We start from the raw sequence: 53,029 nt of genomic DNA, 5'->3' as shown, positions 1-53,029 counted from the left end.
TTATACTTCATATTGAGCGTCCTCCTTCAATTAGGGCAGTGAATGTCGAACCATTCCGAGACCCAGCATACAGGAGGCGCTTTTTCTTTTCAAAGAGCAAATTACTTCATTACAGGAATGGCTCCTTGAATCCAAGAAGATTGATCGATCAAGCCGCGGTTATACACAATAAGTGCAGGTGTTCGCTTAAACCATTTGTGAGTCACATACGTAAGACATAAACCGAAAAACAATGTGCAAATGATACCCATCACAACGAATAGCACGGATGAATCTTCTTGGCTCATCCCCGTAGCAATTAGAACGATGCCAATCACGACAAAAATAAAAGAGATCAGCAGCAGCTTTCCCAGCTTAGGATAAATGATGATATCCTGATTCCTTTCCGTCACTCCTGATCCACCTCTCTCCTCATCGTTTCACACACAACTCAAGGGCGTCTTTTTCCGTCATTCCTTAACCTACGATCCTTCCAATATAAAAAATATCGGCTTAATTCGGGTATACTTCTCTATCTTTCCTGCCGGTGCCCAAATTGCCCCATATGGACCACTCTATCCATAGAAACCATTTCTTTAGGGGCGGGTTCGACTGAAGGATACCCCAAACCGATGATCGCCACAACTCGGTATGTGTCAGGTATACCCAGTTGTTCTCTAGCGTAGTTTTCGCGGCGCTCTGATTCTTCTGCATCCTCAGCATGATACACGGCTCCCCATGCTGCCCCCAAACCTAAAGACACCGCGGTCAGCCAAGCAAATCCACCTGCAATCGAGGCATCCTGCAGCCAATATTTGCTCACCTGCGGCTCGCTAATGATCACAATAGCTGCTGCTGCCTCCTCCAGCCATTTCATATATGGACTCGTTGGTGCAAGCGCTTGAAGCTTCGTTCGATCCGTAACCAAGATATACTCCCGAGAAGGTAAATTGTTGCCGCTCGGTGCAAGATACAGCGACCGTATCAACGTCTCCAGCAGTTGCTGAGGAATTGATTCCGATTTAAAATGAGTAATTTCACGACGTTTTTCAATGGCTGTGATGACATCCATAGCCCATTCCTCCTCCATTCTTATCACTGAATATATTGTTATGATGTATCAACCTATAGTAATTTGGAGATTCTTCCATTTCACTTTACTTTGCCAATGCAGTATCTGTCAAACGAGCGTTGCCTCTACTCTCGCTCTATTAGAAATGCAACCTGAATGGATAATGGAACAATCCATTTCATAAATGATCTAAATACCGAATTTGTAACTACATATGGATCGATTGAACCGTTCGATACAACAAGTAGTCTTGATTAAAGCTGCTGAAGGTATTATGAAATTGATTTGATATTAAAGAAAAAAGGAATGGGTTTCCCCATTCCTCAGTTCTAGTTTTAGCTTTATTCAGGCTGTTCAATTTCTTTTTCGATTTCATAGCCTCTATCCTTCAAAATCGAAATAATGCTGTCGTCTCCGATATAATGTGCGGCCCCGACCACGACGAAGTAGCTTGCGGGTTCATCGCTCGTCAGAAACTGTTCAATTTTATCGGCCATGCCCACATTCCTTTCGTCCAGCAGTATATTCATATATTGTTCCATTTCTGGACTATCATCGGTCGACTCCAGCAGGATTTCTGCCATTCCCTGCTCGTCGCCAACCTTCCAATATTCAACGAGCTGCTCCATGCTGTCGTCCTGTTCTTGATCTTCCGCCTGAAGCGTGGACTCAATCAGCATGAATTGAATCTCTGGTGAAAGCTGGTCGAACATTTCTAATTGAAACTGTGTTCCCTCCAGCTCTACAATGTCCATTCCTTGTTCTCCGGCTTGCTCTAGAAAATGATAGTCAATCCCGAGTGTAGCATCGTAGCCCTGCTGCATGATTTGCAGATTTTCAAGCAGCATTTGAACATACCATGGTTCATAGCCGCTAAACATATCGAGAGAAATGCCAAACTGCTTGAATTCGTTCTGCAACGCTTCATAAAGCTCGGCAGGAAGATGATCTGCCAAAGTCGTTCCATCTTGATACGCTGCCAATTCATCCATCATTTTTTGCAATTCGAACGCGTTAACATGAACGATATCAGCTTCCACAGCCAAAACATCGGACTCGGCGAAAGCCGCTTCTATTTTTTCATGAAGAGGATAAAAGTCCTCCGTTGCTACGTGAATGGATCCGAGCATGTAAACCGTATTCCCTTGATGGCTCGCTTTCCACAAAAATCCGCCCGTTCCGCTTCCCTCTTCTTGTTCAGCGCCGGTTGGCGGCCCAGTTTCCGAACTCCCTGATTGTTCGTCTTCAGGAGCTGCTTCATGAACATCGCCTGCTTGATTATTTTGCTGTGCACTGCTGCTATCATTTACCGCGTTCTCATTCTCAGTCGTGCCGCATGCCGCAGCCGTGAACAGCAATAAAAGAGTAAGACCGAGTAAATAAATGAGCTTCTTCATCGATTCCTCTCCTAATCTATGATTTATAAACATCCTTAATTATAACGGAAACAACAACAAAAGGTTCCGATATTTTTTATAACGCTGACCGATATATGCAGGATGAACTGGTACGTATATCCAACCTTCATATTGAGATCTTTGTCCAGAAGTGTGATAATAAGCACTGTAAAGATGAGACAAGAGAGGAGAATGGTCATGTATGATATCGCCATCATCGGGGCAGGCCCAGCAGGTGCCAGCGCAGCTATTTTCACCGCCAAAGCAGGCAAAAAAACCGTCGTTTTTGATCACGACAAAGGAATGACAAAACGCGCATGGTTTGAAAACTTCTACGGCATTCAGGAAACGAACGGACCGGATTTAATCGAAACGGGCATTCGTCAACTCAAGCGTCTCGGTGCGGAATTTATCTCTGAGGAAGCCGCCGATGTAAAGAAACAAGCGGACGGGTTCATGGTTACTACCGCTTCCGGCCAAACCTATGAAGCCAAACACATCATCTTCGCGACAGGCTTGTCCGTGGAACTCGCAGAAAAGCTTGGCGTAGAAACGACCGAGGGTACGGAGCCTCGTATTAAGACGGTCATTAAAGCAGACAGCCAAGGCAGGACCAACGTGGACAATGCATGGGCTGCGGGTACCGTTGCAGGCGTTAGCGTTCATGGCATCATTACGGCCGGAGACGGAGGCAAAGTCGCGATTAATGTCATCAGTGAGCTCAACGGCGAACGTTACGTAGATCACGATCTATACCAACCGAAATAAGATATTTGCACCATTGACTCTCATCGACTAATAGGGGCATGATTACCTTCTCTGAGGTAATCATGCCCCTTATGCTTGCGATAGGTATGAGGTTTCTCGTCTCTTCATCCAAGCTTTGAAGCTTTGAATTCTGTATTTCAGTGATATCTTTACATATGCTTTATAAGTTCGCGTTTTTTGCGGTATTCCGTTGGATTCATTCCTGTTCTTTTCTTAAATTGATTGCTGAAATAAGCCTGATCCCGATACCCGAGACGCTCCGCAATCTCACATACCCGCAGAGAAGTGGTGTCTAACAAGCGCTCTGCTTCCTTCATGCGCAGCCCCGCAACATATTCTTTGTAATTCATCCCGGTTGTTTGTTTAAAAAGCTTGCAGAAATAGCTGGGATTCAGATGTACCCTCTCGGCCGCCTCCGCTAGAGACATATGGACATCCCCTGCGGATTCAATATAAGAGAGAATTTGTCCGACCGGAGACAGCTCTCCGCGTACAGCTTCACCTTCCTTCATGGAAAACGCTCCTCGCCGGTCCAGCCATTTCTGCAGGCTGCTTTTTAATTCTCCGGCCTCCACCGGCTTCAGCAAATAATCGACTGCATTGAGACGTACCGCCCTTTGTGCATAGCTGAAATCATCATAGCCGCTGATGATCATGACATCCGGATGACTGCTGTGCTCCTGGAGCATCTCAAGCAGGTTTATGCCGTCCATAAAGGGCATCCGAATATCAGTGATGACTAAATCCGCTTGGTTGGTTTTCAACCAATCGATCGCTTCCAACCCATGACTAAGCTCTCCAACAACTTGAATAGGCAAATTCACCTTTTCCAGCGTCTTCTTCAAGGCGATCCGAACCCATCGTTCATCCTCCACCAGCAATAACCGATACACTCGCATCCCTCTCCTCTCTCTCATCACAATCGGCGATTTTTCGTAAAGGCAAACGGACGCGCACTCTCGTCCCTTCTCCTGATTCACTTTCCACCTTCACGCCAAAGCATTCACCGAAGATATGACGAATTCGCCAGTGTACATTCATGAGACCGATATGATGATGGCCAATATGAGACGGCTCCTGCTCTTCATGAAGCATCTGATTAATTTGCTGCAGCCGCACAGCGCCGATTCCTGTCCCTGTATCGTGAACGACCAATTCAAAAGCGTCATCCTCTATTTTCTCTGCACCCACATCAATTTCGATCTTTTCTGCACTCGGCTCCAGCGCATGCGTGATACAGTTCTCCAGCAGCGGCTGAAGCGTGAACCTTACCGTCTGCTGTTGCAGCACCCAATCAGGAAGCGCCAACCGGTAAGTCAGCTTATGCTCATATCGGAATTGTTGAATGCGCAAATACTGCTCGGCAATCATTTTCTCCTGCTCAATGGTGACTACCGGACTGCCTTCTTTCACGTTGTACCTCAGCAGTCTTGCGAGGGATGCGGTCATCGCCGCCATCTCCTCCATGTCCTTCTCCAGTGCCATGCCGCGGAGCGTCTCCAGCGCATTATATAGAAAATGCGGGTTAATCTGTGACTGCAGCACCTTCAGCTCGCTCTCTTTATAGCGTAATGTGGACTCGGTTTCCTTCAGCTTGGAAATATATATTTCTTCCAGGAGCCGGGACAGCCGATCCAGCATCTGATTGTAGCCGTGAGACAGCAATCCGATCTCGTCCATCGATTGCACCTCGACTCGTTCGGACAACCGCCCCAGCTCCACCTGCTTCATATGGCGGTATAGCCGTCGAATCGGCCTCACAAGACTAGCCGCCAAACCGATACCCAGCACATAGGCGATCAGCATAAAAAGACCGGTGATCAGCAATATCGTACGGCCAATAAATTTCGTGCCGCTCATCAATTCCTTATACGGGATCGAAGCGACCAGCCTCCATTTCAAGGTGCTGCTATCCGTAAAGGTGAGATACGTCTTCTCCCCTTCCCTTGCAATTTGATATCCAGTACTTCCCGGCACAGCCGTTAAGCTCAGCCTTCGTTCCACCTTCTTGCCGACGAGCGATAAATCCGGATGGTAAACATAACGCCCGTATGCATCCATAATATACAGATAGCCCGTCCGATCGAATGTCACCTTCTGAACAACCTCTTGAATTCGTTTGTAATTCAAATCAATGATGAGCAGACCGAATGGCTCCAGCGTATGCGGGCTGACAATCCGCTTCATAATCGAGATAACAGGCTCCTCCCTGTCCTTGTAAGGAATCACACGGCTGACCATCATCAGCTCACCCTGAACAGGAATCTGATCATACCAATATTGCTTGGACAGCGACTGGATTGCTTCGGGATCCAAATCTACCGTTGAGCTGATCGTTTGTATTCCATCTAATATCACTGTAATATTCGCGATATCCGAACGGGAATAAGCCGCATTCTTAAGTACATTGCGTGCGGCCCGGTTCAAATCCGAATCCATTGCTTCTTCTACAGTCTTCACCTTTAAATAGTTGACCATATCTGCATGATTCAATATTTTCAACGTGCTGATTTCAAAATCCCGCAAATAATCCTCCATATAAATCTTGACCTGCTCGAGAATTTGCCAGCTGTACTGCCTCGATTCCCGTTCCAATACGCCGGAAGCCTCCCGGTATGACAGGAGGCCGACCAGCAGCAGCGGCAGCACGACCAAGAGCACGAAATAGGCAAGCAGCTTCGTCATTAAAGAGCGGTCGCGCAGCAGTACGTATTTCATCATGCCGCTTTGAAGGTTTTTTCGATTCCATCGCATTCATATCACCTTCGGATTTGATTGAAATACAGCACCACCGCTGCGAAAGCCGCTCTTCATCTTGATAAGTTTCTTAGGGCGTTTCCGTGACAAACCAGTTTAGCGGGCTTGATCGATGGCGTCTAAAATTTCACTGTATTCCGAGCGATATTTTTCAATCACGGGCTTCACCGCTTCCTGCCACGGCTTCACATCCGTCACTTCTGTAATCGTGGCACCAGCGTCACGAACCATTTGCTCGGACTCTTTCTCATATTTATCCCACTCTTCCCGCTGATATGCCACTGAATCCAGCGCAGCCTGCTGAATAATTTGCTGATCCTCCTCCGAAAGCTTATCCCAAGCCGTCTTGGACATCATGAGCACCTCGGGTACCCGCTGATGGCTGTCGGTAATATAATAGGGGGCAACCTCGTAATGCTTACTCGAATAGTAGCTGGGATAATTGTTTTCCGCTGCATCGATGACTCCGGTCTGCAGTGAACTGAACACTTCTCCGTACGGCATCGGCGTCGCACTTGCTCCTAAAGCTTCGATAATATCGATATTCAGCTTATTTTGCTGCACGCGTATTTTCAGTCCTTTCAAATCATCTGTGCCGTTTAGCTCCTTCGTCGAATAAAAGCTTCGAGAACCTGAGCTGTAATAAGCCAATCCTTTCAACCTCGAGTCCTCCAAGCTGTCCAACAGCTGTCTTCCCATATCTCCTTCTAAAAATCTCCACACATGCTCATCATTGTCGAAGATGTACGGGAGACTGAACACGCCAAAATCTTTATTGAATTCGGCCAGCGGTCCCGAACTAATCCGGGTAAATTCAATCGCTCCAAGCTGTACCTGCTCGATGGCCGCTTTTTCTTCCCCTAATTGCGCAGACGGAAACACGTCGATCGTAATTCTTCCGTTCGTCCTTTCATTGACCAGCTCTGCGAATTTGAGATCGCCTTTCGTCGTTGGATAATCGGCCGGATGAGCCTCCGCTAACCGAAACGTATATTTCGGACCCTCGTCCTTCGCTCCCTTATTCCCCTTCGAATTCTCTGTATCATTATTTCCGCCACAAGCCGACAAGAATAAGGTGAACAGCAGCAGCATACTCAGCGCTAAACCTTTTCTAAACCATGGTTGATGCACACCAATCTCCCCTTTTCATTTTTAATAAAATCCATTCGACGCACGGGCTTGCCCTACATTCCTATCGAAAAAGGATCACAACTTAACGATGTCAGGAACTTCCGAACAGATTCGGCAGCCATAACGTAATGGAAGGCACAAATGTCAGCAGCAGCAGTACGGCAATCATCGCGAAATAAAACGGCAGCAGCGCTTTCGTTCCTTTCTCAATCGATACTTTGCCGATCGCACAGCCAACGAATAATACCGTGCCTACCGGAGGAGTAATCAGACCAATTCCTAAATTCAGAATTAAGATGATGCCAAAATGAACCGGATCCATCCCAAGCTCGGTCACCACCGGATACAAAATCGGAGTCATGATTAAAATGAGCGGTGCCATATCCATGGGTGCACCAAGAATTAGCAGCAGCACATTGATGATCAGCAGGATCATATACGGATTATCGGAAATCTGTAAAAACATATCGGTGAGCAGCGAGGGAATTTGCAAGTAAGTTAAAATCCAAGCGAACGCATTGGAAGCGGAAATCAAAAACAAGACCATCGCAATCGTACGAAACGATTTGGTGAAAATGAGCTTGACACGTGACAGCGGGATATCCCGGTATACGAAGAACGTTAGAATAAAGGCGTACAAGCAGGCGAGTGCCCCCGATTCTGTCGCCGTGAACCATCCCGTTAAAATCCCGCCGAGAATAATGACGCCAGTGAATAACGATAGAATGCCGTCTAGGACGATACGCGGCACTTGCTTCCATTGTATGGGCTCGCTTTTTTCGTAACCTCTTTTACGGGCAATCACATAAGAGGTCGTCATGAGTGCTGCAAGCAGCATCAAACAAGGCACAATCCCCGCGAGAAAGAGGCTTGAGATCGAGACACCACCTGCAGCCAAAGCATATAAAATCATATTATGACTGGGCGGCATGACCACCCCTTGAATCGCAGCCGACGAAGTCACCGCGACGGAATAATCCGCATCGTACTTTTTCTTCTTCATCATCGGGATCATCACCGAACCGATCGAGGATACATCCGCCGCAGCAGAGCCGCTGATGTTGCCGAACAGCATACAGGCTACACAATTCACCATAGCGAGACCGCCGCGGATCGCTCCAACGAACAGCTGGGCCAAATTAATCAACCGCAGTGCCAGTCCTCCTTCGCTCATAATCTGTCCCGCTAAAATGAAGAAGGGTATCGCGAGCAGCGCATACGAGTTCATTCCCTGCACCATCGTTTGACCGATGACCGCCAGCGGGATTTCTAGCGCAACCGCCGTAATCAGCGAAGATAAGGCCAGTACGAGCGCGATCGGAAACCGTAGCAGGATCAACCCGACAAAACAGACGGTGAGTAAAATCATGGCAGCCGTCGTACTCAATCCAATCCCCCCTCATCAACTTCCTCGTGGCGCGACGTCCGAATTCCGGCGAGGTGTAACAAGGAATAAAAGACGATCAGTACCCCTGTAATCGGCATGACGGCATACATCACACTGACCGGCCATTCGGTAGCGGACATGCGATTGGCATGCATGAGCACGGTGAAATCCCATCCGTAAAATACCAAGAATCCGCCAAACAGCAAGGTACAGAACGAAATGAATTTATCCAATATTCGATCTGCCGTTTGAGGAAGCCGTTTGGCCAGTGAATCCATCGCAAGATGCAGCTTCTCGCGAAACCCAATCGCGATTCCGAGAAATGAAAACCAGATCAGCAGCAGCAGCGTAATTTCCTCTGACCAAAAGAACACAAAATTAAAGAGCTTACGTGTGAATACCTGCAGCGTCACAATGACAGTCATAGCTGCTAACGCCAGTAGTGCAAAGGCTTCTACAATCCTGTCCATCCATAACAGGACCGCTTTCACCCACTTCCATGTCTGCTGCATTCATATCCCTCCTTTTCCGTGCCCGCAAAAACATTGTAAAGGCTTACAATAAGCCTGAAAAGGGAATGCAATTGTGTTTTATTTGTAATTTTTTGAGGTTCTAATCCAACAAAAAAACAGGTGAATGGTTGTTCACCTGCCGCGATGGCGGAATTTGAGGAGGGCTTATCCTTATCGTCTCCCTGCTCGCTTTCCTCTTCTTTTTCATTCTTTTCTTCATAATATTCGATTGGAGTTTGCCCCATGATGTAATCAAATGGAGTATATCGATGTTCTCGAATTTCTCGCTTTACGATGGTTTTAATGACAACGATGAGGATTAATATAATGATAGGTAGCGCTAGTGTCACGTTTACATAAAATCCAATGTCCATATGAGGATTCCTTTCATTTTATGTTCCCTTCCAAGGCTCAGCATAAGCAAAGCGAATGATGGAATAATGCGCGCTAGAGGCCAAGACACGTTTTCGAATCGGATTCAAATTAGAGGCAAACCGAAGTTCAACATATTCCTTAAGCTTAAGACGCATGAGCAAATCTTCGACAGCTTCTACAGAAATCGGTTCGACTTCCTCCTGAGCGATGTAGTATCCGGCTTTGTCATCAAATAATTCAAACGGATCCTCCGGGAAAATATACACAAAGAGCGAAGTGCTGCGAATTCGTTCCAACCAGCTCTTTTCAACAACCATAATCTTATGGGCCGATGTACTTCCGAATTATTCCTTTCGGTCCCCGGCTGTTGCTTGTTCTCCGATCCAATAGATCACTCTGGGGCAGTTACGGGGAAAATAATAATGAGGCGTGTGTTCCTGATCGATCGCCCAAACCACAGGGGGTAAATCCGGGTACGCCTCGGAATGTCTCGGCTTAAATGAGGTAATCATCGGAACTTCGCTGAAATGGTACAGCATGGACATGGCTCCTTTAAGTCATGACGTTGATTTTGTCCAATCTTTAATCACACGCCAGGCCTCTATCTTCTCCTCTAGCGATTTCACATTTCTCCCCGGTGTTGGGCTTGAGGAAGGAAGCTTGACGTACGTTTTGTTATCGTCTTTTCCTACTTTTTTTAAATATGTATCGTAAGCCTTTGTTCCGTTCAGCAATACATACCGGATGTTAGGATAATTATGGTACAGCGTCGTAAAATCGTTCACCTGCTCCTCAGTAATGCTGGAATCGAGGCTTCCAGGCCGGATGCATTGACCAATCACGTCCCATAAGGCAATTCTCTTTGACTTCAAGAACGCTAGACGCTTTTCATAATCCTCTTCGAACGACTTGTCAAATATCGAATACAACATCGTCCAAAAATGATTTCTCGGATTGGCATAATACTGCTGTTTGCGCAAGGATTCCTCGCCTGGCATCGATCCTAGAATAAGGATGGATGCTTGTTCGTCGATAACCGGATCAAACGAATGAACCGGCTGCAGGTTATTTTCCGTCATACTGAAGCAATAACTCCTTTCTGATAAGTACTAACGAATATATCCTGCTTTCCGAAGGACCATTTCATTAAAAGGGTTCATGCCTGGAATGGGCCGGTCTAGCGGGAAATACTTCAGTTCCAGCCCCTCGTCATCCTGAATGGTCGGAACTCCCGTGACTTGTTGTGCTTCAAACACAGCCATCACATTATAAATTTCATCACCGTGAGGATAACGATAATACATATCTTTCCCGGACAACAGCGCTATAAATCGGAACGATTCTGCATGAAGGCCTGCTTCCTCAAACAGCTCTCGAGCTGCCGCTTCTTCAAGTGATTCCCCCAATTCCATCGCACCTCCAATCGTTCCCCAATCGCCGCTGTCCGTCCGCTTCTGGAGCAAGATGTGCCCTTCCTCATTCAGTACGATCACACAGGCTCCGACCATAATGAGCGGGCTTGTCCCTACATATTTTCGAAGCTCTTTGATATAGCTATAGCTCATCATTGCTCCCCCTCTACTAGGTTAATGGGTTTGATCCTTCCATATTCGTTTCAATTCGCGCAGCATGCCGTCTTCCAAAGTCAGTCGATATATATCTGGCATACTTATGCTTCTCCAGAAGTCGTAACCGATCTGAGGATCGAAATGCTGAAGCAGCAACGTCATGATATTGCCGTGTGTGCCAACCACGATCGACTCGTTCGGATGATCCCTAATGATTTTATCCAGCACCTTCACAGCACGAGCCTGTGCGGATTTGTTCGATTCCCCTCCAGGAAATGCATAATCGGGTTCCTGAAAACAGCGTTGGATCGCATCAAAGAATGACTCAAACGGAATATCATAATCTGGTCCGGCCAGCGTTCTTTCCCGCAAATCCTCGTATGTTTCAATAGATAAGCCTTTCTGTTCAGAAATTCTTCGGATCGTCTCCATTGCTCTGACATATGGACTGCACACGATGACATCGATCTTTTCATGCTCAAGCAGGGCCGCAGCCATTGCCGCATCTGCCTGTCCTTTCGAAGACAGTCCTCGTTCTCGTTCATGCTGCTTACTGTACGGCGACTCTGCATGGCGCACAAAATAAAGGATCGTTTCCAACTTTCGCACCCCGTTTTCGTTTTCTCTGCCTTATGATGGTTAGACGATATCATGGCGCATTTGGTTTCTATTCAACGATCAACGTACTTTATATAAGGCCGCAGCGGGGTATCATCCCAGACCTGCACTTCGATATACCTCTCTGGTCCGAGGCTTCCATCCGCATTCCAAACCTGCGGTAGTCCAAACTGCTCGATCACCTGAATAATTTCATCCCGCGTATACACTTTCTCACGGTACGGCTTGCCGTCAAGGTATCTCATTGTGGGGAATAAATCCCCGTAGGTAAAGCTGACAGCAGACGCATTGAAGCAGCCGAGCGGAAGCTTCAAACACGTGCCGTGTGCATACCATTCCAATAACCACTCACATGCACCCAGCGTCATATAGTGAGGTCTTTGAAGTCGCGGCTTGCCTCCCTTGTCTATAAACATCGCTCGTGCCTGTTCTTCCAATTGCTTGCGAACCGCAAGATAATCGGCAGAACGCCGGCTGGCAAAACCCTTACGTTCCACTCTCAGCATCGCCTGAACCGATTCGGCTTCTTCATCCGAAAGCATCGACAAAAACTTACAATATAATTTCTTTACCCTCTTTCGAAGAACGATAGATGGCTTCAATGACTCGAACGGCCGCTGCGCCATCCCTTCCCGTAATCATCGGCTCTCGTCCATCGCTTAAAGCATCCAGCATATCCGCGATTTGCAGTCGGTGATACTCCGTCGATATGCTTTTCGGATCGGAGACTCCGCCGCCAGCTCCGCTCTCTGAGGACAGCTGCGGTTCTGGCATACCCGGTACCGACCAATGCGTAATGGAAGCGCCTTCTACTTTAACCGTACCATGTTCCCCGTAAACGGTCAGCGCAGGTGGGAAGCCCGGAACGATACTCGTCGAAGCTTTGAAGGACCCCAATGTTCCGTTTTCAAACTGAAGCAGTGCCGCTCCAATATCCTCCGCTTCCATTTGATGGGTTCGTGTCGCCGTTTTACCGTAAACCGTCCGCACCGCCGATCCACTCACCCAGAGCATGAGATCTAAGGAATGAATCCCTTGGTTCATCATCGCACCGCCATCCTGATCGATCGTTCCCCGCCATGCCGCAGAATCATAGTAGCTCTGATCACGATAGAACGGACAGGATGCTTCGATCATCAACAGCTTGCCGAGCTTGCCGCTGATAACGGCCTCGTAAGCAGCCATATGCTGCGGTTCAAATCTTCTCTGTGAGACGACGGCAATCGTCAACCCTTTTTGCTCAGCCATTCGAATCATGCGTTCCGCATCTTCTGCATTCATGGCCATCGGCTTCTCTACCATCAAATGCTTGCCAGCTTCCAGTACCTTCATTCCGATCTCCGCATGACTGCCGCTGCTCGTTGTTACGGTGACGATATCCACATCCGGACGAACAAGCAGTTCATCGATATCTGTCGTCCAATCGCACCGCTCCCTGCTGCCCACCTCCTGCGCGCGTTCCTGCTTGCGAGCGCATACCATAACCAATTCCGCATGATCTAATTCATGGATCGCCTGCATATGAAAATCCCCAATACTCCCGCATCCGATCAAGCCAAAGTTCCATTTTTTCACGACTGTATATCCTCCTATTCATCGTTATGTAACCTTAAATGACTGAACTACTTTTTTGACGGCTTTAACAATATCATACATGTCTTCCTCATCGGCTAACAACACATTTTGATGGAGCCACAGCACTTCCTTCTCACTGGCTCGTTCGCTTACTGGGCAATGAAATTCTCGGCGTTCGCCCGTCCACTTCTCAATTTCTTGAAGCACGGCATTATTTCTATTCAAAGAGTTGTAGCCACTGCTTACGGGGATACCCTCTGCGACAAGTCGCTCTATCACATCGTTCTTATCGATCCGATCCGCTAATTCCGGTGCTAGTTTAAACATATATAGATGATATGCATGTCGGGTAATGCCAGGATCTCTTCGCATCGTAGTGATTTCCTTGACCTCTCTGAACAGCTCTGTCAGCAGATTTCCGCTTCGCTCCCTGCGTTCTAGCTGTTCCTCTACCCTGCTCATCTGACCGAGGAGTACCGCCGCCTGGAATTCGGTCATGCGCAGGTTCCATCCGATATGCTCGTGCTGATACCAAGCCCCTTCGCGAATTCGGCCCACATTGCTGAGCGACCAAGCTTTATCTGCCAATCCTTTGTCATTGGTCAAAATCATGCCGCCCTCGCCAGCGTTTATATTTTTGCTTGATTGAAAGCTGAATGTGCCCAAATCTCCGAGTGCTCCAACGCCTTTGCCGTCCCATCTGGCACCTACCGCTTGTGCGGCATCCTCGATCAAGCGCAGCCCGCGTTTCTGTGCGATATCCTTCAGCTTCGTCATGTTAGAAGGAGCTCCGCCGATATGCACCGTTACAATCGCTTTCGTGCGCGGAGTAATGGCATGCTCCACTGCGGCTGGATCCAGCGCCAGCGTATCCGGCTCGACATCCGCGAACACGGGAATGGCACCGAACATTAAAGCCGACGTCGCCGTAGCGATAAAAGTATAAGGCGGCATAATCACTTCATCGCCCGGTTTTACACCGGCCGCCTGCAGGGCAATCGTAATGCCCATCGTTCCATTCACACAAGTGACCGCATGTACCGCATCATGAAGTGCAGCGAATTTCTCTTCGAAAATCGGCAGCTTGTTCCTGCCAATCCCTCCCCATTTCCCCGAATGCAGCACTTCGAGAAGCAGCTTTTCTTCCATTTCGCCGTACACGGGCCACGTTGGAAAAGATTTCGTACGTACAGGCTCTCCGCCGTAAATCGCTAAATCGCTCATCCTTTGTACTCCTCTCGATTTGTATTATTTTAGTTATATGTATCATACCTGTATTATATTATACGCTGTCATCGATGACGAGAGCTCATTTTCTGTTCTCCGTGAACTATTTCCTACCAAGGGAATGACACCTGTATTTTACTTGTATTTGTTTTGGCATTGTTTTACAATACAATGGAATCTTGCAGTTTGGAATGGATAGGAGCCAACATATGAAACGAGAAAACGAATTTCGGTATTTGAAATTAGCGCATATTTTAAGAGAGCAAATTCTTTCCGGTTATATCAAACCCGGTGAATTTTTAATGTCTGAGAACGATCTGTGCAAGCAATACGGGATGAGCCGCACTTCTGTGCGAAAATCGTTGGAACAGCTGTTAAACGAAGGGCTTATTATCAAAAAAGTAGGCCAAGGCACCATCGTATCGCCGGATGTCGTCATCCAGCCGTCTCAAAACAAGGTGCTTCGTATTTTTGCTGCGGCTCCCTCTCATTTTTTTGATATATGCATGCCTCATATGATCGAAGCGTTTAAAGTAGATTATCCTCATGTTGAAGTGAAATGCTTAAGCTTCACCTCCAATGAATTTTGGGATTCCGTCAACACCAGTGTCGATTTAGGGTTAAAGCCGGACTTGCTTTTCCTTACGGATCGTTTATTCAACGAAATGGATTCGAAAGAGGATTATATCGACCTGCAGCATTCGCTTACAGGCAGCTTTGACTTGATGTACCCCAGATTAAGAGACGCTTGGAGAATAGAGCAAGGTGCTGTGAAAGCGGCGCCAGTCACCTTTTCTTCCGTATACTTGGCATACAATCCCGAGCTGTTCAAACAGTATGACGTACCTGAACCGACGGAGAATTGGACAACAGAAGATTTCCTTCAGGCAGCCGAGCGGCTGACACGGGATACGAACGGCGATGGAATCGCCGACGTATACGGCTTATCGATCTCCTCCTCGCTCAGCCGATGGCCGGTCTTTGCGCTTCAGAACGGCGTTCGATTTACTAGGCCCGACGAACGCGAGCCTTTGCTGAACACGTTAAATTTCATGCATGAAATTTTGTATAAACGGCGCGTCGCCGCACTTTCTCCGCGAACCGCTTTGAATTTAGACGCATTTGCCCGAGGGAAAGCTGCGATGGTACTCACCACTACGATCGAGCTGGCCGGATCTCATTTCACTTCGATCCCATTCCAGCCGCGCATGGCCTCCTTGCCCTTCGGAAAGCGCAAGGACACGATGCTGATCGCCAACTGCATGATGATTCCTGAGCAAAGTGATGAAAAGGAGCTGGCGCTTCGTTTTTTACAAAAAGCCATCAGTGTGGACATGCAGGAAAAGCTGAGCCGGGAGACAGGATTTCTGTCCGTGCTGCGAAAGGTCAATGAAAGCATTTGGGAATCTCATTGGCTTGAAAAGCTGCATATCCATCACGATATTATTGAGAACAGCTTCTTTCTTCACGAAATTTTGCCCGATGTTCAAATCGCGGATGCGTTGGAGACTGAGATGATGATGTATTGGTCCGGTATGGATTCGGCTACAGAATGTACCGACCGGTTATTGGGCATCGTAAGGCAGCCTCGGTCCTAGCACCCAAAAGTTGAGTAACCTGCCTTCATCCGGAGGCAGGTTATTGCAGCATTCGCTCCGCTCACCCTTTGATCGATCCGAGCAGCATCCCCCTCACAAAATAACGCTGTAAAAATGGATATATGATCAGCACCGGCAAAATGGCAACGACCACCGTGGCCATTTTGATCGTCTCCGGAGGAAGGGTCTGCAGCATCATCGGGTTAGAGATGGCTAATTCCTGACTAATATTTGGGGTTTGTATCATATTCCTCAGGACGACCTGTATCGGATACAGCTGCTTATCATTAAGGTACATAATCCCTTGAAAATAGGCGTTCCAATGCCCAACCGCATAAAATAAGCCAAGAGTCGCCATAATCGGTGCGGATAGAGGAAGCACGATTCTGCCCAGGGTTTGAAATTCTCCGCAGCCATCGACTTTGGCCGCATCCTCGACCTCGGATGGCAAATTCTCAAAATAGGTCTTCATGATGAGCAGGTTGAAAGTTGAAACCAACCCCGGAATGATAAGCGCCCACACGGTATCCATTAGACCCGTCGCACGTACGACAAGATAGAGAGGAATCAGACCGCCGGAAAAAAGCATGGTGAACACTATCGCCAGCAAAATCACATTACGCCCCGGCAAAAACTTCTTGGACAGCGGATAAGCAAGCAGTGTAGTAACCAATAAATTCAAAAAGGTTCCCACGATCGTCACGAAAACCGTCACCTTCAATGCTTGCGGGACGACCGGACTGGAGAAGATCGATCGAAACGCTTCAAGCGTTACTTTCGATGGAAGAAGAACGAAGCCGCCATTGCGAAGCACTTCGGAATAAGGCGTGATGGACATGACGAATACATAATACAGCGGGAATAAGGTAAGAAAACCGAATACGGTTAATACAAAGTAAATGATCGCATCGACAATCCGGTCCGATTTCGTTTTATGAACTGCGTAAGACATCACTCCCGCCCCCTACCATATTCCTGATCCGCCGAATTTCTTCGACAGCTTGTTGGCGCCAATCACGAGGACGAAACCGATAACAGACTTGAACAGATTCGTTGCGATTGCCACACTAAATTCCAGCTCTTCTAAGCCTCGTCGGAATACCCACGTATCGATAATGTCCCCGGATTCATAGACACGCGCGTTTAAGAAAATATAGATTTGTTCAAATCCTGCGTCCATAATGTGACCGATGCGTAGAATTAACAACAGAATAAATACGTCGCGCAGTCCCGGAAGCGTAACATGCCACATCAAGCGCCACCTGTTCGCCCCGTCAATGGCCGCTGCTTCGTAGAGCTCGTTATTGATCGTCGCTAATGCCGCTAAATAGATAATGGCACCGAAGCCGGTATTTTTCCAAATATCTGTCAATATAATGATCGGACGAAAATACTCATTGCTGGCCAAGAAGTTAATCGGCGCCCCCCCGAGCTCACGAATGTAATAATTGATGATTCCCGACTCCTGTGCCAGAAAAGCTACAGCTAATCCGTACACAATCACCCACGATAAAAAATACGGTCCATAGGTAATCGTTTGAATCACCCTTTTAAACCAGAGCAGTCTAATCTCATTGAGCAGCAGCGCCAGCAATATATCGGGCAGCATGTTGAATAAAATACGATAAACACTAATGACGAGTGTGTTCCTCAAAATCCTGAAAAATTCTGGAGAAGCGAAAATCGTTTTAAAGTTATCAAAGCCAACCCATTCGCTGCCGAAAATCCCCTTGCTTAGATTGTAATCCTTGAATGCAATGATGAGGCCGCTCATCGGAATGTAGTGATAAATGATGTAATAGATGATTCCGGGGAGCATCATCAGATAATACCAGCGGTATCGATACAATAGACGCATGGCACCCTGCTTGTGCTGCAACGGACTTTGTTTGGATACATTGGATACTGTCTTCATATTCATGGATTGAGAGCTCCTCCTTCCGCTGATCTGATTCAGGCAGCAAAATGGCTGTAAACAGGGAGAGAGCCAGCCCGTATTGCCAGCTCCCGCCACTTATCAGGCACGCTACTGAATGATTCCAGCGGCACGGATTTGCTCTTCGTAGGTGTCAATCATCTGTTGACCGCCGTATTCCGTCATTAACTCCTCATGATAAGTCGGCCAATTCGAAGCATCCGGCTCATCGAACAAAATTTGCACCTGATATTCCCGCATTTTCGCTCGAAAATCCGCAAGATTAAAGCCTGAAGGAGGCGCAACATTCGTGCCAATCGACGGATACAGCTTGTAGGACTTGATGGTGTCGATAATTTGCTGATCACGTTCGGATAATCTTTCATCCACGATCTCAAGTCCGAGCGGATCCGCTTCCGGATTGTGCAGATAGAAGAATTGATAGAACTGCTGGAAATTCCCCTGCTCGATAATGTCCTTCTGAACCGCCGACACATGTTCCTCTGTAATTCTGATTTGGTTTCCCTCTCTGATGTAGTGCTTACCTTCCTGTCCGTAGTTAATCAGGAGGAAGCCTTCCTCGCTTGCCATCCAATCCAAAATTTGAGCTTGACGCTCCAGCTTCTTCGGCTCTTGTTCCGCCGTTTTACTCGAGAACATAAACGCCGTATCCGGCAAATTTTCAGTCCATGTCCCGGTTTCGGCAAATGGGTGGAACGGCATCCAGTTTGCTTCCGGCTGAATCGCCTTTGTCCTGTTCTGGAGGCTGGTCGGATCGCTGTCAAAAGCGAAGTTTCTTGTTCCGCCTACGATGATGCCGACTTTGCCGCCAGCGGCCTTATCGATATGCTCTGTTCCTTTGGTGAGGAACCAATCCGGATCGACCGTCCCCTCCTCCATCATGTCTTTTATATCCTGGAGGACATTCTGTACACTTAAATCACTTTGATTATCTACATACTTATTGTCCTTCACCATCAGCGCGCCGATTAACCCGTTCTTGATCCACTGCGGAAAATCCCAAGAAACCGACGTTCCGTTGCCCGCGGCACCTAATCCGTACGTATCATCGCGATTGTTTCCATCCGGATCATCAAAGGTAAACGCCCTCGCTACTTCCATCATTTCTTCATAGTTTGTCGGCATCTCAAGGGCCAAATTGTCCAACCAATCTTGCCGAATATAATAAGAGCGGTATACATTGCGGGGAAAGACGAGCGGTGCTCTGGCGAATTTATTTTCGACTCCGTAGCGTTCCAGCTCCAATTCACTTACCCATTTAAAATAGTTCGGCATCGTTTGCGGCGAGATGAATGGTGTCAAATCGGCAGTAACCCCGTCAGCAATAAACTTCTGTGAAGCGATACCCGTCGAAGCGAATAAATCCGGCGTATCCCCGGATGCCATCAGCAGGCTGAGCTTGCTTTCGTAATCTGTCCCCATCGGCATATGCTGAATGTTCAGCTTGACACTGAACTTCTCTTCGATCGTCTTACGAATGAAATCTTGATCCCCCTGCGGCAATACGGCATCGCCATTGGAATGTACAAACCAATTCAGCGTAAGTACTTCCCTGCCAGACTCGCCTCCGTCTTCCTTCCCCATCTCTGAAGAAGGTGGAGTTTCGTTATTTGTACCGCCTGTGTTGCTCGAATTGCCCGTATTGCCATTTCCCCCTCCGTTTGTGCAAGCAGTTAATGCGACAGAGAACATCATTACCCAAAGGAGCACCATTTTGATTCCCAATTTTCTCATTTTTCTTCGACCTCCCGCTTTTCATGATTCGAACGTGTCATTCGTATGAAAAGTCTAGTTGTCGCAATTCTGCTTTCGAATTGGCCACCACCTTTTGTTACACAAATGTCATTAAATATTACATGTAGAACTATGTGAAACGATCGATTTAAATAATACGTATCATACCTGTATTATATGGAACGAAAATTAATATCGTCAACGTCTATTTTTGGCGGCATCTGTCGTATTTTTTCGCCTACTTCTATCATTTATATCGAATAATGAATGGCTACTTTACGTACAGCCTTTATGATATCATCAATGTCACTTTCGGTGTAAAATTCATTGACAGGTATGCGTATAGCCGTTTTCAATATTTGCTCAGCGGTTGGACAGCTTCCCTCTTCATATGAGGTTGAGGATAATTCAAAAGGAAAATGACTGCCTCGGTATGCGGTGCGCTGTTGAAACAGCGGCTGCATGTAGACCGGCATGGGAATGTACCCGGCTGAATTCGGCACCCCTTCGCTTATAAGCGCTTTACTAAATTCTTCTCGTGTACACTTGAATTGCTTTTCTTCGATGCGAAGCATATAAAACCAATAGGTGCACGTATTGCCACCTTCCACGTGATGCGGAAGGATCCCTTTCAAACCGGAAATCCCCGCAGTAATGCGGTCACCGTATCTATTTCTGCGCTTGCAGATCCATGGAAGCTTCTTAAGCTGTGCAATCCCCACGGCACCCTGCAGTTCAGTCATGCGGTAATTTGGAGCGAGATAGGTAAGATCCTTCATGACTTGATCGCCAAAGCGTCTATAGTTTTTATCCGCGAAGGCGTGGACCGTGTAATAATCTTCTTCCAAACCGGAATTTACGGTGACAATCCCTCCGTCTCCAGTCGAAATATGCTTAAAATCGTTCGTACTGAAGCAGCCGTAATCTCCTATCGTTCCTGTAAGTCTCCCTTTGTAACGTGTCAAATAGCTCTGCGCACAATCCTCAATTACAATGAGCCGGTGTTTCCTTGCGATCTCCATGATCGGATCCATATCGCACGGGTTGCCCGCCAAATGAACGACGACAATAGCTTTAGTTCTGCTTGTGATCCGTGATTGAATGGACCGTGGATCCAAATTGTAAGTATGCGGTTCCAAATCTGCGAATACAGGGATGGCATTTTGATACAATATGCCGACAAGTGTCCCCTGATCGGTTATTGGGCTGGTGATCACCTCATCGCCAACCGTAATTCCCGCAGCGCCCAATGCCGTATGAATAGCGGCTGTCCCTGAAGACACTGCAACGCTATAGGAAATTCCATATAAAGCATTAAAATCCTCCAAAAACTGCTTTACCTTTCGTCCGCTATGATAAAACAAGGTGTTTTGCTCCAGTGCTTCCGCCAATTGCTTGACCTCGTCCACGCCAAACCTGCTTCCACTCCCGAAGGGGGTTTGCTTGACCTTCGTACCTCCGTGAATTGCCAGCTTATCCTCCATCCCTTTCACCTCGCACGATTTACATAAACTCACGTTGTGCCGTCTGATCGAGTACTTTTTTCACGCAGGGCACCCCATACTTGATTTCTACCTCTGCACCATCTGCGGAAGAAGCTGCGGCTGTAGGAATCCACACCTCCATACCGCCAAATTCCACCTCTCCACGAATCACGAGCCCATTCGAATCCATGCCGTCAATCCGTACTTTCCTTCTCGCCCGCTCCCAATCGTTGATCTGCTTGCTGGTCCAGAAGGTCATTCCTCTTCTCTTCGCTTCTTCGACGACTTTTCGAATCGCTTTTCTAACGAGCGGCTGCTCATGAATATGAACTTGGTGAAATAGAAAATGGGCGGCACCTTCCACTCTCAGCACCGATTCCAAGAACGAAGAGATGACACTGGAATCGGATAGACTATGGTGATCCAAATCCTGCGTTAAAAAGCTGATCTCCAGCACATTGTACAATCGATTGTTCTGATCTGACCAAGCAATTGGGAAATAAGGATGACAAGTACCGAATAAAAATCCGATGTTCCCCTTTTTGCTCGGTCCGCGGGTCTGCTCTGCCTCTATCCCGTTTTTCTCGCACCATTCGAACAGCTCGCCCCATCCTTCAAAGCGGGTGTAGTGATTTTTGTTTGAGGTGACCTTCGACAGACCCGTTGCCTGCTTCATCCATGCGAATTGGCGGTCAAATTCCGCATCATCCCATTTTCCGTCCTGAGCATCGAGAGCATTGTAGTGAAAAGCCAATTCATGCTGTTCCTTCTTTACCTGGTCATAAATATACGAGCTATATCCTGGCTCAATCATGCACCATGTGGAACGAATCCCGCATTCCCTAAGCACGCTGAGCGTGGTCTCTGCACTTTCGTCGATGTTCAAATCGCTGTCGTGAGAAATCGTCGCGACACCTGGAATACCGTCCGGCCATATCCCAATGAATGGCAGCGTCATCCCCTGCTCCAACACTCTTTTGAGCAGGTGGCTGATGAGCTGCTCCCGCCATAAATCCGCATACGGATACGCGAAAAAGGCAGCCCCAGTCTCAGTACTTAATCGGTCCCATTGCCAATCCATCGCGCAGCGATCATCCGCCTTCAAGATGTTATCATCGATACTGCCACTACCGTCCAGAGCAGGAATGCCGTCATGAAATACCGGACCGGTTCCTTGCTGGAACATCACAATCGTGTGAGGGATGTTGACTGCAAAGCGATCAATCCATCCTTCTCCGGCAGCACATTGCAGCAGTACTGCTCCCGCTTCTTCACCGGTCGGATGCTCCTTTCGCAGCATTCCCGACACGGAGATCTGATGGTCTGATTCAGCAATTTGTTTCCAAGGCTTCGCCTGCAAAAACCGAAGAGGCTGTTCAGCAGAAAGGACTGTACCTTCCATATCCGCATATCCAATCGCAATATCTGGCTGCGGGTAGAATCCTAACCTGACAGCCAAGCAGTTCAATCCGCCATACGAAATAACGATGCCGCCCTTCTCCGCATATTCCCAAATGATATCCGCCGTATACTGATCTTCTTCTGTAAATGCGGCGATCAGCACATCGGGAGCTTCCGTCTGAATGCTGCTTGCGGCATGCAGCTTCTGAAACGGAATGCCTGCATGGGAGAGCACTTCTTCCACATACGCTTCAAACACATTCATTCCATACCGATGTCTCCGTTTGACAGCGGTTTGATCAAGTAAAACACCTACCCGAGCCATTTTCATTGCTACTCGTCACCTTTCTCTCTCATCCGATATTTATTTCATTACAGCATGACCGGCGAACCTGTGCTTCTGCTTTCATTCGCTGCTTCAAGGAATCGAATAATCTCTAACGTTTCGCCCATCGATACCGGAGAATGTCCGCTGTGAAACATGTCCATAATCCGTTCCAGCATACTGGCGTAATATGGCTTCGGATTTGCATACACATCGGCGAAGGCAGTACCTTGTTCTCGATGCAGCAGTGCGCCAAACTGCCTGTTTCCCTTCCGGTTGCCTCTCAATGTACCGATGCGGCAGTCATGCCATATCCCTGTGATCAAATCATAATCTGTATTGCTGACCGCGATGACTTCCCGGCATCCCGTTCCCATGACCGTATACATCATTTCTGCAGTATGAATACCGTACCAGAATAATCCCGGCTGTGTCGGCTGAATTTCCATCGGCCCATAACAATCTACTCCCAGCACCCTTCCTAGCGATTCATCTGCAATGCTCGATGTTAATCCCTCTGCATAACGCAGCGCGGAGCAGCTCATGAATGGTACCTCATATTGATTCGCCAGCTTAGCGATAGATATCGCATGTTCCGATGTGACAGCTAACGGTTTATCTATGAAGACCGGCTTGCCATACGGCGCTAGTTTGCTGAATTGTTCCAGATGCACTCTTCCATCTACGGATTCCAGCAGAATAGCATCACAACTAGCGGCTACTTCCTCGATGTCATCCATAATGTCTACCCCGTAAGTACTCGATAAGGTTTCCGTGTACCCCGCCACCCTAGAACGGCTCAACTCAAAATCGGCGGATCCGCCAGGATAAGCAGCAACCACCCTGCCTCCGGGTACATGATAAGGATGGTTTGAATCATTTAAAATTGCCGTAAATGCCGTGACATGTGAAGTATCTAAGCCAATAATACCAATTTTTAATGGTTCAACACTCAGGTTCATCTCCTCCTTCTCAACAATCTAATTAGATACTTGTTATATACTTGTATCTTTATTATTAAAATACTGGTTTTATACCATACTGTCAATCGTTTTCCATCGATGCTCCTGAAGTGGAGTTTCCCCATTTCAATCTAAGCAGCAAAAAACAGCACTTTCGTGCTGTTTATCTTCTCAATTCTTCCTGCAGCATCTCCCTTACATAATCCAGCATCTGCGTTTTATACTTTTGATGATCTGCATCATCTTGATAACGAAGGATAATGTCGAAATAACACGCCACTATATCGTGAAGCTTTTGGGCCGATTCCGCAGATTCTGAATGAATGATGTACGATTTCTTCAACCGCTCAACAGCTTCATCCTGGAGCTCGTCTATCGCCTTTAAAGGATCGTAGTTGACCCCGTAGGCAGCCGTTAAAACCCGTATGATCTGATCGCGAATCATGTCCATATCTTTAGCTGCTTTGATCGTCTGCCTGCGCCGAATAGAAACAGCCGCATTCATGATAAACTGCCAAATGCCGCTCATGGAATCTTCAATTTCAGCCTGCAGATTTCGTTCTGTATGAGAAGACAAAGACTCCTTCAGTCTGCTGTCCAGCGCCCCCGAGCGGTCGAACAGAATCGTCCAATTCGGCTTTGTCGCCCTCAGCTTCTTCATCGACCAGACGCCCATATCGATGCCTAGTCCGTTATTCAGCAGTATGCAGGATACATAAATGTCCTCCTCATGCCTATACAACTTCGATCTCAGCACGCGGTGTTCATCTTTTATATAATGATTCATCTGTTCGGTGATATAGGTTACCTGTTCCGGCTCGCTGGCGACAATCAGTACATCGATGTCCGAATATTCATCCCGAAATCCAGCAGCACCAGAACCGACGAGGAGCATGCCAAGAACTCCTTGCAGCTTCTCAGCCTGCTCTTTCAATACCTGCAGTAGTCGATCTCTATCCTGCGGTGTATACATCAAACTCGCACTTTCTTTTCTAAATTAGACGATATGCTTCCAAACAGCAAATCTAATATTCTCTCATCTGCTTTTCGATTCTTTCCTTCATACGGATAGCAATGGATGTGAATGGCTGGATTAAAGTTGATTTCGATTATGCTGTAATTCGTATCCGACGCTTCTTCAGAGGTGTCGTCAATCATCATATCCACCCCGCAAAATACCGCGCCTGCTGCTTTCGCAGCTTGAACGGCAATCTGTTTATAGCTGTACGGAATGTTATCCGTAAAATCGATACTATCCCCACCCGTGCTGATATTAGAATTTTCCCGTAAATAAACCGTCTCGCCAAGTGCAGGTACATATTCGGTATGCTTCGACTGGCTTTTCAGAAACATGATTTCCGACTCACCAAGTTCAATACGTTCAAGCGGTGTTTTGTACCCCTTTCCCCGCAGCGGATCTTTGTTTTTCTCATGAACTAGCTGTTCAATCGTATGAAGGCCGTCACCGACCACATTCGCCGGAACGCGATGCAGTACGCCGACAACCTCTTCACCCATCACGAGAAAGCGATATTCCTTTCCCGTCATGAACTTCTCCAGCAGCACTGTACGGTCATGTCGGAATGCGATTTCGAAAGCTCTCCGATAATCTTCACTGGAAAAGCCAGCCGCAAAAATCGTGATCCCCTGACCAAAATTGGTTGAATTCGGTTTAATGACGATAGGTTGATCCCGGTACAGCTCATAATCTTTCAGCGCATCGCTGATCGTATGGTATACCTCTCCATCCGGAACACGAATGCCATGCCGCTGCAGCACTTTCTTCGTGACCACTTTATTTTCCATGACGAGTACTGTGCTGTACCTATCGAGCGATGTTTTCGTCGCCTGCTTCACATATTGCTGCTGAGTCCCTTTCGTTAAAAGAACAAAATTGTCCTGAAAATCCAACAGCTCGAACGAAATGCCTCGTTTAATGGCCGCTTTCAGCAGCAATTGCGTGGAAAGCTCTAAATCCTCGCAGCCTTTCAATTGGTATCCGCTTGCCTTACTCTCCAAAGCATACTGCTTCGCCTTATCCATATGGTACCAAATATAGGAAGACGATTGTACATCTTTTTTTACTCGTGCGGCAAAGTGATTTTTAGGCTCCAGAATTTTTTCCTTTTCCTGTTCCAGTATACGGAGCAATGACGAGTCTGCAGACCAAATCAGTTCCAGCATGACTTTCAGCTCATTCAAGAATTCAAGTGCTTTTTCCTGAAGTGTCACATTCTCCTCTTCGCCTCCATAGAATTTCCCGAGAATCCCTTCGAATAATAAGCTGTCATGGTTCAAATCCGCAGCCTTTTGCTCTTTCTCATTGAAGTGTAGGTCCTCTAACAGCAGCATGGAAATAAGGAATAAATGCACAAATCTCATCGTTTCTATGCTGATTCCGATCTTATACAGCGGATTTAGATCGATCATGCGAAGCTCTAAGTAATCGATGCCGGATTCCGTTAATTCTTCGAATACTCCCTTCCCTTTCCCCGTCTTCAAACGGATTGGACTGTAGTACTCGCGCACACTCAGCAATTCCCCTGTCCGTACGAACGATTGTAAATCCCGAGTATACGCTTCCAGCGAATCGTACGAGACATGTAGATTTTTTTCGTTGCGGTAGCCGCAAACGCTGTTGCGCAAAGAATTCATATTCGGAAAAAAGCGGCTGTCGCCATCATCCAGCTGCTCACTATTCACCGCACACTGTTCCAAGTACGTTCGGCTGAACACTGGACTTGCTCCAGTCAAATAAATGAGCAGCCAACGATAGTTCATCACATTCCGTGCCACTCTCATGTATAACGCATTTTTAAACTCCTTAAATGAATCTGTACAATTCGTCACAGAATAAAGCTTTTTCAAGAACTCGTCATCGAATGAAAAATTGAAATGTATCCCGCTCATCAGCTGCCTTTTTCGGCCGTATTTATTCGCAAGCTGAACCCTGTAACGATCCTCTTCGGGATCATTCATAACAGCGATCGGAATATCCTCGTCATTCGGTAATATAGGCGGATTGCTGCTAGGCCAAAGATACTCATTGTTGTCCAGCAACTCTAACGTGACAATATCATGAAGCGTCTCCATGAAATCATACGTCTCATCGATCGAGCTAAACACCGGTGTGATCATTTCGATTTGACTTTCCGAAAAATCCGTTCGTATATAAGGGTTCTCCATTTTTCTGCCAAACGCTTTTGGATGTGGAGTGAGTGCCAGCCTTCCTTGTTCATCCACCCGATTGTTCTCCTTCTCCAATCCGAAATAACCACGCAGCATATCGCTTTGAAGCTGATGATTTCGAATCAACTGAGCCCGTAACCTATCAAACATCCCCATGAAATCCACCTTCCTTTTCTTCGCCCTCTCTAATATTTGCAATTTGCAAATATTATTCAATAAGAAATCACCCTATGGGTGAAATGCAGCACCGATTCGACTTCGACATTGCGTCGTTTAGCAGCTGAATGGAACGGATCACCGTATCTTTTTCAAAATCATTCAAATGAGAAAACACTTCCTTTAAGTATTCTTCCATCTGTTTGTCTATCATCTCGGCCATAAATTTCCCCTCGGTCGTAAGCGACAGCACGGCTACTCTTCGGTCCTTAGGATCAGGCGTTTTTTTCACCAGTTTCATTTTAATTAATGTTTGCACCTGTCTGCTGAAGGTCGTAATATCGGTACCTAACGTATCTGCGATCTGCTGAATCGACGGTTTATGCTGACGATCAATTTCGTATAGAATATGGCTTTGTACCAGCGAAATATCGCAACCGCCTACGGAGCAGCAGTTCTTATTCAAAAAACCGAATCGACGTGTCAAAATATGAAACAGCTCACGAACATTTTCCATCATGGTTCACCTCTTCTTTATTTATACGGTAATTATTTGCAAACTGCAAGTGTATATTTTGAAATGCCGGTCGTGATACGTTAGAGGACAGGCCGCCTGTCCTCCATCTCTCACTTCGATCAAATCTTCATTTCTACATGTCATTGACATGCTTGGCACAATTATACAGCTCGCATTCCCACCGATCATCCTGCCAATAAACCTTCGTAATCGAGGTATTATGTAAATGCTCCTCCGTATTCACGTGCGGAATCAGTCGTTTCAGCGTATAACCAATCAAAGCTCCATGACTGACAACGAGCACTCTTTGATTCGGATGCTTCTCCGCTACGTAAGCAGCGAAGGACAAACCTCTGTCGCTGATCGATGGTTCCTTCTCCACGCCAAGTGACAGCTCGTGCCACCCCTCTCCCCATCGCTCAATTCTTTCCTCAACGGTCGTCCCTTCGATTTCTCCGCAGTACATCTCCCGCAGTCTTGTATCTGTATGGACAGAGAGACCTAATGCCTGACCTACAATCTCAGCGGTTTCCTTGGCACGTGACAAATCACTGGAATACAAAGCATCCCACTGCTCTTCCCTAAGCCTTTGTGCCAGCGCTCTCGCTTGGCTCCTTCCTGTCTCGTTCAAAGGAATATCCGAGTGCCCCTGTGCTCGCTTTGCCATATTCCAATCCGTGATCCCATGCCGTATAAATCCGATTTGTGTCAATGAACGCCTCTCCTCTCCCGCTTCTTATTCTACTGCGCTTTCGCATAGCTCTATTTTACCATAATGCGTATCGAGTACTTCTTTTCTTTTTTAATAATTCAACCAACACCTGTAATTTCGAGAAAAAATATTCATATCTTTCCATATTTCCGTAACAAAACGGAACCGATATGCGTCTGAATAATAGAGCCAAACAAAGGCGTTTCATCATAAAGGAGTGCAGTGGGATGAAAAAGAGAATGTTTATTTCCGGATTGATTGCGGGCGCAGTCATCGCCAGTACAACGACGGTATTCGCTGTCGATTGGGTGAAAGCTTACCTTTTCACCGGTAAGATGGAAATCAACGGCCAGCTTCAAATTCTGCCCGAGGACTACGAAATTTTAAGTTATAAAAATCATACGTATGTGCCGCTGCGTTATGTATCTGAAGCTTTGGGGGCAGATGTAGATTACCGCCAAGGCGCAGCTCCAGACGAATCCGTCATTTCAATCCATACATCAAATCAAGACGTACCTGCCGAGACCGGAAACTCGCTTCAATTGAGCGAGGATTTCTTGGAATTGGCAGCGAAGGGAAGATTGAATGGAATTGAGATTCCGCTTGGAACCTCGAAAGAAACATTGCTGAAAACTTTGGGGGAACCGGACGAAATCGCATCCCACCACTCCGTTTATTATCGATACGGTAACATCAAGTTTTATACGAATGCCAGCGATCGCGTCCGTGTCATCGATGTAGATTTCCATTTGACGACCCTCGAGGTAAAGCAGTCGCTCGGCAAGCCATTGTTTGAAGGAGTGAACGAAGCAGGGTTGTCCGGCTACGAGCTTATTTATGAAGCTGGCGATTACTACTTATATTTCATGTACAACGATAAAGAAGACGACATCGGGACACTTCGATTTAAAGATCCGCGCCAATAATGCAGTAAAGAAAAAGCCGAACCTAGAGGTACCTGGAGGTCGGCTTTTTCTATTTCATCATCGTCGAATTACCTATGCTGTGTATAGCGGTTGGCTTTGCTATGCTTTAAGATCCATTCCATCTCTTCGGCGGTTAAATCCGGCAACTGTCCCGCCTGTATGTTTTGAAGCAGCTGTTCCATTCGACTCGCGCCAGGTATGACCGTGGCGACAGTTTCCGACTGCAGCGCATAACGAAGAGCAAGCTGTGACAGAGACCTCTCTTCGGTCACCAGTTTTGACAGCTGGCCGATGAGTTCTGTTAACTCCTCCTTCGTATAATCCAGAAAACCCTCCTCTATTTTGGAAGCAGAATGCTCGGACAAGATCCCCTTCGCCACGGGACCTCGAGCGATCAAGCTGATGCCTTGTTCCGCTAGTACGGGGATAATCTCCTCTTCCGGACGTCGGTCCAATATGCTGTACTGAGACATGACGCTGACGATATTGGCTCTGGCCACATATTCCCTTACCACGTTGGGACGAATGGAGGAAATGCCGTAGTACCTAATCCATCCCTCCCGCTTCAGTTCCTCGAAAGCTTCGATCGTTTCATCTATAGGATCTTCAAGGGTGCCTCCGTGAAGCTGATACAAATCAATATAATCCGTACCGAGCCGCTTCAGACTTTCTTTGACTGCTTCTTTAATATAGGCTTTTGAAGGGTCCCACACCCATCCTTCCTGACCCGGCACTCTGCGATTGCCCACCTTTGTAGCAAGGATGATATCGGATCTTTTTCCTTTGATCGCTTTTCCCAGCAGCTCTTCATTGCGTCCATGATCATACAAATCGGCAGTATCGAAAAAGTTGATGCCTTGATTCATTGCTTCATGTATGAGACGTACGGCTTGGGATTCATCCGTTCCAAGCGACATACAGCCGAATCCGATTTCACTGACCTTCAAATCCGAAGGACCTAATGCGTTGTACTTCATCGTGTTCCCCTGCCTTTCCCTATGATTCTATGATCAAACTCTACAATTAAGCATATCTTTTTGAACATAGGTTATGCAAGGGTAACCGTCAAATCCATCTTAAAACTTCTATATCTTTCGCTGCGTCGGATCTGCACCGACAAAATCCACCATGCCTCAACATCCTTCCCAGCGGCGATAATGATCACCTTATTTTAGGTAATACCCAATATAAAACTAATACTACAAATTTTTAACATTCCGTTGATCTTGTCTTAATAGTTCATTTTTACAATCATGATAGGAAACAAACGAAACCCTATACCACCACTAAAAGGAGAGAGTTATGAATGGATCGTCGCAAATTTTTAACTTATGTGGGAAGCAGTGCAGCAGCCATGGTTGTTGCCTCAACAGGACTGGGGGCAGTCACCAACAAAGCGGAGGCCAGCGCAGCGAATCATCTATCGAACAGCAAAACGTTGTCCAAAGGGAAGCCGCTGTCCGCACCGTTCACTCCGGTGCAAAGAACATGGGCAGATGATATTACACTGCCATCTGGATATCACTACAACATTATCGCATCTTACGGAGACGTCATTAACGAAAAGGGCGAAAAATTTGGTGATGCAACGGACCTGACTGTATTTTTTCCAATTGACGCATTAGAAGGTGGAAACCATTCGGAAGAAGGCATCCTATGGGTAAACCACGAGTTTCCTGAACCACAAAACTACTTGACGATTCTAGGCATCAATCCAGAAACGTTCGATCCATCCAAAATGTCGAGCTATCCTGAACTGTTGAAAATGGAAAAGGAAGCCGTCGGCGGATCCGTCATTCATATTAAAAAAGAAGGCAATGGCGAATGGAAGCTGGTCAAAAACAGCCGTTACAACCGACGTATCGACGCGACGACGAAAATTAAGCTTACAGGACCAGCAGCAGGTTCCATCGGTGTAAAACAAGCAACGATCGTCGAAGGAACACTTGGAAACTGCTCCGGTGGTAAAACGTTCTGGAACACAGCTCTTTCCTGCGAAGAAAATACAGAGTACGGCGACGACTACGGATGGCCGAATTTTACGGACGAGCACTATGGATGGGTTGTAGAAATCGATCCTTTCGATCCAAGCTCGCAGCCTCGCAAGCATACCGCCTTGGGACGTTTTGCCCATGAGAATGCCGCTGTCGGCTTAACAAAGGACGGCCGTGTTGTCGTTTATATGGGGGATGATAAAGGAGACGAGTGCTTCTATAAATTTATCAGCTCCAAAAAATATAATCCGAACAATCGCAACGCGAACTTCGACATTCTGGAAAGCGGCACCTTGTATGTTGCCGATATGAAAAACCAAAAGTGGATCGCGCTGGATTACAAAACAAATGAAAAGCTGCAAAATTACGAAAAAGACGGCGTTAAATTTTTCAAAAGCCAAGCCGATGTGCTGGTACATACCCGTGAAGCAAGCAAAGCGGTAGGCGGAACAAAATTAGATCGTCCAGAGGATGTCGAAATCCATCCGTATGACGGAAGTGTATTCCTGGCAATGACGAACAATACGGGCCATGGAAACTTTCACGGACAAATCGCCCGCTTCTATCCTGCAGGCGGAGACCATGGCAGTGACGAATTTACGTTCGAGGTTTTCATTGCTGGCGGACAAAAGAGCGGGATCACCTGCCCAGACAACCTCCACTTTGACAGCCAAGGAAATCTGTGGGTCGTGGAAGACTACTACGCTACGGAAGACAATCAATATGCAGAATTCAAAAACTGCGGAACATTCATGGTTCCAACCGATGGCGAAAGCTATGGCGATCCATTCATGTTCGCTTCCGGCCCGAAAGGCTGTGAAATGACCGGACCGTGGTTCTCGCCAGACGAGCGTACTCTGTTCATCGATATTCAGCATCCTGAAACATGGAACCCGTATCCAGGCCATAAATTCGGACGCTCCTGCCTCGTTGCCATTCAAGGACCAGGAAGCTTTGTGAAATAATACGAGAATCCTATTTTCATCTAGCAAAGCAAACAAAGGAGACCGCATCATCCAATCGCGGTCTCCTTTGTTTGCTTTGATGCATCATTTCAGTGACATGATATCCGAATTAGCCCTTACTCCACGACCTCATTTCCTGTATAGCTTCTCGGTACATATGAACGTGAGGCTGTCTCCCATTCATAGTAGTAACCCCTTCAAAATAATGATAATGGCCCCCTCCTGCAATCGGAATCGATGGTCCTGTTGTTCCTCTTATTTGATGAGTATGCCCATCGTCAAAAGACGTTTCCGCATAATAATGGTGCACGTGAGGGACGCCGCTCGGTGCCGCCTCGGTCAATCCTATATAATGATGCTTATGTCCGTTATCAATCGAAGTATAACCTGAAAATGGATGGGAATGAACGACTCTTCCATTCCATGATGTGATATATAATTTGTGTGTGTGTTGTGAATCACCATCATTGGAATGTACAACAAAACCTGTGATTGGAATTTCCATACATGCAATGCCCCTTCATTTTGAATTTATGTCTTACATCATATGTAGGGGTGGATTCCTCGGTATAGGTATTTCCCTTAATCATCTTCGTGGGAACGTGAAATGTTATGACACTCCCTTCTTGTCTATCGGGGTCTCCATAAACAAATGGCAGGAATGAGCTTCCTGCCATTTCATCTCTTACAGCTTAAACATGTCCGTCTTCGATTTTAAATGATCGGTCTGCTGCCTCAGCATCTGGGACGAAGATGCGATTTCCTGCATCAATCCGGTCTCCTCATGAGCTGCTTCAGCGATATGCTTCGCTTGCTCTAAGATGTTCGAAGCAATTTGTGTAATTCTCTCAATGTCTTTGTATGTCCGATCTATCTTCACAGATTCCTCCGTAATGGTACCATCAATCACACCGATGGCTTGCACCGATTGTTCTACCGTTTCGGTCATCTGTACCAATGCCTTGTGAACGTCCTCACTATGTGCGGTGTCCTCGAGCACCAGCTTGGACTGATGATGTATCAATTGAACCGTCTCATCGATTCTCGCTTGAACTTGTGCAATAATTTGATTGATCTGGTCGACAGATTGAGAGCTTTGCTCAGCCAGCTTACGAATCTCCGTAGCAACAACAGCAAAGCCTTGGCCTTGTTCACCGGCTCTTGCCGCTTCGATCGACGCATTGAGCGCAAGCAAATGGGTTTGCTCTGAAATTTCACGTACAGTATCGGTAATGGCTTCAACTTCCCTTGCATCTTTTTCGAGTTGATTTACCTTTTCCAATGAAGTATCATGCGACTCTTTCAACTGCATCATGCCATCGACCAATGATTTCACGGTTTCTCCGCTGTTCTGTACGGTTCGATCCATCATATCGGAGAGCTTTCTGAGATGCTCCGATCTTTCATTAATCGCTTGGAAAGAGGTACGCATTTTTTCAGCATCCGCTAAGGTGTTACGAGCCGTCTGTTCCTGCTCCTCTACACCGCTGTAAATTTCATTAACGGCATATGACATTTTCTCGATCTGCTCTGTAGCTTGTTGAATGGCCAGGTTGAGCGTCTCCGCGCTTTCTGCGGAGATAACGGCATTGGACGAAATATCGGAAATAATCCCCTTCAAGCCCGTTACCATCGTTTCGAAGGATTCATTCAAATGCTTCAATTCGTCATCCGAACGTCTTTCCTTCAACGTCACGTTCAAATTCCCCGCGGCAGCCTGTCCAGCCGCTTCTGCTAGTTCAACCATCGGCTTTGTAATGAACTTCGCAGCCAGCCATCCTAACACGCCCGTCCAAAATACGCCTAATCCCATAATGATTGTAATATAAAGCCAATCTTTCATATCCGGCGCAATAATGGATTTCAAAAAGAAAATGAAAAACGCACTCGTACCGTATGTGATTGCAGATACAACAACAACTCCTGCAACCATTTTTCTTCCAATTGACATTTTCATCAATCTCTGCCTCCACATGGATGGTAGTTTTTTGAATCTAGTCCATAATTCCTAATATGTATAAGAACATTATATTCGATACGACCGCGTTTTTTCCTCCTCATACGACAAAATTCACAGAAAAAAATGAAAAATATGCTAATGCACATTTATTGTCGCATTTTATTGAATAGAGCATAGTTTTATTTAAAAGGCTCTGAGTACGACGATTCCGAGTAAAGAAAAACCCATGCCGGCAAGCTGCAAAGGTGAAAAGCGTTCCTTGCCGAATAAACGGGAATATAACAAAATAATCAGTACGTTCACAGCGACAATCGCTGACACCAATCCCGTTACGCCTCTTTCAAAAGCAGCCATAATAAAGATGCTTCCGCTAATATTGGTTGTTCCTACGATCATTCCCCAGAAAAAGGTTTTCGTCTCTTTCCATGGCAGAGACTCTGATTTCAGATTTATGCTTGCCTCTTCACGGACAGCGGCAGAATTGGCTGTTCCCTTTCTCCGTTCCATAAGCCACCATACGCAAAAGAGAAACGAACCCGTCCCGAACATCATACAGAGGGTGGGAAACATATCGGCTTCCAGCCGTGTGCTCTGCTTCGTAGCCAAGTCGTTGGAGGCAAAAAACAGCATCGCCAGCAGCCCCCACTGAGCTCCTTGCAAATTTTTAAATGAAAGCTCATTCGAATAACGGATCATTATCACACCCGTAATAATGACGACTAATGCGGTCAACTGCCATACCGATAATGCCTCATTCCAAAAGATGTAGGCTGCAATAGCCACGACTACAGGCGGCAGCGCAGTAATGATGGCAACCAGGGAAGCCTTTCCAACCGCAAAGCCCTTATAGAGAGACGCATTTGCCATAAATGAAAAGGTACCCATTAAAATACCAATCCAAGCACCGTAAGACCATACCTGTCCTGTCAGCAAGGTTCCTGCGACACTTACGATGAACCCCGTGAAAAAAACACCGCACAGCATCAGGTTCCGATTCATCGGCCGTCCTGAAGTCCAATGGTACAATACGCCTCTAAATCCGTAGCAGACTGCGGCTACAAAAGCAAACAACATCCACATAAAGCAGCCCTCCTCTCTAGTCATTACCCCATGCTACAAAGAAAGCACTGCTTTCGTCAACAAGAATTCCGCTGCATATCCCGCCAATTCCGGTGGTTAACTCCTCTAATCTTAACTTTGAATGTGTTCCAGGCACCGAAACAGTGCCGTCCTCACTTAATCGCGAAACATGAATAAAAAAACAGAGAGCAGACGCCCTCTGTTTCAAGCATGAATCATAAAAAATCTTTAAGTCGCTTGCTTCGACTTGGATGTCTTAGCTTGCGAAGTGCCTTCGCCTCGATTTGGCGAATCCGCTCGCGGGTTACACCGAACACTTTCCCTACTTCTTCTAATGTACGCGTGCGTCCGTCATCCAGACCAAAGCGAAGCCGCAGAACATTTTCTTCTCTCTCCGTGAGCGTATCCAGCACGCTCTCCAGCTGTTCCTTCAAAATTTCATAATCTGCAGCATCGGATGGCGCTAATGCATCTTGATCTTCTATGAAATCAACCAAATTGGAGTCATTTTCTTCACCGACAGGGGTTTCCAACGAAATTGGCTCTTGGGCGATTTTCATGATTTCCATTACTTTTTCCGTTGTCAGTTCCATCTCTTTCGCAATTTCATCAGGCGATGGCTCGTGACCCAGCTGCTGCTGCAGCTGCCTGGACACACGAACCAGCTTATTAATCGTTTCAACCATATGCACAGGGACACGAATGGTCCTTGCTTGGTCGGCAATAGCTCTTGTGATGGCCTGTCTTATCCACCATGTAGCATAAGTGCTGAATTTAAACCCCTTCGTGTAGTCGAACTTTTCAACAGCTTTAATTAAGCCCATATTGCCTTCTTGTATCAAATCAAGAAACTGCATGCTTCTGCCAACATACCTTCTGGCGATACTGACCACTAACCGAAGATTCGCTTCCGCCAAACGCCGCATTGCTTCTTCATCGCCCTGCTCGATCCGTTTCGCCAATTCGATTTCTTCATCTCCGCTTAACAGCGGCACCTGTCCAATCTGCTTCAAGTACAGCATGACAGGATCATGCATCTTCACAGGCGCTGTAAACAACGGATCTTCCTTGGACAGCAATGAATCATTCAGCTGTTCACCAAGCTGTGATGCATGTTCATCAGATGCATCATGCTCGATTTCGATACCTGTTTCGGAAAGCTGTTCAAAAAAAGCATCCATCTGCTCTGGATCTTGTTCAAAAGGAGCTAGCTTCTCCACAATGTCTTTGTACTGTAGTGAAGAGTTCTTTTTCCCCTGTTGTAGTAGCTCCCTCTTAACTTGTTCAAGCTGCAAATCCGTTTCGACCTTCATTCCAGAATTGTCAATCATTCTTCCAGCTCCCCTCCACCGGATACCTTTTAACGATAGACGCATAGGCTCGGATTGTGGAACGCTTATCCACAAATGAACACCGCTGCTTTCTAACATTCTCCCATCTCTCTGCTCCATCATGGCGTATGAAAGATACATATTTCCAGCAGAGCAGTAACATCACATGAATAATCTAGTGCCAAGCTTAAAAATGACATTTAATTATTGTATCGGTATCGTAACCTTCAAAGATAAGCTTATTGGCGTCCCATCAATTCATGTTGACATCATTTCAATATTATGCTAATATAAAATAAGATAAATGATTTTATTATATTAATAATAATTTGCTATTCTTTAGCTTATCATTTATTTCAATCATATTCAATCTTTTTTTAATGGTTCGTTCAACATTCGAATAACGATGAGCAGGCTGCGCCCGACTTACGGTGCAGTCTTTTTATATGTCCTTTCTCAATCACATTGACATCACACCTGGAGGTATGTTCCGTGCCGCTTCATAAACATAACATCGAAATTGCAACATTGGATGATTTGCCGCAAATTGTAGACATTTACAATAGCACGATCGCCAGCAGGATGGTAACAGCCGATTTGGAACCCGTTACGGAGGAAAGCCGGCTTCCATGGTTTCACGCCCATACACCCGATCATCGTCCTTTATGGGTGCTGAAGGATCAGCAAACTGTCATGGCTTGGGCAAGCCTCAGCACCTTTTACGGAAGGCCCGCCTATCATGGAACTGCGGAGTTAAGCATATATGTCTCCGAAACCGCACGAGGCCAAGGAACCGGCAGTACTCTAATGAAGCATGTGCTGGAGGAATGTCCGAAGCTTAAGGTACATCATCTGCTGGGATTCGTTTTCGCTCATAATGAGCCAAGCTTAGCCCTATTAAGAAAATTTGAATTTGAACAATGGGGTTATTTCCCAAAGGTGGCGATACTCGACGATATCGAGCGTGATCTAGTCATCCTCGGCAAGCATGTTTAACCATAAATTAGGAGAACACATCGATCCATTTACGATGTGTTCTCCTTTCGTTTTATCCTTGGAGCTTATAAAGGATGGATGACCTCCGGATGTTTGTGAATGATATCCTCTGCGGCGGACCATAGTCTCGGCAGAAACTGTCGGACCCCATCTGCACGGCGCAGCAGATCCTCCTTTGTTTCAATGCCTAGGCCGGTGACAGCCGCTTCAAAGGCTGGCGCATAAATGCGCTCCAGATGAGGGGCATCTGCAGCCAAAATTTTGTGACAGCGTGCGAAGGTTGCAACCATCCAAAAGACCGCTTCTCGGTGAAAGCCATCCTTAATCAGACCGCGACTTCCATCGATGACGATAGGCTTTGCCGCCACCGTGATATCGGAACGAAAGAAAAAAGGGGTTTGAGCCACAGAAGCAGCGGCATCAAATGTTCGCGCGAGCTCATTAAGATGCCGTTCTGTTTGCTTCGGAGACCATTCACGGCATCCGAGCAGCCCTAACATCTCTTCATAAAGATCAGCGTGTGCAAATTCTAACAGCACTTCGCGCGCTGCGACATAACGCAGTCTAACCGTTGGATTTCGGAGTGCAGCCACAAGGACGACATGCGCCGTCACCCCTGTCGCAAACAGCCATGAAGTCACTTGATCGTGCCATGGAGCAGATGCATCTATCGATTGCAGGAAGTTTTCTACTCGTTTTCTAGCATCCATACATCGCTTCATCACGTATGAGCGTTGTGCAAACCGCTCTGACACCTGCTCATACAATCGTCGCAGCAGTCCCGTAGGATCTTCAATGATCGTGTTTCTGCGAAAGCTCCCCGCAAGATGATAGGAGGTTAATACCACTTCCGCAGATGTCAGCTGCTTCTGCCCCAAGAAGGTTATCTCAAGCAGTACTCCATCATAAAGGAACTTGCCCGGCTTTGCAGGTGGATCGTCCTCCGCCGTAACGACAACCACGTCCATATCTGAAGAGGCTGGAAGCTCTACTTCATCCTCCATCAGAACCGTTGAACCGCTGAAATACGCACCCCGAAACCAATCTTCTCGGATCACATGGCGGCGAACCCAGTCGGCAGCCGCTTTTCGAGCAGTACCGACTTTCATCTCGTTAGCGCCTCCTCAACATCGTCTTCCGTTACACATTAAGCCTCTTTTTTGTGGCCTAGTAAAATGACTGCGCCGATAACAATCATCAAAATCGCGATCATCGGTTGACTTGCCACTTGATTAAACAACGATCCGACCGAGAACACAGCAAAGAACAGAATGGACAGCACCATTAAAATATTGATGGGCACCAAAAGCCATTTGTTCCGATTTCCGAACCAGTAAAACTCAAACAATCCAACCGCCGGAGCCAGGATGAAGCCTGGCCACATGTAAGACCAGTTATCAAACAGCATCGCAATCTGACATATGATACCAGCTGTAAACAAGATGCCTCCTGGAATTAATACTCCCACACCTCTTCGACCGAGCATCGAAAAGTACAGCCAGTGAAAAAACAAAGCCAATGGGATCACGAACAAGCTCGGCCAAAAATAGCCAAATATTGTTCCTGCTCCAATGTTCCCTCCATCATTCAAAAAAATAAAGGCCCCCAACAAAATGAGGACAGCGCCTGATATGGTACGGATATTCATCCTTTCCTCCCTCTTGAACTCTACAGTTCACGTCGATTTCCTTTTTTTAGTGTAGCATACATGAAAAAAGCATGTCATCGTTCTACGGTGCTTTTGAATACTAGACCGAGGTCTAGTTGTTTTCGATTTTCAGATGACATCTAACGGGGGGGTGAAACGACACCTCCCTCAATACGTATGATATATAAACTCATCTCAGACAAGGAGGATATTCCCCTGCAAATTTCAATTCGAATCACATTGACACTTTTATGCCTAGGAATGTTCAGCGGCTGTTCCGTGATCGAGCATGTAGATCAATCTCTAAACTATGTGAATGAGACAACTTCTTACATTCAAGACACCACTTCATTTTTCCAAAACCTGCCGGGCGAGGTCGAGCAAGCCGTAAAGGATTCCGCAGCAAAGGCCGAGTTCATGAACGAGCTTGAATCGATGCAGCAACGGATTGAAGAAATAAATCTATTAGAGCCTCCTGTCATCGCATCCGATGTCCATGATCAATTACTCCAGTATAATGAACAATTGCTGATCCATATCCAAGGACTACGGGAACAGCTTCCACTTCCAGATTTTAATCCCGTCCAATATTTCGAGCAGCACCCAATCACCCAGCAAGTCAACCAATTAAATGATTTAATAAATCCTCTCGAGGCGTTGTAACCTAAGATTATTTCTTGAAGCTTCCGAATTCGGGAGCTTTTTGCCATTCTTGGGCTGTAATTATCCAATTTCACTCGGTGAAAAAAATTGAGATTAGAGTATAATGAAGGCGAATGTAAACGTACGCAAAACGAATGCATTGTCCAACCTATCGCCTGGACAAATCTATCGCAGAAAGGATCAAGATGGAATGCAATCTAGGACCCAAGAAGCGGCTGCTTTTCCTAACGCAAATGCAGCCGGCAAGCCTGTAATGGAGGTCAGACCGACCGCGTTTCGGATCCTGCTGGCGATCAGTCTCGTCCATCTGTGCAATGATACGATTCAAGCCATATTCCCGGCCATTCTACCCATTTTGAAGGAAAATATGAACTTGTCTTACCTGCAAGCGGGAATCATCATTTTCACGCTCAATATGACATCATCCGTTCTTCAGCCCGTCGTCGGGTTTTATTCCGACCGCAGACCTTCACCCTATATGCTTCCGATAGGGATGGTACTAACGACCGTCGGTGTTCTCATTATTGCATTATCAGGCAGCTACGTGCTCGTGCTGATGGCCGTCCTGCTCGTCGGGCTCGGATCCGCGGTCTTCCATCCTGAGGCATCCCGAGTCGCATACATGGCCGCAGGATCGCGAAGAGGATTAGCTCAATCGATATTTCAGGTGGGCGGAAATGCAGGTTCTTCTCTTGCTCCCATCATGACCGCACTTATTTTTTATCCTTTCGGACAGTTCGGTGCAATTTGGTTCACACTTATTACTGGGCTCGCCATCGTCGTACAGCTGTACATTGCAAGATGGTATGGAGCATATTTGGCGACTCAAGCACCGCAAAAGAAAAAGGTAGAAGCCAAGAAGATGGATCCGGCCAAAAAGCGACGCATTACCTCCGCGATCTGCCTGCTGATCTTTTTAATTTTCGTGCGCACGTGGTATCACTCTGCGATTTCGATTTATTATCCGTTTCAACTTATGGATAAGTTTGATTTCAGTTTGAAGCACACGCAAATCTACATCTTTATTTATGCTGCTGCAGGTGTATTAGGTACGTTCCTTGGGGGTCCGATATCGGATCAAATCGGAAGAAAAAACGTGCTGTTCCTATCGATCTTTGGCGCCGCCCCTCTCGCCCTGCTTCTCCCTTACGCAGACTCGCTTTGGGCGTACCCCATCTTATTCATTAACGGACTTATTCTTCTATCTGGGTGGTCGGTGGCTGTTGTCTATGCTCAAGAGCTTATCCCCGGTATGATCGGGACCGTTTCGGGTTTGATCACCGGTTTGGCATTCGGTATTGGTGCATTAGGTGCTGTGGCCATCGGCGGATTGATTGATTTGACCTCACTGAACATCGTCATGACCTCAGCCAGCTTTCTGCCTATAATCGGACTGCTTGCTTGGTTCCTGCCGTCAGACCGGGAAATCAAACAATGGAGCACCGAAGACACAGGGGCTTAGAACTTGATTGCGAGTCACAAACCTTTGCTTATGCAGTTATTCGACCTACACTATTTTCTATATAGAGGATGCGATCCTATGCCTGTCAACTTGTATACGTTTCTCCTTTTTTATGTCGTGATTTACATGGGAAATGCCATATATGGAACCTTCATTCCTGTTTATTTTGATGATATTGGCTTTTCGGAATCACAAATCGGTACGCTGCTCAGTCTCGGGCCACTGGTAGCTATCCTGGCCCAACCGGTTTGGGGAACGCTCGGAGATCGAGCGAAAACAAAAAATGCGATATTAAAAATATTGATTCTGGGCAGCGGTACGGCGATGCTGCTCTATCCGCTTTCGGATCATTTTTACTACTTACTATTGATGATTTGTGTGTTTACTTTTTTCCAAACCTCGATCTTTGCCATAAGTGACGCGATTACACTGGAAACGCTGGATCGGGAAAAGCGTGGAAACTACGGAATCATTCGAATGGGAGGCACCATCGGCTTTGCCGTCATGTCGCTTGTGTTCGGGTTTATCGCAAGAAACCATTTGGACTGGATGTTCGGCACATATGCCGCTGTCATGATCATCAGTTTTGTACTGCTGCTGAAATTCCCCACGATTAAAGGGCATCAATCCGAAGGACGTAAAATGCAGATCTGGGTATTATTTCGCAACCATAAACTGATGCTGTATATGTCGCTGAATTTTTTAATCCAAGTATCCCTTGGATTTTATTATGCATTCTTCCCTGTCTATTTTAAAGATCTCGGCGGAGACAGCAGTTTGCTAGGCTGGTCGATGGTGATCTCCTCACTAAGCGAAATTCCGTTCCTTTTGTTCGCTGGACGGATTTTCAAACGGATCAAAATCCCTTACATATTTCTTGGTGCCGCTGTCGCCACGACACTACGCTGGTATTTGTTTTATGCGATCCAAAGTCCCGAGTGGCTGCTGCCGGTTCAAATCCTGCATGGACTCATCTTTATCGTGATTTCGGTAACGATGGCTACGTTCATTAATAAGGAGGTACCGGATGAACTGAAAGCTTCTGGACAGACATTCAACGGACTGCTCAGCTTGGGCGTAGCCCGCATTATTGGGAGTTTCGTCGGAGGCATAACCAGTGAAAGCTTCGGTATGCGGAATGTGTTTCTGTATAACGCGCTCATGATACTAGTCTGCATTGTCATATTTTCGATTATTTTTTGGAAAGTTAGAGATAAATCATCTACCCAGGTGCGTGAGAGTTAATCGTCCTCTTACTGTACAAATAACCCGGAATATTCCAATGTAAATGGAGGTTGTCATATTGAAGGTGATTATTACGGCATCGGAAGCGATGGAGCGCGGTATTTGGAATGACGTCATGTCCCTGTTCGGACGAGTGGAAGAAGACGACATTTGGCCGAACGAGGAATTCATTTTGACCGAAACACAAGCGAAAGAGCTTGGACTGATCGACTAGTTAATGGGGCAGGCTTCATCCGATTTCACATCAAGCGAACATCGGATGAAGCGCCTTAGCCTAACATTTCATACTATTCTAAAATTTCAATGCCCAATTCCCTTTTCGGAAAATCGGCTCTAAGCTTCCATCCGCCAATTCACCATCGATATCCAGTTCAGCGGAGCCTATCATAAAATCCACGTGGGTTAAACTAACGTTCGCGCCGCGCTCAAGCAGCTCCTCCTTCGACATCGTGCTTCCTCCCTGCAAATTCACCGGATAAGCACTGCCAATCGCCAAGTGGCATGATGCATTCTCATCAATACCCGTATTATAAAAAATGCGGTTCATTTGAGAGATCGGAGAATCATAAGGTACAAGAGCCACTTCGCCCAAATAATTCGCTCCTTCATCCGTTCCAAGCAAGGAGGTCAAATGCTCCTTCCCTATCTCTGCATCGTACTCGACGATACGTCCATCCTTGAATGATAACGTGAATCGGTCTACAATGCGGCCGTTTAAGTTCAAAGGCATCGTACTCGTCACCTTGCCATTCGCACCGGTTCGATGCGGCATCGTAAATACTTCCTCGGTCGGCATATTCGGCATGAAATCCACCCCGCGTCCGTTCACGGCACCGCCGCCCATCCAAATATGACCTTCCGGAAGCTCGATCGTTAAATCGGTGCCCGGTGCTCGGTAATGCAGTCGTTTGTACTTTCGTTCATTCAAGAAATGATGCACCTGCTGAAGATTTCGAATATGTTCCTTCCAGGCTGCGACCGGATCATCCGATGTGACTCGGTTCATCTGGAATATATGATCCCACATCACTGAAATCCGTTCATCCTCAGACAGTTCTGGGAACACTTTGGCCGCCCAAGCTTTCGTCGGCGCTTTAATTAGGCACCAGCTGAAGGCATTATTACGGACGTATCCTTGAAATTTCTCCCTTGCTATAGAAGCGGCCTTGGTAGCGGTGGACACCTTCTCTGGATCAATCCCCTTGAGCAAATCGGGATTCGGCACTTTAATGTGCAGAAGTGCTCCTCCTTCTTCAGCCAGCTGCTCCATCATTCGAGCGCTCCACTCCGGATAGTACGTAAAAGATTCATCAGGCGCATGTTCATAACGAGCCCTTGTAATCTCTTCGTCGATCCAATGCACTTCAACGTACTTCGCTTTCGATTCATACGCTTTCCTCACTACCTTGCGCGTAAATTCTGCACATTCGAGCGGTGACTCGATCATCAACACTTGTCCGGGTTGAATATGGACCCCTATTTTAACGACCAGCTCGGCATATTTTTCTAATTGTTGTTCAAAATCGCTCACGATACATTCCCTCTTTATCTGCAAATTGAAGTTACGACCAAAATAGGAAAATGCCCTTTCCTATGCTCTGAGTCTTATTATAGCAAGGTCCGCTGCTGTTCACAAAAACCGAGCTTGCAGCTGTAAGAGGTTAAGGAGTCAGCCATGAATGAGGCTCAGACCTATAGGGGTATGCTAAAGATCGAAGCTATAGCGCCACTGAAGGAGGTTTGCATAATCATGGAAAGCACCGATCAATATCTGAATAAGCTGCACGACACACAAGCGAAGGATGAGAAGAACCGCAGAGCACAAGGAAAAGGAACACCTTCCTCCAAATTGCCGACGAAGCAGCACAGCAACAATCCGTAAGTTTAAATCTTATTTATACTTACTTCTTTGAAAAAAGATCACTCATGAACGCATGGGTGATCTTTTTTCGTGTCCTGCATTGATTTATGCTGCACGTGTAAAGTAAAATCAGAATATTACATGTTTTCCATCAGGGAGAGGTCTTACGTATATGAGTGTACATAAAGCAATAACGGAACATACCCAAAAAATGAACAACCACTTGCAGGAATTTCTGCTGTTGGATGCACAGCGTGAGAAAGCGATTGAGGAAGCTTTCGAACGGTGCAAATCGGGGCAGCCGTTCTCCGTGGATCGAATTAATCAAATCACGAAGGCAATCAACGAGCATGCAAAAAAAGGCATCTCACCCACTCGTATCTACGTCACGGAACAGATGGTGCAGGAATACGCCCTTCGCAGTAAGTGATGAAAAAAAGGGAGCGTGGAAATCCATGCTCCTTTTTTATGTGGTCATGAGCCACTCTTTTACCGCATAGGCGATACCGTTCTCGTGCATCGGCTTCGTCACATATTTCGCCCTTGCCTTTAATTCGTCGCTGCCATTGCCCATGGCAATGCCCGTTCCTACCGATTCCAACAGCTCCAAATCGTTTAATCCGTCGCCAAAGGCAGCCGCTTCTTCCGGCTTCATTCCGAGATGGTCCAGCAGCTTCGACAGGCCGATCGCTTTATTTACACCACCTGGATTGACATCGACTGCCCAACCGCGCCAACGATGCACGTAATAGGTATCCCGTCCTTCCGGGATGTAGTACGGCTCCTGCTCTTCTCCGATAAATAGAATACATTGATAAATCTCCGGAATTTCTTGTCCATCTTCGATCCGAGCCGGCTCCATAAAGCCAATTTCACGCTGCGCCTGTCTGAAATGCGGCTCATCGCTGCCGAATAAATAGAACGCCTTTGCTCCATACAACAGCATCGAGTGCTGGTGCTTCTGGGCTGTCTGAAGCCATTCTTGGAGCGTATCCTCCCGAAAAGGATTCCCGAGCAGGGTTCCCCCCCTATATCCGATATGGCTGCCGTTACAGGTCACCGTCCAATCGATGCTGAGCTGCTCTCTAAGCGTTGCGACCTCGACCTCGCTTCGGCCCGTACATAATGCTAATGTGACTCCGTTCTCTTTTAATAATTGTAATGCTTGGATCGTGGAATCCGGTACATCATCACGATCACGAAGCGTTCCGTCCACATCAAAGGCTGCTAATTTAATCATCTCTCTCTCCACCTTTCTACTCTCTTTATGTTTAGTATAACAAACCGTTTAATGTACTGCCTCCTTTTACCCATTCATGTCCCGTACGCAAAAAAGCTGCCTTTATCGGCAGCTCTTTATTGGTACCAGATCATATGGATGACAGTCCCTAAGGTCTGCTGTTTAGAAGCAGTGCATCCGCGCTGACGGAAACGGATCCGCCAGTCACGCTTTTCACTGCATCTGTGGACATATAGATCGTGCCAGCGATACTTTTCAGCGGCTGGTTCAGGGGCACGCTTTTTCCATTAACGATGAGATTCCATGATTTTGAATCAATTTCGACCTGTTGTCCCCTATAGATGAAGGAAGTCCGCTTCGTCTCATTATTCCAAACCACTTCAGTTCCAAACGATTCCATGACATAACGCATAGGGACATAATATTCACCGCTTTGACTGTCTTTATGAATTGCCGGTACTCCAGTTAAGAAGATGTTTTCATTCAACACGCCGGTTTGCTCTTTCAATGAAAGCTCCAACGTTTGCTTCCGATCTGGAAGCAGCTGCTGCACAGCCGCATTCACGACCGCTTCGGATCTCTGTAAGTAGATATCCGGCAGCAAGCCGATATCGTGAATATTGCTGCGATCCGGAAGCAGCCAATTATCGACCGAAACTTTCAATGTTCCGCCATTCGATAGTTCGAATGCAGTCTGCATGGTGCCTTTACCGAAGGAGGTTTCTCCCACTAATGTGGCCCTTCCATTCGTTTTCAGCGCGCCTGCCAGCATTTCCGATGCACTGGCTGTATTCCGATCAATAAGCACGACAAGAGGGATGTCTGTTCCAAGTTCATCGGCTACATAGACGTCTTCTCCGCCCTCGCTATTGTGCAGCACGAGAAGTTCGCCTTTCTTGAGAAAATGATCCGCAATTTCCAGTGCACTGAGTACATAACCGCCGGAGTTGCCGCGCAAATCCAAAATGAGTCCCTTTGCATTCGCAGCTTCAGCTTGGTGGTATGCAGCTAGAAACTCTTCTGTCGTACGTTCTCCGAAGGTAACAATTTGGATGTAAGCAATGCCGTTGCCCATATCTTCCGTGGTCACTTCTGGCAATTCAATCGCTTTGCGTGCGACCTTCTTCTGTAGCTGCTCACCCTCCCGTACCAATAAAAGCGTCACTTCTGTTCCTGCTTCCCCGCGAATTTGCGAAGTAATCGTACGGATATTGTCTGGAGTGACAGGCGTTTGGTCTACCTGTACAACGATATCTCCATTCAGAATACCCGATTCCTCCGCAGGAGATCCCGTAAACACTTCATCTACGATTAACCCTGACTCATCTTCCGCATATGTAAAACGAACTCCAATCCCAGCGTACTCCAGATTAATACCGTTCTTGAAATCTTCATACGCTGAAGGACTCATATAATTGGTATACGGATCATGAATGACATCCAGCATCCCTTGAATTGCGCCTTGTAAGAGTTCCTCTTCACTCGGCTTTTCATAATGAGCGTCGATCAGCGTATTATAAATTTCTAATAATGCAGAGTTATTCTTTTCGCTGGCTTCGGCCCAGGCGTTCTGTACAGGTGCTGCCAATACTGCAAGCGCTAATACCGAACCGGCCAATCCTTTCTTCAAGCTGTAGAAAAATGGTTTCTTAGTATACAATGGTAACTCTCCTTTGCTTGTATGTACTACACACAATTCGACGCACATCTCCAAACTCCTCCATGCTTTCCTGTATTTCCATCCTTCAAAAGAGCCAAAGTCCAGGTAGCTTTGCATGGTTCTTAACAGAAAAAAAGCCTCAGTCCGAAATGGAACTGAGACTTAGGGTAACAAGATGCAAAAGTTGGTCAATAAATAAGAAAACACAAGACAACCTACTTTTCGTTAACCGTACGTCGATTTAATTGTACATTGTTTTACGAAATTGCTTCACATCTTCATTTTCTAAATATTCATCAAATGTAGTCGTTTTATCCATTACGCCTCCTGGCGCAATCTCAATGATCCGATTCGCGATCGTTTGAACGAATTGATGGTCATGTGAAGTAAACAGGACGGTTCCGTCAAACTGCATAAGACCGTTATTGAGCGCAGTGATCGATTCCAGATCGAGATGGTTCGTCGGTTCGTCTAAAATCAGCACATTCGGTGACAAAAGCATCATTCTGGCAAGCATACAGCGCACTTTCTCTCCTCCGGACAAGACATTCACTTTCTTTAAAGCTTCTTCTCCCGAGAATAGCATTCTTCCTAGGAAACCACGGATAAAAGATTCATCTTGATCTTTGGAGTACTGCCGAAGCCAGTCAATCAGATTCAAATCCGATTGGAAATATTCGCTGTTGTCTTTAGGGAAATAAGCTTGCGTAATCGTCACGCCCCAAGAATAGCTTCCTTCGTCTGGCTCTAAGCCCCCCGCAATAATTTCGAACAATGTCGTCTTCGCGATTTCATTCGGACCGACAAATGCAATTTTATCTCCTTTATTCACGGTCAAGGAATAACGATTCAGAACCGTCTCGCCTTCCGCCTTCTTCGTTACATCGCTGATCGTTAAGATCTGCTTGCCTGCTTCTCTTTCCGATTTAAAATGAATATATGGATATTTGCGGTTCGACGGTTTAATATCTTCCAGCGTAAGCTTATCCAGAAGCTTCTTCCGCGATGTCGCCTGCTTCGATTTGGAGGCGTTGGCACTAAATCGGCGAATAAATTCCTCCAGTTCCTTCCGCTTCTCTTCGACCCGTTTGTTTGATTCTCTCTGCAGCGATTGAGCCAGCTGGCTCGACTCGTACCAGAAATCATAGTTACCGACATAAAGCTGGATTTTGCCAAAATCTATGTCCGCAATGTGCGTACACACTTGATTCAAGAAGTGCCGATCATGGGATACAACAATAACCGTCCCCTCGTATTTCGCGAGGAAATTTTCCAACCAATTGATCGATTCCAGATCCAAGTGGTTGGTGGGCTCGTCCAACAGCAAAATGTTCGGGTTCCCGAATAATGCTTGGGCAAGCAGTACCCGTACCTTCTGATTCCCGTCCAATTCCTTCATTTTCAGTTCATGCAGCGCTTTAGGTATGCCCAGACCGATTAGCAGCTCAGCCGCTTCAGGCTCTGCATCCCAGCCGTTCAGTTCAGCAAATTCTCCTTCCAGCTCTGCTGCGCGCATTCCGTCCTCATCGGAAAAATCCGACTTGGCGTAAATCGCATCCTTTTCTTTCATTATAGAATACAGCTTTGCATGGCCCATAATCACCGTTTCCAAAACAGGATACTCGTCGTACTCGAAGTGGTTCTGCTTTAACACGGCAATCCGCTCACCTGGCGTCACGTGAACATGACCTGAGTTCGGTTCGATTTCACCGGACAATATTTTGAGGAAAGTAGATTTACCTGCTCCATTCGCACCAATCAAACCATAACAGTTCTCTGCTGTAAATTTGATGGAAACATCTTCGAACAACGCACGGCTGCCATACCGCAGCGTTACATTTTCTGTACTAATCATAAATTGCATAACCGCCTTTATTAGTTTTCGGATTGCTTCTATCATATCAGAATCGCCCAAAATAAGAAATCATTTAGGAGAATCGTCTATAGATGACGATATTCCACTCAATGTTAATATCATTAATATTTAATGTTATTAGCTAATGGCAAAGTGTTTGTTTGCAAACGTTGTCAATATCCGCCTTCCTTGCTGTCGTTCTAGGTAAAATCGCGCCGATTTGTGCGCTCGCCCGGGAAATACTTCTCTCATTTCCTCCTCTCATTTCCCAGATTCCCCTTCTATTCACATTCATCCTTCAAGGGTTCTATGAGCCTCCACATTCAGTTCTATCCACGTTTGTGTTATGCTAATACTTAATGAATAAGCAGGCTATGGGAGTGCTATGAAATGATGAATCTATTCAATGCGGAACAGCTGACGAAAAGCTATGGAATGAAAACATTATTTGAAAATATATCTTTCAGTATGGAGCAAGGAGATCGGATTGGAATCATCGGTGTGAACGGTACGGGTAAATCCACTCTTCTCAAGATCATCGCCGGTATTGAAGTACCGGATTCCGGAACGATAACGAAATCAAACGGACTGACGATACAATATTTACCGCAAAACCCTGAATTCGATCCGCAAGCGACAGTACTGGAGCAAATCTATCAAGGAGATTCGCCCCTTATGAAGCTGCTTCGAGAATATGGAACAGTGATGCAGCAATTGACACAAGAACCAGAGAACCCTCGTCTTCAAGCGAAAATGATGGAGCTCAACAGTCAAATGGATGCGCTGGACGCGTGGCAGCTGGAAGCCGAGGCGAAACGCATCTTATCCAAGCTCGGAATCGATCGTTTCGATTCTCCCATGCATTTGCTGTCTGGAGGACAGCGCAAGCGCGTTATGCTGGCTTCCACATTCATCCGGCCTGTCGATTTAATTATATTGGATGAGCCTACCAACCATTTGGATACCGATACGGTGGACTGGCTTGAGCAGTATATTGCGAAGAATAGAGTATCTCTCCTGATGATTACGCATGACCGCTACTTTCTCGATCGAGTTGCGAATCGCATCATCGAGCTCGATCATGGTAAACTGTACAGCTATAGCGGAAATTACAGCACGTTTTTAGAGAAAAAAGCCGAACGTCTCGAACTGCAAGAGGCAGCCGAGAGGAAAAGGCAAAATTTGCTCCGAAGAGAACTCGCCTGGATTCAGCGCGGCGCTAAAGCACGAACGACCAAGCAGAAAGCAAGAATCGATCGATTCGAAGAGCTCGAGAGCAGGAAACCCGTGTCCGAGAATAAAGAGCTTGAAATTGCTTTAGAAGGCAGCCGTCTGGGGAAGAAAATCATCCAATTCGAACATGTGAACAAATCGTTTGACAGCATAAAGGTCATTCATGACTTCAGCTTTCTCGTCAAGAAGCATGATCGCATTGGGATCATCGGTCCGAACGGTATGGGGAAATCGACCCTTCTCAAGCTAATCAGCGGACAGCTGGAGCCGGATCAAGGCAACATCTTGATTGGAGAGACGGTTAAGATCGGTTTCTTTACTCAAGAAGCACAGGAAATGGACGAATCACTGCGCGTCATCGAATATGTGAAAGAAGGTGCAGAACAAATTCGTACAACGGATGGCAACACCCTGAGCGCGGCACAAATGCTTGAACTGTTCTTGTTCCCGCCGGATATGCAGTGGACTCCTATTTCTAAGCTTTCGGGCGGTGAGCGCAGAAGATTGTACCTTCTCCGCATATTAATGGAGTCACCTAACGTACTCCTGTTGGATGAGCCGACGAACGATTTAGATATTCAAACATTAACCGTACTTGAGGAATTTCTAGAACATTTTCCGGGTGTTGTCATCGCAGTATCCCATGACCGCTTCTTCCTCGATCGTGTCGCGGAGACCATTCTCTCCTTTGAAGGATCCGGGAACATCGATCATCACGTCGGAAACTATACCGATTATATGGAACTTCGGGCACTCCGCGCGAAGCTGTCCCCGGATCAAGCAGTGGGTGCCGTGGTTACGAAGCCGGAAGCAGCACCTGCGGCTCGCAAGAAAGAAAATCGTCCTCTTAAATTCACCTATAAAGAGCAGCAGGAATACGATCAAATCGAGGATCGTATCGCGGAAGCAGAACAGGCATTAGAGGAAGTCGGGCAGGAAATAAGTGAAGCTGGTTCCGATTATGAACGTCTGCAGCAGCTGACCGCGCAGCAGCGGGAGCTGGAACAGCAGCTGGAGCATCTTATGGATCGATGGACATATCTAAGTGAGTTAGCCGAAAAAATTGAACAATCGAAAAAAACTCAATAGAAAAAAACAAACAGGTTTCCGGTCTTGTCCGGAAACCTGTTTTTATCAAATGTAGCCTGCCCACTCGACGTGAACAGCCTCTTCCTCGGATTCCTCTCGTTCATGGTCGAGATCATCCATTTCTTCAAGCTCAATGGCATCTCCGTAATTCTCATCGTATCGCATGACGCTAACTGGCTCCTTTCTTTCATGATTGAAATGATCGATTATAGGATGCCAAGAATGTGGAGATAATAACCATACGAACATCTATTCGCTTCGTTCTAAGCTTGTTCTAAAACCTGTATACAACGCTCCCACTTCGCACCTTCAACTTGCGGGCCGTGCAGCGAATTCAGCGTGCTTTCGAAAATGCCCTGCAGCAGTACATCGTGATCATCTACACCATCTAAATATCTGCCGAGAAAATGGACAAACACGTCGAGACGCCGCAGTTTCATAAGTATGGGTACTGCTTCAAGCTCAAGCTTGCTCAATCTTTTCTTCTCTGCAAACCCCTGGGTAAAACAGTGTACCATATCCCAAAAGACGGTCTGATTCAATTCTTTAGCCGTGAGCTCCGAAAGAGCTACCGCAAGCTCCATCACACGAACATCCCGAGTAGCAAATTCAAAATCAAGTACGGCATCCAAGTTAACCCCATCACTTGTAAGCACATTGGAGGCGTTCAAATCGCCGTGAATCATATGGTGCGGCAAGGCTCGCATCCTCGGCAGCCACTGCGCGAGCACTTCCAGCTGCTCCTTCACCCGTTTCAAGCCGGACTGATATACATGAAATACCGCACCCGGAGCCTCGCAAAATGCTGCGATCTTCTCAGGCGGGCAGCTGGGATGTGCTTTATCCAATTCATAATACGGCGGATAAATGACCGGTTTGTCCAATCTCATCGATTCGAAGGCATCTATGAGCTCGCCTGTCACTCGCCCAAATGAGATCACCGTATCCTCCCGATCAAACACAGGATTGTCTCCCGGAATAAACTCACACCATGAAGCGATTTGATCCGAATCTTGAACATACATGATCGTGCTTCCGTTCACCTCATAAGGTTTCGGCACCCGAAAAGGCAGGTCCATCCTTGAAAGCTGCTTTAAAATCTCATGCTCCACTTCTACCTTATCTCGATCTCGATGCGTCTCATAGATTCGCAGCACATATTTCCCGCGAGAGGTCTCGACATACCGCGTTGTATTGTTCATACCGCTCTTGCCCGCCTTCATTGTCCACCGCTCTCCCGGAAAAGCTTGTTCACATAAGGTATAGATGAATGATTCATCCGCTTTGTTCATTTTTTCTCCCCCCTTTCATCTCACGTATTGTCAAAACTTCTATAAGAAATAGGTTATAAAATATCTCCATAGAGGGCTTTATAGGCAAAAAAATTGCCACCCCCTAAATTCTTTGGATAATTGAGGTTACCACACACCCAACAACCAAG

The 53,029-nt window shown here is 46.6% G+C and carries 49 protein-coding genes and 1 pseudogene; 12 read left to right on the top strand and 38 right to left on the bottom strand.

The genetic code is table 11. The features are described 5' to 3' along the window. Positions 1-101: 101 nt before the first annotated feature. From ACFPXP_RS14890 to ACFPXP_RS14880, 3 genes are all read right to left on the bottom strand, one after another. Positions 102-392 (bottom strand): STM3941 family protein, encoded by a 291-nt coding sequence (locus tag ACFPXP_RS14890; protein ID WP_379895101.1) that lies wholly within the window; start codon positions 390-392, stop codon positions 102-104. Positions 393-511: 119 nt separating this feature from the next. Next, the gene (locus tag ACFPXP_RS14885; RefSeq protein ID WP_379895100.1) at positions 512-1,051 is read right to left on the bottom strand and encodes a nitroreductase family protein; all 540 of its coding nucleotides are present in this window, start codon (positions 1,049-1,051) and stop codon (positions 512-514) included. A gap of 341 nt (positions 1,052-1,392) precedes the next feature. Further along, a complete protein-coding gene (locus tag ACFPXP_RS14880) occupies positions 1,393-2,448 on the bottom strand; it encodes a TraB/GumN family protein (protein ID WP_379895099.1) in 1,056 nt (351 codons plus the stop codon). 198 nt (positions 2,449-2,646) lie between these two features. Here ACFPXP_RS14880 and ACFPXP_RS14875 point away from each other — a divergent pair, with 198 nt between their 5' ends. After that, positions 2,647-3,216, top strand: a complete 570-nt coding sequence (locus ACFPXP_RS14875) for an FAD-dependent oxidoreductase (RefSeq protein WP_379895098.1) — start codon at positions 2,647-2,649, stop codon at positions 3,214-3,216. A gap of 149 nt (positions 3,217-3,365) precedes the next feature. Here ACFPXP_RS14875 and ACFPXP_RS14870 read toward each other — a convergent pair whose 3' ends face one another. The 13 genes and pseudogenes from ACFPXP_RS14870 to ACFPXP_RS14810 all read right to left on the bottom strand — a co-directional run bounded on the left by ACFPXP_RS14870 (position 3,366) and on the right by ACFPXP_RS14810 (position 14,363). Further along, positions 3,366-4,109 carry a response regulator transcription factor gene (locus tag ACFPXP_RS14870; protein WP_379895097.1) on the bottom strand — a complete coding sequence of 248 codons (744 nt, stop codon included), beginning with the start codon at positions 4,107-4,109 and terminating at the stop codon, positions 3,366-3,368. Beyond that, entirely contained in the window at positions 4,081-5,970 is a 1,890-nt protein-coding gene (locus tag ACFPXP_RS14865; protein ID WP_379895096.1) for a sensor histidine kinase, read from the bottom strand. The genes ACFPXP_RS14870 and ACFPXP_RS14865 overlap by 29 nt, the downstream gene beginning before the upstream one ends. A gap of 99 nt (positions 5,971-6,069) precedes the next feature. Next, positions 6,070-7,104: a TRAP transporter substrate-binding protein gene (locus ACFPXP_RS14860; RefSeq protein ID WP_379895095.1), complete on the bottom strand. Its 1,035-nt coding sequence runs from the start codon at positions 7,102-7,104 to the stop codon at positions 6,070-6,072. 91 nt (positions 7,105-7,195) lie between these two features. Further along, complete coding sequence (locus tag ACFPXP_RS14855) at positions 7,196-8,473, bottom strand: TRAP transporter large permease (protein WP_379895107.1); 1,278 nt, start codon at positions 8,471-8,473, stop codon at positions 7,196-7,198. A gap of 14 nt (positions 8,474-8,487) precedes the next feature. Further along, a complete protein-coding gene (locus ACFPXP_RS14850; protein WP_379895094.1) occupies positions 8,488-9,003 on the bottom strand; it encodes a TRAP transporter small permease in 516 nt (171 codons plus the stop codon). Next, positions 8,979-9,377: a hypothetical protein gene (locus tag ACFPXP_RS14845; protein ID WP_379895093.1), complete on the bottom strand. Its 399-nt coding sequence runs from the start codon at positions 9,375-9,377 to the stop codon at positions 8,979-8,981. Before ACFPXP_RS14845 ends, ACFPXP_RS14850 begins: the two co-directional genes overlap by 25 nt. A gap of 18 nt (positions 9,378-9,395) precedes the next feature. Further along, a pseudogene (locus tag ACFPXP_RS14840) lies at positions 9,396-9,917 on the bottom strand (DUF6886 family protein). Between the two features lie 18 nt (positions 9,918-9,935). Continuing rightward, a complete protein-coding gene (locus ACFPXP_RS14835) occupies positions 9,936-10,457 on the bottom strand; it encodes a DNA-deoxyinosine glycosylase (protein WP_379895092.1) in 522 nt (173 codons plus the stop codon). 30 nt (positions 10,458-10,487) lie between these two features. Beyond that, entirely contained in the window at positions 10,488-10,943 is a 456-nt protein-coding gene (locus ACFPXP_RS14830; protein WP_379895106.1) for an NUDIX hydrolase, read from the bottom strand. Between the two features lie 21 nt (positions 10,944-10,964). Further along, on the bottom strand, positions 10,965-11,546 hold the full coding sequence (locus tag ACFPXP_RS14825) for a histidine phosphatase family protein (RefSeq protein WP_379895090.1): 582 nt from the start codon (positions 11,544-11,546) through the stop codon (positions 10,965-10,967). A gap of 71 nt (positions 11,547-11,617) precedes the next feature. Beyond that, the gene (locus tag ACFPXP_RS14820; RefSeq protein ID WP_379895089.1) at positions 11,618-12,106 is read right to left on the bottom strand and encodes a hypothetical protein; all 489 of its coding nucleotides are present in this window, start codon (positions 12,104-12,106) and stop codon (positions 11,618-11,620) included. A 10-nt stretch (positions 12,107-12,116) separates the two neighbouring features. After that, positions 12,117-13,139 carry a Gfo/Idh/MocA family protein gene (locus ACFPXP_RS14815; RefSeq protein WP_379895088.1) on the bottom strand — a complete coding sequence of 341 codons (1,023 nt, stop codon included), beginning with the start codon at positions 13,137-13,139 and terminating at the stop codon, positions 12,117-12,119. A 24-nt stretch (positions 13,140-13,163) separates the two neighbouring features. Continuing rightward, positions 13,164-14,363: a DegT/DnrJ/EryC1/StrS family aminotransferase gene (locus tag ACFPXP_RS14810; RefSeq protein WP_379895087.1), complete on the bottom strand. Its 1,200-nt coding sequence runs from the start codon at positions 14,361-14,363 to the stop codon at positions 13,164-13,166. A 212-nt stretch (positions 14,364-14,575) separates the two neighbouring features. Between ACFPXP_RS14810 and ACFPXP_RS14805 the strand changes: the two genes are divergently transcribed. Then, positions 14,576-15,964: an extracellular solute-binding protein gene (locus ACFPXP_RS14805; protein WP_379895086.1), complete on the top strand. Its 1,389-nt coding sequence runs from the start codon at positions 14,576-14,578 to the stop codon at positions 15,962-15,964. 61 nt (positions 15,965-16,025) lie between these two features. Here the strand turns inward: ACFPXP_RS14805 and ACFPXP_RS14800 are convergent, their stop codons facing one another. The 10 genes from ACFPXP_RS14800 to ACFPXP_RS14755 form a co-directional block, all read right to left on the bottom strand. Next, positions 16,026-16,916: a carbohydrate ABC transporter permease gene (locus ACFPXP_RS14800; protein WP_379895085.1), complete on the bottom strand. Its 891-nt coding sequence runs from the start codon at positions 16,914-16,916 to the stop codon at positions 16,026-16,028. 12 nt (positions 16,917-16,928) lie between these two features. Continuing rightward, positions 16,929-17,885 (bottom strand): ABC transporter permease, encoded by a 957-nt coding sequence (locus ACFPXP_RS14795; protein ID WP_379895084.1) that lies wholly within the window; start codon positions 17,883-17,885, stop codon positions 16,929-16,931. A gap of 105 nt (positions 17,886-17,990) precedes the next feature. Beyond that, positions 17,991-19,634, bottom strand: coding sequence for a hypothetical protein (locus ACFPXP_RS14790; RefSeq protein ID WP_379895083.1), 1,644 nt, complete (start codon positions 19,632-19,634; stop codon positions 17,991-17,993). Positions 19,635-19,885: 251 nt separating this feature from the next. Next, a complete protein-coding gene (locus ACFPXP_RS14785) occupies positions 19,886-21,118 on the bottom strand; it encodes a DegT/DnrJ/EryC1/StrS family aminotransferase (protein WP_379895082.1) in 1,233 nt (410 codons plus the stop codon). A 19-nt stretch (positions 21,119-21,137) separates the two neighbouring features. Next, positions 21,138-22,850: a hypothetical protein gene (locus ACFPXP_RS14780; RefSeq protein ID WP_379895080.1), complete on the bottom strand. Its 1,713-nt coding sequence runs from the start codon at positions 22,848-22,850 to the stop codon at positions 21,138-21,140. Positions 22,851-22,891: 41 nt separating this feature from the next. Continuing rightward, positions 22,892-23,806 carry a Gfo/Idh/MocA family protein gene (locus tag ACFPXP_RS14775; protein WP_379895079.1) on the bottom strand — a complete coding sequence of 305 codons (915 nt, stop codon included), beginning with the start codon at positions 23,804-23,806 and terminating at the stop codon, positions 22,892-22,894. Positions 23,807-23,969: 163 nt separating this feature from the next. After that, positions 23,970-24,779, bottom strand: coding sequence for a nucleotidyltransferase domain-containing protein (locus ACFPXP_RS14770; RefSeq protein ID WP_379895105.1), 810 nt, complete (start codon positions 24,777-24,779; stop codon positions 23,970-23,972). Further along, entirely contained in the window at positions 24,779-27,145 is a 2,367-nt protein-coding gene (gshAB, locus tag ACFPXP_RS14765) for a bifunctional glutamate--cysteine ligase GshA/glutathione synthetase GshB (RefSeq protein ID WP_379895077.1), read from the bottom strand. Before gshAB ends, ACFPXP_RS14770 begins: the two co-directional genes overlap by 1 nt. A 73-nt stretch (positions 27,146-27,218) precedes the next feature. Then, positions 27,219-27,668, bottom strand: a complete 450-nt coding sequence (locus tag ACFPXP_RS14760; protein WP_379895104.1) for a MarR family winged helix-turn-helix transcriptional regulator — start codon at positions 27,666-27,668, stop codon at positions 27,219-27,221. Between the two features lie 133 nt (positions 27,669-27,801). Then, positions 27,802-28,380: a histidine phosphatase family protein gene (locus ACFPXP_RS14755; RefSeq protein WP_379895076.1), complete on the bottom strand. Its 579-nt coding sequence runs from the start codon at positions 28,378-28,380 to the stop codon at positions 27,802-27,804. A gap of 227 nt (positions 28,381-28,607) precedes the next feature. Between ACFPXP_RS14755 and ACFPXP_RS14750 the strand changes: the two genes are divergently transcribed. Continuing rightward, positions 28,608-29,306 carry a stalk domain-containing protein gene (locus ACFPXP_RS14750; protein WP_379895075.1) on the top strand — a complete coding sequence of 233 codons (699 nt, stop codon included), beginning with the start codon at positions 28,608-28,610 and terminating at the stop codon, positions 29,304-29,306. A gap of 68 nt (positions 29,307-29,374) precedes the next feature. Here ACFPXP_RS14750 and ACFPXP_RS14745 read toward each other — a convergent pair whose 3' ends face one another. Continuing rightward, entirely contained in the window at positions 29,375-30,283 is a 909-nt protein-coding gene (locus ACFPXP_RS14745; protein WP_379895073.1) for an aldo/keto reductase, read from the bottom strand. Positions 30,284-30,612: 329 nt separating this feature from the next. Between ACFPXP_RS14745 and ACFPXP_RS14740 the strand changes: the two genes are divergently transcribed. Then, entirely contained in the window at positions 30,613-32,265 is a 1,653-nt protein-coding gene (locus ACFPXP_RS14740; RefSeq protein WP_379895072.1) for a PhoX family protein, read from the top strand. Positions 32,266-32,374: 109 nt separating this feature from the next. Here the strand turns inward: ACFPXP_RS14740 and ACFPXP_RS14735 are convergent, their stop codons facing one another. The 4 genes from ACFPXP_RS14735 to rpoD all read right to left on the bottom strand — a co-directional run bounded on the left by ACFPXP_RS14735 (position 32,375) and on the right by rpoD (position 36,636). Next, the gene (locus ACFPXP_RS14735) at positions 32,375-32,770 is read right to left on the bottom strand and encodes a YmaF family protein (RefSeq protein ID WP_379895071.1); all 396 of its coding nucleotides are present in this window, start codon (positions 32,768-32,770) and stop codon (positions 32,375-32,377) included. A gap of 180 nt (positions 32,771-32,950) precedes the next feature. Beyond that, the gene (locus tag ACFPXP_RS14730; protein WP_379895070.1) at positions 32,951-34,222 is read right to left on the bottom strand and encodes a methyl-accepting chemotaxis protein; all 1,272 of its coding nucleotides are present in this window, start codon (positions 34,220-34,222) and stop codon (positions 32,951-32,953) included. A gap of 186 nt (positions 34,223-34,408) precedes the next feature. Next, on the bottom strand, positions 34,409-35,305 hold the full coding sequence (locus ACFPXP_RS14725; RefSeq protein ID WP_379895069.1) for an EamA family transporter: 897 nt from the start codon (positions 35,303-35,305) through the stop codon (positions 34,409-34,411). 215 nt (positions 35,306-35,520) lie between these two features. Next, a complete protein-coding gene (gene rpoD, locus ACFPXP_RS14720; protein ID WP_379895068.1) occupies positions 35,521-36,636 on the bottom strand; it encodes an RNA polymerase sigma factor RpoD in 1,116 nt (371 codons plus the stop codon). A 492-nt stretch (positions 36,637-37,128) separates the two neighbouring features. On the opposite strand from rpoD, the gene ACFPXP_RS14715 reads away from it, so the two are divergent. Beyond that, entirely contained in the window at positions 37,129-37,632 is a 504-nt protein-coding gene (locus tag ACFPXP_RS14715) for a GNAT family N-acetyltransferase (RefSeq protein ID WP_379895067.1), read from the top strand. Positions 37,633-37,697: 65 nt separating this feature from the next. On the opposite strand, the gene ACFPXP_RS14710 is transcribed toward ACFPXP_RS14715, so the two are convergent. Both ACFPXP_RS14710 and ACFPXP_RS14705 read right to left on the bottom strand, forming a co-directional pair. Then, complete coding sequence (locus ACFPXP_RS14710; RefSeq protein ID WP_379895066.1) at positions 37,698-38,741, bottom strand: hypothetical protein; 1,044 nt, start codon at positions 38,739-38,741, stop codon at positions 37,698-37,700. A 38-nt stretch (positions 38,742-38,779) separates the two neighbouring features. Then, positions 38,780-39,280: a hypothetical protein gene (locus ACFPXP_RS14705; protein ID WP_379895065.1), complete on the bottom strand. Its 501-nt coding sequence runs from the start codon at positions 39,278-39,280 to the stop codon at positions 38,780-38,782. Positions 39,281-39,559: 279 nt separating this feature from the next. Between ACFPXP_RS14705 and ACFPXP_RS14700 the strand changes: the two genes are divergently transcribed. From ACFPXP_RS14700 to ACFPXP_RS14685, 4 genes are all read left to right on the top strand, one after another. Continuing rightward, entirely contained in the window at positions 39,560-39,943 is a 384-nt protein-coding gene (locus ACFPXP_RS14700) for a DUF6376 family protein (protein WP_379895064.1), read from the top strand. A gap of 190 nt (positions 39,944-40,133) precedes the next feature. Further along, complete coding sequence (locus tag ACFPXP_RS14695) at positions 40,134-41,405, top strand: MFS transporter (protein WP_379895103.1); 1,272 nt, start codon at positions 40,134-40,136, stop codon at positions 41,403-41,405. Between the two features lie 78 nt (positions 41,406-41,483). Next, the gene (locus ACFPXP_RS14690; RefSeq protein WP_379895063.1) at positions 41,484-42,650 is read left to right on the top strand and encodes an MFS transporter; all 1,167 of its coding nucleotides are present in this window, start codon (positions 41,484-41,486) and stop codon (positions 42,648-42,650) included. A 58-nt stretch (positions 42,651-42,708) separates the two neighbouring features. After that, positions 42,709-42,864, top strand: coding sequence for a hypothetical protein (locus ACFPXP_RS14685; RefSeq protein ID WP_379895062.1), 156 nt, complete (start codon positions 42,709-42,711; stop codon positions 42,862-42,864). Positions 42,865-42,942: 78 nt separating this feature from the next. Here ACFPXP_RS14685 and ACFPXP_RS14680 read toward each other — a convergent pair whose 3' ends face one another. Continuing rightward, positions 42,943-44,181 carry an aminopeptidase gene (locus ACFPXP_RS14680; protein ID WP_379895061.1) on the bottom strand — a complete coding sequence of 413 codons (1,239 nt, stop codon included), beginning with the start codon at positions 44,179-44,181 and terminating at the stop codon, positions 42,943-42,945. A gap of 219 nt (positions 44,182-44,400) precedes the next feature. Between ACFPXP_RS14680 and ACFPXP_RS14675 the strand changes: the two genes are divergently transcribed. Continuing rightward, a complete protein-coding gene (locus ACFPXP_RS14675; RefSeq protein ID WP_379895060.1) occupies positions 44,401-44,532 on the top strand; it encodes a DUF4023 domain-containing protein in 132 nt (43 codons plus the stop codon). Between the two features lie 151 nt (positions 44,533-44,683). Then, positions 44,684-44,941, top strand: a complete 258-nt coding sequence (locus ACFPXP_RS14670) for a YpbS family protein (RefSeq protein ID WP_379895059.1) — start codon at positions 44,684-44,686, stop codon at positions 44,939-44,941. A gap of 36 nt (positions 44,942-44,977) precedes the next feature. On the opposite strand, the gene ACFPXP_RS14665 is transcribed toward ACFPXP_RS14670, so the two are convergent. The 3 genes from ACFPXP_RS14665 to ACFPXP_RS14655 form a co-directional block, all read right to left on the bottom strand. After that, positions 44,978-45,751, bottom strand: a complete 774-nt coding sequence (locus ACFPXP_RS14665) for a Cof-type HAD-IIB family hydrolase (RefSeq protein WP_379895058.1) — start codon at positions 45,749-45,751, stop codon at positions 44,978-44,980. A 148-nt stretch (positions 45,752-45,899) separates the two neighbouring features. After that, positions 45,900-47,411 carry a S41 family peptidase gene (locus tag ACFPXP_RS14660; RefSeq protein WP_379895057.1) on the bottom strand — a complete coding sequence of 504 codons (1,512 nt, stop codon included), beginning with the start codon at positions 47,409-47,411 and terminating at the stop codon, positions 45,900-45,902. A gap of 241 nt (positions 47,412-47,652) precedes the next feature. Beyond that, on the bottom strand, positions 47,653-49,266 hold the full coding sequence (locus ACFPXP_RS14655) for an ABC-F family ATP-binding cassette domain-containing protein (RefSeq protein ID WP_379895056.1): 1,614 nt from the start codon (positions 49,264-49,266) through the stop codon (positions 47,653-47,655). Positions 49,267-49,659: 393 nt separating this feature from the next. On the opposite strand from ACFPXP_RS14655, the gene ACFPXP_RS14650 reads away from it, so the two are divergent. Beyond that, positions 49,660-51,588, top strand: coding sequence for an ABC-F family ATP-binding cassette domain-containing protein (locus ACFPXP_RS14650; RefSeq protein WP_379895102.1), 1,929 nt, complete (start codon positions 49,660-49,662; stop codon positions 51,586-51,588). 263 nt (positions 51,589-51,851) lie between these two features. Here ACFPXP_RS14650 and ACFPXP_RS14645 read toward each other — a convergent pair whose 3' ends face one another. After that, positions 51,852-52,880 carry a phosphotransferase gene (locus tag ACFPXP_RS14645; protein WP_379895055.1) on the bottom strand — a complete coding sequence of 343 codons (1,029 nt, stop codon included), beginning with the start codon at positions 52,878-52,880 and terminating at the stop codon, positions 51,852-51,854. Between the last annotated feature and the right edge of the window lie 149 nt (positions 52,881-53,029).

The organism is Marinicrinis lubricantis (genome assembly GCF_042658665.1).
GTDB classification, from domain to species: Bacteria; Bacillota; Bacilli; order Paenibacillales; family KCTC-33676; genus Marinicrinis; species Marinicrinis lubricantis.
The sequence above is the reverse complement of the archived record's forward strand: the minus strand, read 5'-3'. Positions and strand labels throughout refer to the sequence as shown.

Coding starts and splice junctions, on each gene's coding strand:
- ACFPXP_RS14885 (WP_379895100.1), bottom strand. CDS start 1,051: ATGGATGTCATCACAGCCATTGAAAAACGTCGTGAAATTACTCATTTT.
- ACFPXP_RS14880 (WP_379895099.1), bottom strand. CDS start 2,448: ATGAAGAAGCTCATTTATTTACTCGGTCTTACTCTTTTATTGCTGTTC.
- ACFPXP_RS14875 (WP_379895098.1), top strand. CDS start 2,647: ATGTATGATATCGCCATCATCGGGGCAGGCCCAGCAGGTGCCAGCGCA.
- ACFPXP_RS14865 (WP_379895096.1), bottom strand. CDS start 5,970: ATGCGATGGAATCGAAAAAACCTTCAAAGCGGCATGATGAAATACGTA.
- ACFPXP_RS14855 (WP_379895107.1), bottom strand. CDS start 8,473: ATGATTTTACTCACCGTCTGTTTTGTCGGGTTGATCCTGCTACGGTTT.
- ACFPXP_RS14850 (WP_379895094.1), bottom strand. CDS start 9,003: ATGCAGCAGACATGGAAGTGGGTGAAAGCGGTCCTGTTATGGATGGAC.
- ACFPXP_RS14845 (WP_379895093.1), bottom strand. CDS start 9,377: ATGGACATTGGATTTTATGTAAACGTGACACTAGCGCTACCTATCATT.
- ACFPXP_RS14835 (WP_379895092.1), bottom strand. CDS start 10,457: ATGACGGAAAATAACCTGCAGCCGGTTCATTCGTTTGATCCGGTTATC.
- ACFPXP_RS14830 (WP_379895106.1), bottom strand. CDS start 10,943: ATGAGCTATAGCTATATCAAAGAGCTTCGAAAATATGTAGGGACAAGC.
- ACFPXP_RS14820 (WP_379895089.1), bottom strand. CDS start 12,106: ATGCTTTCGGATGAAGAAGCCGAATCGGTTCAGGCGATGCTGAGAGTG.
- ACFPXP_RS14810 (WP_379895087.1), bottom strand. CDS start 14,363: ATGAGCGATTTAGCGATTTACGGCGGAGAGCCTGTACGTACGAAATCT.
- ACFPXP_RS14805 (WP_379895086.1), top strand. CDS start 14,576: ATGAAACGAGAAAACGAATTTCGGTATTTGAAATTAGCGCATATTTTA.
- ACFPXP_RS14800 (WP_379895085.1), bottom strand. CDS start 16,916: ATGTCTTACGCAGTTCATAAAACGAAATCGGACCGGATTGTCGATGCG.
- ACFPXP_RS14795 (WP_379895084.1), bottom strand. CDS start 17,885: ATGAATATGAAGACAGTATCCAATGTATCCAAACAAAGTCCGTTGCAG.
- ACFPXP_RS14790 (WP_379895083.1), bottom strand. CDS start 19,634: ATGAGAAAATTGGGAATCAAAATGGTGCTCCTTTGGGTAATGATGTTC.
- ACFPXP_RS14785 (WP_379895082.1), bottom strand. CDS start 21,118: ATGGAGGATAAGCTGGCAATTCACGGAGGTACGAAGGTCAAGCAAACC.
- ACFPXP_RS14780 (WP_379895080.1), bottom strand. CDS start 22,850: ATGAAAATGGCTCGGGTAGGTGTTTTACTTGATCAAACCGCTGTCAAA.
- ACFPXP_RS14775 (WP_379895079.1), bottom strand. CDS start 23,806: ATGAACCTGAGTGTTGAACCATTAAAAATTGGTATTATTGGCTTAGAT.
- ACFPXP_RS14770 (WP_379895105.1), bottom strand. CDS start 24,779: ATGTATACACCGCAGGATAGAGATCGACTACTGCAGGTATTGAAAGAG.
- gshAB (WP_379895077.1), bottom strand. CDS start 27,145: ATGTTTGATAGGTTACGGGCTCAGTTGATTCGAAATCATCAGCTTCAA.
- ACFPXP_RS14760 (WP_379895104.1), bottom strand. CDS start 27,668: ATGGAAAATGTTCGTGAGCTGTTTCATATTTTGACACGTCGATTCGGT.
- ACFPXP_RS14750 (WP_379895075.1), top strand. CDS start 28,608: ATGAAAAAGAGAATGTTTATTTCCGGATTGATTGCGGGCGCAGTCATC.
- ACFPXP_RS14745 (WP_379895073.1), bottom strand. CDS start 30,283: ATGAAGTACAACGCATTAGGTCCTTCGGATTTGAAGGTCAGTGAAATC.
- ACFPXP_RS14740 (WP_379895072.1), top strand. CDS start 30,613: ATGGATCGTCGCAAATTTTTAACTTATGTGGGAAGCAGTGCAGCAGCC.
- ACFPXP_RS14735 (WP_379895071.1), bottom strand. CDS start 32,770: ATGGAAATTCCAATCACAGGTTTTGTTGTACATTCCAATGATGGTGAT.
- ACFPXP_RS14730 (WP_379895070.1), bottom strand. CDS start 34,222: ATGAAAATGTCAATTGGAAGAAAAATGGTTGCAGGAGTTGTTGTTGTA.
- ACFPXP_RS14725 (WP_379895069.1), bottom strand. CDS start 35,305: ATGTGGATGTTGTTTGCTTTTGTAGCCGCAGTCTGCTACGGATTTAGA.
- rpoD (WP_379895068.1), bottom strand. CDS start 36,636: ATGATTGACAATTCTGGAATGAAGGTCGAAACGGATTTGCAGCTTGAA.
- ACFPXP_RS14710 (WP_379895066.1), bottom strand. CDS start 38,741: ATGAAAGTCGGTACTGCTCGAAAAGCGGCTGCCGACTGGGTTCGCCGC.
- ACFPXP_RS14705 (WP_379895065.1), bottom strand. CDS start 39,280: ATGAATATCCGTACCATATCAGGCGCTGTCCTCATTTTGTTGGGGGCC.
- ACFPXP_RS14695 (WP_379895103.1), top strand. CDS start 40,134: ATGCAATCTAGGACCCAAGAAGCGGCTGCTTTTCCTAACGCAAATGCA.
- ACFPXP_RS14690 (WP_379895063.1), top strand. CDS start 41,484: ATGCCTGTCAACTTGTATACGTTTCTCCTTTTTTATGTCGTGATTTAC.
- ACFPXP_RS14675 (WP_379895060.1), top strand. CDS start 44,401: ATGGAAAGCACCGATCAATATCTGAATAAGCTGCACGACACACAAGCG.
- ACFPXP_RS14670 (WP_379895059.1), top strand. CDS start 44,684: ATGAGTGTACATAAAGCAATAACGGAACATACCCAAAAAATGAACAAC.
- ACFPXP_RS14665 (WP_379895058.1), bottom strand. CDS start 45,751: ATGATTAAATTAGCAGCCTTTGATGTGGACGGAACGCTTCGTGATCGT.
- ACFPXP_RS14655 (WP_379895056.1), bottom strand. CDS start 49,266: ATGATTAGTACAGAAAATGTAACGCTGCGGTATGGCAGCCGTGCGTTG.
- ACFPXP_RS14650 (WP_379895102.1), top strand. CDS start 49,660: ATGAATCTATTCAATGCGGAACAGCTGACGAAAAGCTATGGAATGAAA.
- ACFPXP_RS14645 (WP_379895055.1), bottom strand. CDS start 52,880: ATGAACAAAGCGGATGAATCATTCATCTATACCTTATGTGAACAAGCT.